The organism is Mesorhizobium sp. WSM4976, from assembly GCF_029625685.1.
In the GTDB taxonomy this organism is placed as follows: Bacteria; Pseudomonadota; Alphaproteobacteria; order Rhizobiales; family Rhizobiaceae; genus Mesorhizobium.
The window spans coordinates 28,203-83,972 of sequence record NZ_JARTVT010000012.1; the positions used below are offsets into that span (position 1 = coordinate 28,203).

Here is a 55,770-nt window from a genome sequence, read left to right on the forward strand (position 1 = left end):
TTTGTGGTGTGGACGCCCGTCCGCGCGCGTGGTGGTGTTTGGTCTGGGTGCTCTGTGGGGGGGGCGGCCCGCCCCCCCCCCCCGCGGTCGCCGCCCCCCCCCCCCCCCCGGGGGGGGGCGGGGGGGCCCCCCCGCGCACGGAGAGGGGGCCTCGTCGGGCGCTCCCCTCTCCGTCTCGGCTTCGCCGAGCCACCTCTCCCCACATTCGTGGGGCGAGGAACCTTGATCCCGAGAGGACGGCGCTCCGTCACGCCCCCTGCCGACGAGCTCAGATCACCTTCTCCAGCGTGATCGGCAGATCCCGCACCCGCTTGCCCGTCGCGTGGAACACCGCATTCGCGATCGCCGGCGCGATCCCCACGATCGCCAGCTCGCCGACGCCCTTGCCGCCGAGGGCGGAAGAGTGCGGGTCGGGGATGCCGACCGAGATCGTCTGGATGTCGGGAATGTCGGCATTGGTCGGCAGCATGTAGTCGGCGAAATTGCCGTTGACGATGCGGCCGTGGCGGCGGTCGACGATGCCTTCCTCGAGCAGCGCCTGGCCGATGCCCATGATGATGCCGCCCTTCCACTGGCTTTCCGCCAGCTTGGGGTTATAGAGCCGGCCCGAATCCAGCGCCGACACCACGCGCGACACGCGCACGGTGCCGAAATCCTCATCCACCCGCACCTCGACGAAATGCGCGCACCAGGAATGGCGCGACCAGTCGCCCTCGGTGTGCGGGATCGACCTGGCGATGGTCGTGTAGTTCGCGTAGCGCTCCTGCGGCGTCGTGCTGGCCGGCAGCGTGTCGCCCTTGGCTTCGATCTGCTCGCGGCCGACAGCAGCCATGAACTCGGCGATCGACAGCTCCGGCCCTTCGCCGCGCGGGGAGGCGACGCGGCCGTCCTGCACGACGAGCGTGTTCGCCTGCAGCTTCTGGAACGGCGAGCGCGGATCGGAGAGTGCCAGGCCGACCAGCTCGTCCAGCGCCTGGCCGGCTGCCTTGTAGACGGCGCCGGTCATGACGCCGGCGAGCCGCGAGCCGCCGGTGACACCGGCGCGGGCGAAATGCGAGTCGCCGAGTTTCACCGAGACCTTCTCCACCGGAACGCCGAGCGTTTCGGCGGCCGTCTGCGCCAGGATCGTATAGGTGCCTTGGCCCATGTCGATGGAAGAGCTTTCCACCTCGACCGAACCGTCGGCGAGGATCTTCACAACCGCCTCCCCATGGGCGCGCCGCACCGGATAGGTGCCGGCGGCCATGCCCCAGCCGATGAGCTGATGGCCGTCCCGCATCGAGCGCGGCTCCGGCGAACGCTTCGCCCAGCCGAAGGCTTCGGCTCCGGCGGCAAAGGCCTCGCGCAACTGGCGCGTCGACCACGCCTTCTTCGCATGGGGATCCTGCTCGGCATAATTGATCAGCCGCATCTCCAGTGGATCGATGCCGAGCTCATAGGCCAGCTCGTCGATGGCGCATTCGATGCCGAACGCGCTGGGGTTCTCGCCCGGCGCGCGCTTTGCTCCCGGCACCACGGTGTTGACCCGCACGACATTCTGCTTCGAGGAAAAATTGGGCGTGGCGTACATGATCGAGGTGACCGAGCCGAGCGGCTCGACCCACATGCCGTCGACGGCGGTTTCGTTGACGCCGCGATGCACGATCGACTGGATCCTGCCATCCCTGTCGGCGCCGATCGCAACGGTCTGCCGTGTCGCGGCGCGGCCGCCATAGGAGGTGAAATTTTGCGGCCGGTTGAGCACCAGCTTCACCGGTCGCCCCAGCATCCTGGCAGCGGCCGCCGCCACCGCGCTGTGCGCCAGCGCCAGCGCCTTCGACCCAAAACCGCCGCCGATATAGGGCGAGACCAGCCGCACATTCTCGAACGGCACGCCGAACCACTCGGCGTAAGTGCGCGCCATCCCGTCGAGCCATTGGCTCGGCTCCCAGACGGTCAGCTCGTCGCCTTCCCAGCGCACGATCAGCCCATGCGGCTCCATCGCCGCCTGGTACTCGCGCGGCGTGTTGTAGGCCGCGCAGATGCGCACCGGCGCCGCGGCGAAAGCGGCTTGGGCATCGCCCCATTCCTTGGTCATGGCGTCGATCGGGATGCCGTCGCCGGCCTTGCCGTCGCTGAGATCGACGATGGCCGGCGCCTCGTCATACCAGACCTTGACCAGCGCGGCTGCCGCCACCGCCTGCTCGAACGTCTCGGCCACCACCGCCGCGATGTGCTGTCCGGAAAAGGTGACCTCGCGCACGAGCGGCGAGTAGGTCGGCTGCGACGGCGGGTTACCCAGCCAGTCCGAAGCGCCCTTCAGTTCCATGATCGTGTCGGGCGTGAGCACTGCGAGCACGCCGGGGGCCGTCTCGGCCGCGCGGGTGTCGATGGCCGAGACCTTGCCGGCGGCGATGGTCGCGCCGACCAGCACCGCGTGCGTCAGCCCTTCGAGCTGCTGCTCGAAGGCGTATTTCGCCGCGCCGGTGATCTTGGCCGGGCCGTCGACGCGCGACAGGCGCCCGCCGACCGCTTCGAGGCGCGCGCTGTCCGACGCGGCGTGCTTCATGTCATGAACGGTCATGCCGTTTCTCCCAATTTGAGGATGGCGCGCGCGATCACGCGCGGCGCCAATGCGATCTTGTACTGGTTGGCGCCATGGTCGACGGCGCTCTCCATGGCGAGCTCGCTCGCCTTGCGGACGATGTCTCCGTCGAGCGCCTTGCCTTTCAGCGCGTCCTCGACGGCGCGCGCCCGCCAAGGCTTCGTCGCGACGCCGCCAAGTGCCACGCGGATGTCGCGAATGGTGCGGCCGTCGCCTTCGAGTTCAAGCCCGACGGCGGCGCTTGCCGCCGCGAATTCATAGGACTGGCGGTCGCGCACCTTGATGTAGGTCGAGCGCCTGGCCGCGGCCGAGCCGGGGATCTCGATCGCCGTGATCACCTCGCCGGGGCGGATGTCGTGCTCCTGCTCGGCGGTCGCTCCGGGGGCGAGAAAGAAGTCCTCCACCTTGAGCTTGCGCTCGCCGAGATCGACCTCGGCGTCGAAGGCGACGAGCGCCACCGCGAGATCCCCCGGATAGGTGGCGATGCAGGCTTCGCTCACGCCAAGCACCGCATGGCCGCGCGTCACGCCGCCGATCGCCGAGCAGCCGCTGCCCGGCGCGCGCTTGTTGCAGGCGTGGAAGTTGGCGGGGTCGCGGAAATAGGGGCAGCGCGTGCGCTGCATGAGATTGCCGCCGATGGTGGCCATGTTGCGCAACTGCGCCGAAGCCGCTTGCCACAGCGCCTCCGACACCGCCGGGAAGAGGCTCTTCACTTGCGGGTTGTCGGCTACATGGCTCATCCTGGCCAGTGCGCCGATGATGGCGCGATCGGCGGTCACGTCGATGGCGCTGAGCCCCTCGATATGGCTGATGTCGATGACCGTTGCCGGTTCGGCGACGCCGCATTTGGCGAGATCGACAAGCGTCGTGCCGCCGGCAAGCAGCATGGCGCCGGGAAGGGCGGCGGCGTTGCGCGCGGCCTCGATACTATCGGCGCGGAGGTAGGAAAAATCTCTCATGTGCGCAGCTCCTGTGCGGCCTGGCGGACGGCGGCGACGATGTTCGGATAGGCGCCGCAGCGGCAAAGATTGCCGGCCATGTATTCGCGGATTTCCTCATCGGAACCGGCATGGCCCTCGCGGATGCAGGCCACCGCCGACATGATCTGCCCTGGCGTGCAATAGCCGCACTGGAAGGCGTCCTGCTCGAGGAAAGCGGCTTGCACGGCGTTTAGCGTGCCGTCCTCGCCGGCCAGGCCTTCGATGGTGGTGATCTCGCGGCCTTCGACCTGGGCGGCCAAGGTCAGGCAGGCAAGCACACGCTCGCCGTTGACATGCACCGTGCAGGCGCCGCACTGGCCCTGGTCGCAGCCCTTCTTGGTGCCGGTCAGGTGCAGCCGCTCACGCAGCGCGTCGAGGAGGGTGACGCGCGGCTCGATCTCAAGCGCATGGTCGCGGCCGTTGATGGTGAGATGGAGGGACAGCGTGGTGGGACTGGGGGCTAAGCCGTTGCTGGCAGTGCCATTCCTGAAATGGCCGTCTTCGGGAGGATCGATGATGGTCTGGCCTGTGTGGATTTGACTTGTCATGAGGCGTCGGGCTCCGATTGCTGGACGCTAGGCGGATGGAAATGGGGCTTGGGGGGTTAGGGGCAAGGGCAACGATGGCCGGTAGACGCCGGCGGTGAGGAGACTAAACTCCCCCCTTGCGGGGGAGATGCCCGGCAGGGCAGAGGGGGTGTGACGGAACGAGGCGTTTGTGGTTTGCGCATTCCACGAGAAAACATCGCCGAGGAAGCGCTCGTCACCGGCTGATACCTCGGCGGGACAGCACCCCCCTTTGGCCTGCCGGCCATCTCCCCCGCAAGGGGGGAGATCAGCAGTTCCGGCGCCCCAACCTCACTCCAGCGGCCAGGCGAAGCCCGTCCTTGATCTGGTGACATAACGCTTCCCCTGGTTATATGATAAAAGCACTCCACAAAAGCGGAGGTGCCTCCGTTTGTTTAACTGGGGTCTGGCCAGCCATGGTTCAACCCCCCATATTGCGCTGGTGGAGAAAAAAGTGCCCGAGCAGGAAATGACCGCTGAAGCGACGCGCGATGCGCCGGCGCAGAAGCCGTTGCGCGCCGACGCGCGGCGCAACCGCGACAAGCTGGTCGAAGCGGCGGCGCAAATGTTTGCCAGCGACGGCGTCGATGTCTCGCTGGAGGAGATCGCCAGGCGGGCAGGGGTCGGCATCGGAACGCTCTACCGGCATTTCCCGACGCGCGAGCATCTGGTCGAGGTCGTCTACCGCCGCGAGGTGGAAGGGCTCTGCCACGCCGCTGACGAACTTGCCCGCGAGCATCCCGCCGATGTCGCGCTGGAGCTCTGGATGCAGCGCTTCGTCGACTACATCGCCACCAAGCGCGGCCTCGCCACCAGCCTGCGCCTGTTGCTCACCACCAATTCCACGCTGTTCTCCGACACGTCCGGCCGCGTCTCGGGCGCCATGCGAAGCCTGGTCCAGGCCGCCGCCGCCGCTGGAAAAATCCGCGCCGACGTCGACGCCTCCGATGTCATGCATGCGCTCGGCGGCATCTACTCGGCGCCAAACACACCCGACTGGCGCGAGCGCTCAGGGCGGCTGGTGAAGCTCTTGATCGATGGGCTGCGATTCGGGGCCAGGGGCTGAGGCTGCCTCCACCGATTTCTTGTAGGAGAGCCGGCGGCGAAGCTGCCAATCTCCCCCACAAGGGGGGAGATTGGCAGCGTCAGCGTCGCATTATCTGTCGCCCTCTCGCATTCTCCAACCCGCGGCCTACATAGTCGGCACCCTCCCTCCCAAAAGGAACGTCCCATGCCCGAACAGCTCGAACTCAACGACGGCTCGACCATCCCGCAGATCGGGCTCGGCGTGTGGCAGGTCGACCCCGCCATCACCGCAAAGATCGTGCGCGGGGGAATCGAGGCCGGCTACCGTCTCATCGACACCGCCGAGGGCTACCGCAACGAGGAAGGCGTCGGCGACGCGATCCGCGCGGCGGGCGTGCCGAGGAACGAGCTTTTCATCACCTCCAAGCTGCGCAACGGCGCGCATCAGCGTGACGCGGCATTGCGCGCCTTCGACGACACGATGCAAAAGCTCGGCATCGACCGGATCGATCTTTTCCTCATCCATTGGCCGGTGCCCAGCCAGAACAAATATGTCGAGGCCTGGCAGACACTGGTCGAGCTGCAGAAGGCCGGCCGTATCAAGTCGGTCGGCGTCTCCAACTTCAACCAGGATCATCTGGAGCGCATCATCGGCGAAACGGGCGTGACGCCTGTCGTCAACCAGATCGAGCTGCATCCGCGCTTCCAGCAGCGCGACAAGCGCGACTTCCACAAGAAGCATAACATCCATATCGAGAGCTGGAGCCCGCTGGGCAGCGGCCGGCTGCTTTCCGACCCGACACTGGAGAAGCTCGCGAAGAAGCACGGCAAGTCGGTGGCGCAGGTGACCATCCGCTGGCATTTGCAGGAGGGGTTGATCGTCATCCCGAAGTCGATCCACCAAGAGCGCATCGCCGGCAATTTCGACGTCTTCGACTTCGAGCTGGACGCAGACGACATGCAGACCATCCGCGGCTTGGATTCCGCCGACGGCCGCACCGGTCCCGATCCGGCGACGGCGGCGTTTTTGTTTTAGCGCTCTGGTAGAGGGGAGCCGACGCCGAAGCTGCTAATCTCCCCCTAGTGGGGGGAGATATCCGGCAGGACAGAGGGGGCGCTGTCCCGCCAGCCTATCCTTCGTCACTCTAGGGCGGAGCAAGGAGCGAAGCGACGCGCGCAGATCCTAGCATGGACGAGGCAATGGGGTTCGGCAAGACATCTTCCCGCTAGGGGGAGATTGTCTGTCACCGCTGCTTTGCCAATCGCCAAGGCGCCGCTAAATCCCGTCGCCATCCACCAGCGGCACGTCCTCGCCCTCCCAGGGGCTGGGCATAGAGCCTCGTCCGGCGCTCGGCAGCGGCATCCAGCATCTGAGCTCCGGCTCGGCATATTCGACGATGCGGCCGGGCGAAGAGTCCGAGGCCCGCCAGCCTTCCTCGCCGAACTGGTCGGCTCGCGACCAGTAGGCCATGTCGACCTCGGCCGGCCCCTGCTCGGAGGAGCGCACCGTCACCAGGATGCGGCTGCCGTCCCGCGGCGCGCTCGCCATGTTGCGCCAGTGGTCGGTGTCGTCCATGGGAGCTTCCTCCTGCTTCGTTCGGAGCTGCGGAAAAGGCAGCCTGCTTCGGCGATAGTCGCCGCCCGCCGGGAAGGGGTCAACCCGAACTTGGCGCAAGACATAAATATCGTTCGGAGCTAATATATCCATCGACCGCAATCGGATGGATGATGATGGACGAAGGATTGCTGTCTCAGGCCACGCGTCTCGGGCCGGTCCATCTTAAGGTGACCGACATTCCTTCCGCCTTGACCGTTTGGCGCGACACGCTCGGACTGGCGTTGGCCGGCGAGGACGCCGCTCAGGCGGAGCTCGGCGCCGGCGGCCGGACGCTGATCGTGCTCCATGCGGGTGCGGAAGTCGCCCTGCCGCAGAAGTCGCGCGATCTCTTCCATGTCGCCATCCATGTCACCACCCGCCGCGACCTCGCGCATACGGCCGCCCGCCTCAAGGCGTCGGGGTTGCGATACAGCGCCCAGGACCACCTGATTTCGGAATCGCTCTACGTCTCCGATCCATCCGGCAACGGTATCGAGATATGCTTCGACACGCCTGAACGCCTGCTGCGCCGCGAAGTCTCGCCCAGTGGTCGCGTGTCGCTGATCGCCGTCGACGGCAGCGCGCATTCGGGGCTGGAGCCGCTGAACATCTCGGGCTTGCTGCGCGACCTCGGCAATTCCGGCCATGTCGAGCCGAGGATGGCGCAGGATGCCTTCATCGGCCACATCCATTTGCGCGCCCGCGCGCCCGAGATGCTGATGAAGTTCTATTTGGGCGTGCTCGGCTTCCGCCCCCACATCCAGTCCAGGAGCTTCGGCATGTTCGACTGCGGCACCGAGCGCCGCCCCCATATGGTGGCCTTCAACATCTGGGCGCGCGACGAGTTGCGCGAGCCGCCGCCGGGTGCGGCCGGCCTCGACCATTTCACCATCGAGCTTGGCTCGGCGCAGGAGCTCGGCGCCGTGCAGCGCAGGCTCGAAGCGGCTGATATACAAGCGAAAAGAGACGGTCGCGCCATTTCGACCGCTGATCCGGAAGGCAACCGCCTGCGGCTCGTGGTCCAGGGAGGCTGACGGCAACCGCTTGAACACGGGAAAAATGGAGGAGGGGGAAATGTCGCTGATGGTGATAGGAACCGGCTTCGGTCGGACCGGTACGGATTCGATGCGCGAGGCGCTGACCATTCTCGGCTTCGGCCCCTGCCATCATATGTGGGAGGTCATGGCGCATGCGGAGCAGAAGCGGCTCTGGCGGGCGCTGGCCAGGGGCGACGCGCCCGACTGGGCCCAGCTCTTCGCGGGATACAAATCCTGCGTGGACTGGCCCTCGGCGTTCTATTGGCGTGAGCTGATCGAAGCCTATCCGCAGGCGCGCGTCATCCTCACCTGGCGCTCGCCCGAGAGCTGGTGGGAGAGTTTCGAAAAGACCATCCTGCCGGCGATCGTCGGCAGCTCCGACCAGGAGTCTCTGGGCATCGCGCTCATCGCCAACCAGGTCTTCGGCGGCCGTCCGCAGGACCGCACCCATGCGATCGCCGTCTATCGGGACAATGTCGAGGCAGTGCTGAACACCGTGCCGGTGGAGCGACTGCTGGTGCACAAGCTCGGCGACGGCTGGGCGCCGCTCTGCACCCATCTCGGCGTTCCCGTGCCGGACGAACCCTATCCTGCCCGCAACAGCAGGCAGGAGTTCCGCGCGGCGGTGTCGCCGGAGTGAAAGGGGGCAGGGCAGTAGGGCATTAGGGCAGTAGGGCGGTAAGGTAAGGCAGTAAGGGAGTAAGGGAGCAAGAAAAGCCGACCATGCGAACGCCGCGACTTCCATCCCTTATTCCCCTACTGCCTTATTGCCCTACTCCCTCCTTCCTTTCCTCACACATGCACATCGCCGAAGGACAGCTCGCCGTCATCGGCGCGGATGAGGAAGGCGGCGGCAAGCAGCGCGAGATAGCAGGCGGCCACCCCGCACACGACGACCACGCCGGGGATAGGCCCGAGCGTCGCTACGCGGAACGTGTCGACCAGCGATGCGCCGAAGCCGATGGGCGAGCCTTCGCGCGACAGGCTGGGCGTGGTGATCTTGAGAATCCAGGCAAGCAGCAGGATCGTGTACATGAAGATGTAATTGCGGCGCAGCCGGCGGATCAGCGCCGCGCGCTGCGTGATCAGGAAACGCGGCGAGCGCAGGCCTTCGCCGAGGATTGCGAGCCAGTTGGAAGCGTAGTCCGGCTGCGGCGAAAAGATCTGCGCGAAATAGTAGCGTTCGAACTGCCGCACGCGGGCGCGGTAGACGTCGAAGAAGCGATAGCGCCGCGCTTCGATCCACAAAAGCAGCGTGATCAGGAGCATGGCGAACAAGAGCACGCCGTGATGCGCGCTGGGCGTCGACAGTGACACCGACAGCATCGCCGCCACCACGGTGATCGCCCAGTTGCTGGTGCGGTCGAGCCTGTCACGCCAGCCGGCCATGCGCGCGATCTCGGCGCGGTGGAAATGCGACAGCGTGGTGGTGAATTCGGGAGAGCTGAGCTTCAGCGCCAGCGTGTCGGACGCCCGCGGCGGTGCTGCCTTTTCGGTTGATGTTGCGGGCGCGTTCGCCTCGATGGATTTCGCGGCCTTGGCCGCGTCGGTGGATCTTGCGGCCTTCGTCTGGGACATCGTGCCATGCGCCTCCCGCCGCCATGGCCGGCCGCATTCTCGTAAAAGCAGGCCGGCCACACCCCGTATAGCACAACGTGTGGCCGGCCCAAAATGTTCCGGCCTTTTCAGGCGGATAAGTCAGGATGCAAGCGGTGGAACGCCGCCATTCGCGCGCCGCGGAAAGGGTAGAACATCGGCCATCGGCCTGGCATGCTGGGCCGCCGCCACCGCCTCGATCACGAGGTCGAGTGCCTGAAGCGCGGCGCGGCTCGTTTCATCATCGCCACGCAGGTAGTGGCACGCCCGGTCGAGGTGCAGGTGGGCGGCGGCAAAGTCGCTTTTCATTAGCTTCTCCTTATTGCCCGCCACGGCGCGACCTTCGCCGAGTCGATTTACCGGGAAGCAAAGATCGGCGGTGGCATTTGATTAGAATTGTAAGGAGCTGCCAATCTCACCTCTCGGACGGGAGATCGGCAGTTCCTCGTGCAACCGATCCTCTGGCCAAACCGTTGTGCGGATGCGAGGAATGAGGGGTGCGCAAATTGTCGAACATGCTCAATCGGCGACCGTCGCCGTCGGTCTGGATCGCGCTCGGCGTCGCGGCTCTAGCCCTGATGCCAGCTGTCACCTTCGCGGCCGAGAAAAAAGGAATGTCCTCGGAAGGCATTTTCGTCGCCGAGCTCATCCTGCTTCTGGTGGTCGGCCGCGGGATCGGCGAGGTGCTGGAAACGCTCGGACAGCCGGCGGTCATGGGCCAGCTGATCGGCGGCATCCTGCTCGGCCCCTCGCTGCTCGGCTGGGTCTGGCCGGAGGCCGAGCGGCTGATCTTCGCCGACGATCCTTCGCAAAAATCGATGATCAACGCCATCGCCCAGCTTGGCGTTCTGATGCTGCTTCTGCTCACCGGCATGGAGACCGATCTGCGGCTCGTGCGCCGCGTCGGCCGCGCCTGCTTTTCCATCTCGGCCGCCGGCGTTGCAATGCCCTTCGCACTCGGTTTCATCGCCGCCCATTTCATGCCCGAGACGCTGCTTGCCGCCGGTGGCGAGCGCATCGTCGCCGGGCTGTTCCTCGGCACGGCGCTGTCGATCTCCTCGGTCAAGATCGTCGCCATGGTGGTGCGCGACATGAACTTCATGCGCCGCGACCTCGGCCAGATCATCGTCTCCTCGGCCATCATCGAGGACACGATCGGCTGGGTGGTCATCGCCATCACCATCGGCATCGCCACCAAGGGGCGGATCGAGATCGCCGGCCTGGCCTTCACCATCCTGGGCGTCGCCGCCTTCATGGTGTTTTCCTTCACTCTCGGCCGCCGCATCGTCTTCGATGCCATTCGCTGGACCAACGACACCTTCCGCTCGGAATATGCGGTGGTCACCGTCATCCTCGCCATCATGGGCGCCATGGCGCTGATCACCGACCTGATCGGCGTGCACACGGTGCTGGGCGCCTTCGTCGCCGGCATATTGGTGGGCGAATCGCCCATCCTGTCGCGCCACATCGAAGGGCAGCTGCGAGGAATTATCACGGCCCTTTTCATGCCGGTGTTCTTCGGCGTCGCCGGCCTGTCGGCCGACCTCACCGTGCTGATCGATCCGCAACTGGCGCTGCTCACCATCGCTCTGGTCGTCATAGCTTCGATCGGCAAGTTCGGCGGCGCCTTCATTGGCGCCGAGGTGGCCGGCATGAGCCGCGCCGAAGGCATCGCGGTCGGCTGCGGCATGAACGCTCGTGGCTCGACGGAGGTCATCGTCGCCTCGATCGGCTTGTCGATGGGCGTGCTCTCGCACAATCTCTTCACCATGATCCTCACAATGGCCGTCATCACCACGCTGGCGATGCCGCCGACCTTGCGCTGGGCGCTGCGGCGGCTGCCCATCGGCGAGCGGGAAAAGAAGCGGCTGGAGCGTGAGGAGATCGACCAGCGGGGCTTCGTCGCCAATCTGGAGCGCCTGCTGGTGGTGGTCGACGAGGGTGTGGTCGGCCGCTTCGCCGCCTATCTCGCCGGCGTCATCGGCGCCGGCAAGCCGACGACGGTGCTGCATTCGAGCGGCGAGATCGATGCCGAGCCGACGGAAGGCCTGCATCTGGAAGAAATGGAGAAAGGTGCGGAGGACAGTCGCGAGGCGGCGAAGAAATCCGACGAGACGCCGGTGCGCGAAGCGCCGGTCACGCGCCGCCAGCACGAAGTGCTCTCGGCCGAGGCTGTCGCGAAGGAGGCGCGCAAGGGCTACGGCCTGCTGCTCGTCGGCCTCGGCCGCGCGGTCACCTCCAAGGGCGCTTTCTCGCATCGGCTGAACGAGGTGGCGGGCTCCTTCGACGGTCCGCTTTGCCTCGTCCTGAAGCCGGCGACGGCAGGTCGCCAGATCCCGCAGCTCGGTCCGGATTCAGGCAAGATACTGGTACCGGTCAACGGCACGGCGGTTGCCCGCCGCGGCGCCGATCTGGCGCTCGCGATAGCGGCCGTCACCGGCGCCCCGGTCAAGATGCTCTATGTCGCGCGCACCGGCCGCGAGGAGCCGCGCGACACGGTTTCGCATCGCCGCCGCGAGGCGGTGCTGAAGGACATCGTGGCGCTCGCCGACCGCTATGGCGTCGAGATCGAGACGGCGATCCGCTCGAGGGCCGCCGCCGCCGATGCCATTGCCCGCCAGGCCGGCCGCAACGTGGCGCTCATCGTCATGGGCGTGGCGCGGCGCCAGGGCGAGGAGCTGATCTTCGGCGAGACGACGACGGGCGTCCTGAGGCGCAGCCCATGCCCGGTGGTGCTGATCTCCGACGAGCGGGTGAAGCGCGACGAGAGCGATCGCGAGGCAGTGCGCACGGGCACGGGGACCGGGTGATCGGCCGATCTCCCGCCAGCTCGGTCCCTCACGCCATCTGCAGCTTCTGCCGGCTGGGCTGCGGCGGGAAGGCGATGGCGATGCCGGCCGCGCCCAGGCCGATCAGCGCCGAGCCGATGAACAACCAGTGATAGCTGGCATAGGCGTCGTAGATCATGCCCCCGGCGAGCGGGCCGAGCGACATGCCGAGGCTGGACAGGAGCGTCGCCGCGCCAAGCACCGTGCCGATGATGCGCAAGCCGAAATATTCGCGCGCCAGCACCGCGTAGAGCGGCATCACGCCGCCATAGGTGGCGCCGAAGATGACGGCCAGGAGGTAGAACTGCTCGATCCGGCCAACCGCGAGGTAGGCGGCGATCACCAGCCCCTGGATGGCGAGGCCGGCGACCAGCACCGGCTTCACGCCCAGCCGGTCGCCGAGCACGCCATAGAGCACGCGTCCGCCAAGGCCGGCCAAGCCTTCGACGCTGTAGATCGACACGGCCGCCATCGGCGCGACGCCGCAGGACATGGCATAGCTCACCATATGGAAGATCGGGCCCGAATGCGCCGCGCAGCAGGCGAAGAAGGTGAGGCCCAACACGATGAATTGCGGCGAGCGCAGCGCCTGGCCGACGCTCATGCCGGGATCGTCGGCGGCGGGCGCCGGCGCGCCGTCGCCGGTTGCCGCCGCCGCCGCCGGCGGCTGGCGCACCAGCAAGACGGCGGGCAAAAGCAGCACCCAGGCCATGACTCCGATGTCGAACATGGCGGTGCGCCAGTCATAGGCCGTGATCAGCCAGCGCGCGAAGGGCGAGATGGTCATCGGCGCCACGCCCATGCCGGCCGAGACCAGCGACACGGCAAGGCTGCGGTTGGTGTCGAACCAGGCGGTGGTGAGCGCGATCATCGGCGCGAAGAAGGCGCTGGCGGCCAGCCCGACGATGATGCCGTAGCTGAGCTGAAAGACGAGGAGCGAATTGGCGCGGCTCGCCACCACCAGCGAAAGGCCGAGCAGGACGGCGCCCGCAAGCACGACCGGCCGCGCGCCGACCCGGTCGTAGATCGTCCCCCAGGCGAAGCCGCCAAGGCCCATCACCAGGAAGTTCAAGGTCATGGCGCTGGAAATGCCGGTGCGCGACCAGTTGGTGTCGAGCGACATCGGCTCCAGGAAGATCGCCAGCGAAAACATGGCGCCGAGCGCCACGCAGGTCATCAGCGCGCCCGCCGCGACGATGACCCAACGATAGGAATGGTTCATGGTTCTGCTCCCATGCCGTAAGGCATCCTGTTTGATGTGGCGCGGTTTTTCCAGTCCACCGTGCCGTTTGCGTCCGAAGGACGCCGGGGCGGCAGCCGATCCTACAAATCCGGTTGCATTTTTTATCTGGTTTCGGTGCGCCCCCTCGGGCCCTGAGCGACGAAGGTGTCGGGCAGGACCCCGACAGCGTCTGTCAGCAGCCTTCAGGGCTTCGCATTGACCACACTGCTGCCCCTTCTAGATTGAGCCGCATGATTGAGGAGGAGGCGTCATCCATGGAACTCTATCGCGGCCGGCTTATCGACCACTTGCATCTGGTGGTGCGCGACATCGAGGCCAGCCGGCGCTTCTATGGCGCTCTGGTCGAGGTGCTGGGCGTCCCGATCGGCGGCGAGGCGCAGGACTATTTCTGGGCCGACGAACTGTTCGTCTCCAGCGCCGACAGCCGAGCCGCGCTCGGCGTGCTGACCGGCCGCCATCATCTCGCCTTCCAGGCGAAGGACCGCGCCATGGTCGATGCCTTCTACAAGGCCGGGCTCGCGGCCGGCGGCAAGGACAATGGCGCGCCGGGCGAGCGCCATTACCATCCCGGCTACTATGCCTGCTTCCTGCTCGACCCCGACGGCAACAACATCGAGGCGGTGTTCCATGGCGAGGCGAAGCGAAGTGCAGCGGCGGTGGAGATCAGCTTTTAGGCGGAGCGCCCAAAAACGCCGCGATCAGCTTCAGCATGTTGCCGTCCTGCCCGAACTCCTTCGTGTCGAAGTCGCGGCTGCCCTGGCGCTGCGCCTTGGAGAGTTGGTCGAGATAGGTCGTCAATTCCGCCCTGACCTTCTTACAGCTGGGATCGTTGTCGGCGGTGAGGCCGGTGCTGAAGGCGACGATCTTGTCGACCATCTCGACGATGCCGGCGCCGTGCACCTTTTCATGGGCGATGAGCCCAGCCGCGAACTGGTCCCAGCGCGCCTGCAGAGCGGGGTCCAGCTTTCCCGCCGGCTTCGGCAACGTGTAGGTGATGATCAGCTTCGGCCGCGCCGACTTCAGCACGCAGGCGCTGCCTTGCGGCTGGTAGTCGCGCTGCCAGGTCAGCTTGAAGAAAGTATGCGCGATGACACGCCGCGCGCTGCCGGCCGCGCCGACCACCGGCCCCTTCTCGCCAATCGAGAGATAGAGCTGCTCGGCGCTCTGGCCCGAGACGGCATAGGTGTCGATCTTCTCGATGGGCTTCCAGTCTGCCCAGGCAGGGGAGGAAAGGAGCAGGGCTGAAAGCAGGATGGCGAATTTCATGGAGGACTCGATAGGATCCGGCCGAGGGTTAGGTGCATAGCGGTTGTCTTGTGGGAGATCAAAGCGCGCGGGCAGTCTCGCCCTTCGCGGAATGAGATTGCGGGCCGCCGCGCCCGGAACCCGCTCCGCCCGTCATCCGTTTCCTTGGGCAATCATCCCGACCGATGGGGGAGGACAAGATGACCCGCGACGAAATCATTTCCGTGCTTGGACCGATCGACGAGGCCGTCATCGCCGACATCGCGCTGACAGGCGCCAGCCTCGAGGAGCTGCGCGAAGCCTTCGCCTGGATCGGCGCCGACGAGGCGCTGGTGAACGAGGGCCATGCCATGCCCGGCGCCCGCGTGGCGAGACTGATCGAGATCCTCGAACCGCCGGAGGACGAGCCCGAGGCGCCGGGTACGATGGCGTAGGGCGTCGGCGCCCACACAGTGAAGCATGGGTGCTTCTCCCTACTTGCCCCTCCATCCCCTCCCGTCATAGCTTTTGCCGCTTTGGCGGGAGGAAAAGCGCTTGGAGACCAATGTCGTCATTGTTGGCGCCGGCCCCGCCGGGCTCGCCGTCGCGGCCTGCCTCAAACAGGCGGGCGTCGATTTCCTGATCCTCGAAAAGGCCGGCGAGGTTGCGCCGTCCTGGCGGCGGCATTACCGGCGGCTGCATCTGCACACGGTGAAATCCTTCTCCTCCCTGCCTTTCGTGCCGTTCCCGAAAAGCCACCCCCGCTATGTTCCGCGCGAAAAAGTGGTGGCCTATCTCGATGCCTATGCCGAGCGCTTCGGCCTTGAGCCCCGCTTCGGCGTCACGGTCGGATCCATCCGCGGCGAGGGCGATCGCCTGCTGGTGCAGACCGATGCCGGCCTGTTTAGCGCCCGCAGGATCGTTGTCGCAACCGGCAACAACGCCCAGCCGATCATGCCGGATTTCCCGGGCATCGAGGATTTCAAGGGCAAGGTGCTGCACAGTGCCGCCTACACCGAAGCGGCACCCTATGCCGGCAAGGACGTGCTGATCGTCGGCATGGGCAACACGGGCGCGGAGATCGCGCTCGATCTGGCAGAAAGCGGCGCCCGGCCGACCATCTCGGTACGCAAGGGCGTCCACATCGTGCCGCGCCAGCTCTTCGGCGTGCCGATCCAGATGGTGGGCATCGCCAGCCGGACCATGCCGCAGGCGCTGAACGACTGGATGTTTCCCAAGATCCTCGACCTCGCGCTGGGCCGGCTGGAGAAGTACGGCATCGTGCGGCCGAAGCAGGGCATCCTGCAAGGCATCGAGGCCGGCCGCATTCCGGTGATCGATGTCGGCACGGTGGCGGCGATCAAACAGGGTCGGATCGGCATCGCGCCGGACATCGCAAGCTTCACCGGAGCCGGCGTGAAATTCGTCGATGGCGTGGAGAAGAAATTCGACGCGGCGATTTTCGCCACGGGCTATCGTCCTGCCTATGACGCCTTCCTGCCGGCGGAACTCAGGCCGGACAAGAGCGGCGTCAACGCGCGGGCAAGCGAGATGGGCGTTTATCTCGTCGGCTTCTATAATCCCGTCACCGGCCTGCTGCGCGAGATCGGCATCGAGGCGCAGGCGGTGGCGAAGGATATTGCCGGGAGGTGAGGAGGCGGCGGCAAACGTGATAGGCCGAGTTCCTTCCTCGCGCCGACCTTGCTGAATCATGAATCGGGTGGCGCTAGTTTCTTCCCGCATGCGAAGCCACCTTACCAACCGGGGACCCGCGCCATGCTCACGCTCTACGATTATCTCCCGTCGCAAAACGCCTGGAAGATCCGCGTCCTGCTCGGCCTGCTCGGTATCGCTTACGAAACTCGCATGGTCTCGATCTTCGAGGGCGAGAGCCGAACTGAAGCCTTCCTCAAGCTCAACCCGGCGGGTGCCGTTCCGGTGCTCGCCGTGGAGAATGGCCAGGCGATTGCCGAGTCCAACGCGATCCTCGTCTGCGTCGCCGAGGGCACGCCATACCTTCCGTCGGACCGCCTTGCTCGCGCCAAGGTCATGCAGTGGCTGTTCTTCGAGCAGTATTATGTCGAGCCCGTCATCGGCTCGCTGCGCTTCTGGACGCTGACCGGCCGGCTTGAGCGCAACCAGGCCCTGGTTGCCGGCAAGCGCGAGGCGGGTGTCCGCGCGCTTGGCGCGCTGGAGCGCAGCCTGGCCGACACGCCTTTCCTGGTCGGCGATACGCTCACCATCGCCGACATCGCCGTCTATGCCTACAGCCACCGCGCCGAGGATTGCGGTTTCTCGCTCGCCGACTATCCGGCGGTTGAAGCCTGGGTGGAGAGGGTCGGCGAGGCGATCGGGCCCGGCTATCCGGTGCATCCCTACAGCATCGATCCGCATTCTGGGGCCTGAGCCGCCGGAACACGGCGGCGGGCAGGGCGTTTCCCAATGGCATTCCAACCAGAGCCATGGAGGCCCGCAATGGTCCGCACCCTCGCCATCGCAATCCTTGCCACCGGCATCATGAGCCTGCCCGCCGTGGCGGCCGAACAATATTGGGTCGCCCGGGACGCGGTCTCCAAGCAGTGCGAGATCGTGCCGAAGAAGCCGGATGGCACGCTTGTCGTCGATCTCGGCAAGAAGAAATACGCCAGCGAGGGCGAGGCCAGGAAGGCGATGGAGGCGATGGCGGATTGCAAGAAATAGCAGGCCGCGCTGGATAACGCCTACCGGTCCACCAGCGACATCGTGCGCTCGTTATACCTTGGCCCGGACACCTTGTCGGGCGTCAGCGCCATGTCCAGCCCCAGCATCTCGGTCGCATCAAGCGTGATGTCCGCCGCCGCGACATTTTCCTCCAGATAGGTCCGGCGCTTGGTCCCGGGGATCGGCACGACGTCGATGCCGAAGTCCGGCCCCTTGGCGAGCAGCCAGGCGATCGCGATCTGCCCAGGCTTCACGCCTTTTGCCGCGGCTATGTCACGCACCGCGGCGGCGGCCGCGACATTCAAGTCGAAATTCTCGCCCTGGTAGCGCGGGTCGCCGCGGCGGAAATCGCCCTGCGGATAGTCCTCCGCGCGTTTGACGTCGCCGGCCAGGAATCCGCGGCCGAGCGGCGCGAAGGGCACTAGGCCGATGCCCAGCTCCTTCAGCGCCGGGATGATCTCGGGCTCGAGGTTGCGCTCCCACAACGAGTATTCGCTCTGCAGCGCCGAGACCGGATGCACGGCATGCGCGCGGCGGATGTTGGCAAGGCCCGCTTCCGACAGGCCGAAGAAGCGCACCTTGCCCTCCGCCACCAACTCGCCGACAGCGCCCGCGACATCCTCCATCGGCACCGCGGGGTCGACGCGGTGCTGGTAGAGCAGGTCGATGCGGTCGGTGGCGAGCCGCTTCAGCGAAGCGTCGACCACCTCGCGTATATGGTCGGGCCGGCTGTCGGTGCCGGCCTGCTTGCCGTCGACGATGCGGAAGCCGAACTTGGTCGCGATCGTCACCTGGTCGCGCCGGTCTTTCAGCGCGCGCCCGAGCAGCTCCTCGTTGACGAACGGCCCATAGACCTCGGCCGTATCAAGAAAGGTGCAGCCGAGCTCGATCGCCCGGTGGATCGTCGCGATCGACTCCGCCTCGTCGGCCGGGCCGTAAGCCTGGCTCATGCCCATGCAGCCGAGGCCGATGGCCGAGACTTCGAGCCCCTGGCTGCCGAGTTTGTGTCTGCCGAGGCTCATATGTCCTGTCTCCCGCGAAAAATCAGCGCTCGCGAAATTATAGGGCCGGCGGGCGGCGCGTCCAGCGCGCCGGGCCGGCAGCGCTTGATCCAGGTCAAGGAACGCGCAACAGGGCGTCGTATAGTGGGTTTGTCTTGGGAAGGACACAAGGCGGGCAGGTGGTTCCGACCGACTCCACTCCCTCGGGGACCCGACGGAGCCACCTAGACCGCTGCCTGGCGGGGCAAGACCCGGGGCGCGCCGCCCGAACCCGTTTCGGCGGCGCGCTTTGAAGCGTCAGACGCGCCGCGACGGCTTTGCGACGGACTCTGCCGCCGTGCGAACGATCGGCGCGCGCGGCTTCACGCTTCACTTCAATAATACGGCGACAGGCACTGCTGGCGAGGTCCGTCATAGGGCTGGTAGCTGTTGTCCCAGGCGCGGTAGGAGCGGTAGCGGTCATAGCACCAGCGCACATGGGCGGCCGCCAGGCGCGCCGCGGGGGGAGGCGCGACCGTGGCGGCCGCCACGCCGGCCGCGAAGGCGGCAGCCGGGAACCAATAGCCATTGTAGTAGCGGTAGCCGGGGCGCACGCGCCAATAGCCCCGGTAGCCATTGTAGTAATAAACACCGCCGACGACGTAGAAGCCGCGCCGGTACCAGACGGGCGTCGCCTGGCTGGTCGCGGATGCCTGGCCCGGCACGGGCATGATCCGGACGGCCTCGGCCGGCGAGGCCAGCATCGATGCGCCGAGCACCAGGCCGCAAAACGCTGTCGCTATCCATTTCATCGTCTCTCTCCTTGTTCTGTGTCGTGGGGATCACGGGCGCTTCAGCGCCCGCAGTTCGGAAATCGAGAGCGCGCCGTCGCCATCGGTGTCCGCCTGCAGCAGCCGGTCGGGAATGGCGGCCGTGAATTCGTCGCGCGAGATCTTGCCGTCGCCGTTGCGGTCCATGCGGCTCGACTCGGCCTGCAGCCCCGCGAAGCGCGCGGCCTGGATGTCGCGCTTCGCCTTGACCTGCGTCACCGCCGCGCGCACCTCGTCGGGATCGAGCACGCCATTGTGGTTGGCGTCCAGCCGGTCGAACATCCGCGCCCGCGCTGCCTGGATCTCGCTGAATTCGAGCTTTCTGTCGCCATTGGTGTCGATGCGCCGGAACGCTTCCCGGCCGCCCTGGTCGGCGGCGAAGGCGCTGCAGCCGCACAGAAGCAGCCCGGCGAGGGCCGTCACGATCTTGGTCATCTGGGTCTCCGCTGTGATCGACGGCCCGCCGCGGACCGTCCTTGCAGCGCCTCCTACGCGGGAGCTCGACGGCTCCTACGCGCCTCCTGCGAATTTTTCGGAGCGGCGCTGCGGGCGACACCGGCGCGATGGCGGCCAACAAAAAAATCCGGACGCCGGCGTAGGAGCACGGACCGGGCTGCGTATTGGCCGACAGTCGCCCCCCGCGACGTGACAGTCGAAAGGACCAACCATGAAACACTCAGCGATTCTTGCGGGTCTGCTTCTCGGGCTCGTTCCGCTCTGCGCTGCCGCCGCGCAGGACATGCCCGGCCACCGCATCCTGCAGCGCCTTGACACCAATGGCGACGGCGCGATCTCGAAGGACGAGATCCTCGCCGCCCGCGAACGTCTCTTCAAAAGGCTCGACCGTAACGGCGACGGCGTCATTGACGAGAACGAGATTGAGACCGCCCGCCAGGCCATCGAGGACCGCGCCCAGGCGGCCGAGGCCCGCCTCGGCAATCGCTGGCGGCGCATGGACAAAAATGGCGACGGCAAGGTCACCGAGAACGAGTTCCAGGCCAGCACGCCGCTCTTCGATCTCGCCGACCGCAATGGCGACGGCAGGCTCTCCGCCGACGAGATCGCGGCCATCCGCAAGATCGTGGCTGCTCACGCCAATTGACCAACCTGCCTTCCGGAAAGGAAATGACATGCTTTCAAGACTCAAACTTCCGCTGCTTTGCCTCGGCGCGATGGTCGTCTGGTCGGTCGCTTCCCCGGCCTCGGCCGAGGAGTGGACGCGCAAGACCGCGCATGGCGGCGAATTGAGCCGCAGCGTCGACCGGGACGGCAATATCTACACCGGCTCGACCACGCGCACCGGACCGAATGGCGGCACCTACACGTCGAATTCAACCTGCAAGGCCGGCGTTGTTGACCGCTGCTCCAGGAGCTATTCTGCCACCGGGCCGAACGGCAAGACCGTTTCAGGTCAGCGCTACAGCGCGGCCGGACCGTTTGGCGGCCGTTCTGTCGGCAGCTTCACGGGCCCGAACGACAACACGGTTCACGGCTTCCGCCGTTGGCGCCGCTGACATCTGGTGGTGGACTTGACGTCGGAATTCGCTTTTCTACCGAGCCGGATCGTCGCGGATGTCTCGCTCGCCGCCGGAGGTTCGTCGACCGGTGCGCGCCGCCGTGCGGGATGAAGCTGCCGATGGCGACGAGGAACTGCTGGCCCGCATCGCCGCGGGCAGCCAAGCGGCTTTGTCCGCGCTCATGGCCCGCCACGGCCGTGGACTGCGGACATTCGCCGCGCGTTATCTCGGGCATGCCGCCGATGCCGAGGACGTGGTGCAGGAGGTGTTCGTGACCGTCTGGAAACAGGCCGCGCGCTTCGACCCCGGCCGGGCGCGCGCCTCGACATGGCTCTACCGGATCACGGCCAACCGCTGCATCGACCAGCGCCGGCGCCGCGCGCTGCGCAATTTCTTCGGCCTGGACGACATCTCCGAGGAGCCGGCCGCGCCGGAAGCGAATGCCGAGACCGCGACGGCGGCCAGGCAGGAGCTGGCGATCGTGCGCGACGGCCTGTCTCGCCTGCCGGAGCGCCAGCGCATGGCGCTTCTTCTGAGGGCGGTGGGCGAGCTTGACATCGGTGCGATCGCCGAGGTGATGGGCGCCAGCGCGGGCTCGGTCGAACAGTTGCTCGTGCGCGGGCGCCGTGCGCTCAGGGATCATTTGGCAGATGCGGCCAGGGGCCGCGAAAGGAAGTCCTCATGACACGCGAGGAATTCGAGAAGAACCGGCGCCGCTTCGGCGACGACATCGACGCCTGGCCGGCGCCCTTGAGAGGACCGGCCCTGGCATTCATGGCGCTTGACGGCGATGCCGGGGCCGATGGGGCGCTCGACAGGCTCGTGCGGCAGGCCGCGCTGGTCGAGGGCGATGATCGCGCTTTGGCGCGCAAGGTGCTGGCGCGCATCGATCGCGGCGCGACGCGTCCTTCGCTGGTGCCGCGCTTCCTCGTCGCGCCGGCCGGCATCGCCGTTTGCGCCGCGGCCTTGCTTCTCACCGCGACAATCGCCGGTTACCAGGTGGCGCGTCTTCAGGACCAGTCGCAGGATTCCGAGCTTCTGGCGCTCGCCGCGGGAGCCAGGCTTCCCGATGATGACGGCGGACCGCCGATCGTCGGCAACGCGGGTGAGGGGGACGCGCTATGAACGGTCGCTCGTGGATCTGGACCGCGGTGCTGGTTGTGCTCGCCCTTTCGCTCGCGCTCAACTTCTTCTTCGTCGGCTATGCCGCGCATGGCCTGCGCCAGGCGGCCGTCGCGCGCGGGCTGCTTGCGGAGGTCGCGGGGGCCTACTCGCCGGAAGTGCGCAAGGAGTTCCGCGCGGTCATGCGCGACAACCGCGCCCGCACGTTCGAAGCTCTGCGGCAGCTGCGCGCGGCGCGCGCCGACCTAACTGCGGCCGAGAAGGCGCAGCCTTTCGACGAGGCGGCAGTCAGGCAGGCGATGGCCGCGGTGCGCGCCGCCACCACCAACCTTCAGGCGACGGTGCAGGATTACCTGCTCGCCGCCATGAAGAACGTCAACGCGAAGCCGGCCGGGTGAGCCATCGCCCCACTCGCGGCACAATTGCCGTGACCTATTCGCGTGTCGGAACCATGATGACGAACCAATGCGGCACGACCGGCTTGTCCTGATATTGCTCCGGCGCGAGCTCGTCGCCGGCCTGCGGGCGATGCGGCGCCGCGATCTCGCGTGGATCGGGCTCGGCGGCGGCGCGCTGCTGGCCTATGCCATCGCCGATATCGTGCTCGCCCTGCATGCCGGCGCGGCGAGGCTGCGCCACGACCAGGTCCTGTGGGCACTCGACCTGCCGCTTGCGCTGGCGGTGCTCGGCGCGGTTGCCGGCAACGCGGTGTCCGGGCTCTGCCTTGAACGGGCTTTCGCGCCCTTCCTCAAGGCGCTGCCGCTTGCGCCCGGACAGCGCCGCCACATGGCCGGCAGGGCGACGCTGGCGATCTTTGCACCGCTGGCCGTACTCGTAGCCGTTTTGGTCGGCTTCGCTTGCGCCGTCATCGGAAAGCCGTTGCCGGGGGGCTGGGGCCTGGGCGCGGCGATCCTGTTTGCCTTGGGCTTCGGCACGGCCGCCCTTTGGCGCCTGCGGCGGCCACGCCTTCTCCTCGATGAGGTGGCAAGCGAGGCGGCGCCGGTTGGATGGCCCTGGCTGCGCCGCCTCGACCGGGCGCGCCCGCGCTGGCTTTCGAGCTGGGCCTGGAGACTGCCGGGCGGCCATTTGCGGCCGTCATGGAAAATGGTCGCGGCTTGCCTGCCGCTCGCGGTCGCGGCCATCCTTGGCGCATGGGCAAGCCTTGCCGGCCGCACAGCGGGGCCGGCGGCGGTCGCAGGCCTGGCGGGCGGCATTCTCGTCTTCATGCTCAGCCTGCGCTGCCAGCCGCTCGGCTCGCCGGTGCTGCGCACGGCGCCCATCGGCTTCACCCGCGTTTGGCTGCGACTGGTCCAGCTGCCGCTGCAATTGTCGCTCGCCTTCTTCCTGCTGCCGGCGGGCGCGGCGCTCGCTGCCGAGCCGTCGGCATGGGCAGTGCCGGTGGCGGGCGGACTCTGGCTGCTGGTGCTGAACGGCGCCTATGCGGTGTTCGGCGCCTATTTCCTCAACGCGCCTTTCGTCGCAATGCTGAGCTTCGCCAGCGCGCTCGCCTATGCCAGCTATGAAACGCTCGAATATGGCCGCACCGTGCTGCTCGGCCTGGCGGCGCTGGTGTTCTTCCTGTGGCATCGCGCCCGACAGAGGTATCGCAATGGATGAAGTCCTCGCCGTCAGTGGGCTCAGCGCCGGCTATCGCGGGCGCGCCGTGGTGCGCGGCATCGACCTCTCGCTCCGCCGGGGCGACATAGTCGGCCTGCTCGGCGCCAATGGGTCGGGCAAGTCGACCCTCATTAGGGCGATCACCGGCCAGATCCCGTTGATCGGCGGCAGCGTGACGGTCGGCGGCGTCGACCTGGCCGCCGCCCCGGAGCGCGCCAAGGCCAGCTTTGGCCTCGCCATCGAGCCGCACGAATTGCCGGCGCCGCTGTCGGGACGCCAGTATATCCAACTCGTTGCCTCGATCCGCCGCTGCGCGCCCGACGATTTGCCGAGTGGCGATCTGCCGGGCGGCGACCTTCTGGAGCGGCTCGAGCTCGGGCGCTGGATCGACCGCCCGATCGCCGAATATTCGCTCGGCACGCGAGCCAAGCTCGCGATCCTCGCGGCACTTCTCGGCCGGCCGCCGCTGCTGATTTTCGACGAGACGCTGAACGGCCTCGATCCCGTGGCGGCCTGGGAGGTGAAACGCGTGATCACCGCGCTCTGCGCGAGCGGCCGCCACGCCGCGGTCGTGTCGACCCATGTGGTCGAGGCCGTGCCGGCGCTCTGCAGCCGCGCCGTCCTGATGGCCGAGGGAAGCCTGAGCCGGAGCTGGGATGCGGCTCAACTGGCCGAGGCACACAGGGTGCCTGGCGCATTTGAGAAAAGCGTAATGCAAGCGCTGAGGACGCGGGCCGCTGCCTGATCTGGAGCAATTCCAGCAAAATTGTGAGCGGTTTTCGGCCTGGAACGCGGCAAAAGCAAAGCTTTAAGCCATCGGCAGCATGCGGCGCATGATCAGCGAGGCGTGGCCGCCCACGCCGTGTGCCGCCTCCCGGCGTTCGACCACCTCGAAGCCGTGCTTGCGGTAGAAGGCGATCGCGCGGTCGTTGCCCTCGATCACCTCCAGCGCGATCGAGGGGATGCCGGCATGGGCGGCAAGCACGGCATGCAAAAGGTCGACCGCAAGCCCGCTGCCGAATGCCTGCGGCTCGATATGCAGCCGCTCCAGCGTGACGTCGCCCTTGGCGTCCATCGCCGCCATCGCATAGCCGGCGATCGAGCCGTCGGCGCGTTCGGCGACGAAGGACATCTTGTCCTCGTCCTCGAGTTCTTGCGCGAGCTTGTCCGGCGCATGCCTGTCGTCGGAAAGCCGGGCCACGGTCTCGTCGCCCATGATCGGCGCGTAGGTCCGCCGCCAGGATTGGCCGAGCAGCCGCGACACATCGGCAAGGTCGTTCCTCGTCATAGCCCGGATGCGGGTCATGGTCTTGGTCCTTGTTTCGATTTGAAGATAGGGCGAAGCGCGGTGCGGGGCCAACCCCCGGGGCGCGCAGAAGGCGGCGCTCTTTCGGAGCGTTCAAGCGGCTATCGCGGGCAGCGGAAACGTCCTGCATGCCGCCGCCGGATAGCCCGCTGCCGGACCGATAGAGGCGGCAGCGGGCCATTGATGCGACGGGAGTGCTGTCCCGCCGAGCAGGAGACACTGCTCACCTTCAATTTACACGGGCGTCGACAGCGAACGCGACTTACGGATTCGTAAGCTCATTCACGATGACGTTCCCAGTCGCGCCCGGCGGCGCATCGCCCGCCGCTAGAGCAATTCCAGGAAAAGTGTGAGCGGTTTTCCGTCCGAATTCAAAACAAAGAGATAGAGCGGCTCGCCGTTCCGTGAAACGGTGAAACGCTCTAGCCGGCCGGGTGAAGCAATGCCTCTCACGCCGCGCGCGGCTCGGCCGGCTTCCCGGCTTCGCGGAATCGTCGGCCGAAGACCATCAACTGCCGAGCCGTGTTGTTGCGCAGGCGGCGCAGGCGCCATTCCAGCCCGTTGTCGGTGGTAATGCGCTTGGCATAGATGCTGGCGCGCAGGGCCTTGGCATCGGCCGCGACCTTGATCGGATCGTCGTAGAAGGCGCAGATCTTGTCGGCCGCCATGCCGGGCGTTTCGAGCCAGGCCGGGATATGCCTGGAACTGAGGCAATCGACATCGGTAAGCACGCGGTTTATCCCGTCGCCTTGCGCCGGGCAGGTCGTGGCGAACGCATCGCCGATGAAGACGACGCCGTCGCGGCGATGGCCCCGCGTCGTCGTCAGGCTGACCTGCCGCACCTCGACCTCGCTGGCAACGGCGAAGTTGCCGCATCGCGCGGCAATCTCCGGCATCAGGTCTTGCAGCATTTTTTGCGGATTCTCGCGGAACGCCCGCACCCATGGATCGGCGACGGTCCGATAGACGAACATGTTCGCCCGAAGCCGCTCGCCGATGCGGAAGATGGTAAGAAAGGCAATGCGATCGGCGACACGCTTTGCGTAGAAGGTGAGGGACTGCAGGCCGAATTCCTGCGGCGTGATCGCAAGATCGAAGCCCATCGACAACGAATGCGCCTTCGATTCCTCGATGCGCTCGACGCCGATGGCGCGCCGCACCGCCTCGCTATAGCCGGTGGCGACCACCAGAAGCCGGGCATCGATGACGGAACCATCGGTGAGCACCAGGCGCTGTCGGTCCGGTCCGGTCGATACCTCGGCGACCTTGCCCACCGTCAGCGGCACTTCTGGAGGCAGCGCGGCGCGCATGCCGTTGACCAGCGGCGCGTATGAGAAGGCGTATTCAAAGGTCTGCTTGCGCTCGAACAACTGGCCGAAACGGAAGACATGGAGGTCGGTCATCGGCGTGGAGAGCGATCTGAAGACCTGGCCTAGGCCAAGCTTTTCGAACAGCTCCATCTGTTCCCCGCGGGTTTTCTCGGCCCGGAATTCGTCATGGTGGACACGATGCGGATCGATCAGCGCCACCTTACGGCCCGCTTTGGCGAGCGTTATCGCCAGAACGGTACCGGCCAGCCCGGCGCCGACGATCGCCACTTCCACCTCGGTCCGGCCGGGCGGGGCTGCGGGCGTTTCGCGGTTCTCGGTGATGCTCATTGCTTGTCTCCACGGCCCGTCGGCATGCTTTTCCGCCGCTGGGCCTGCTTCCAGCGCGGCGCTATTGCCGAACCATCAATGAATTCCAGTCCGCCCGCTTCGTTGAGCGTATGCAGCTTGCGGCCGGCCCAGCCGGCGCCCGGGTTGAGGATCGTCTCGACGACCTGTTCGAAGCCGGTGTCGTCGAGCCGCGTGACCCGCGCGATGCCGAGCGCGGCGCCATAGCTCCGGCGGCAATCCTGCACCGGACGCAAAAGCTGCCCGCCGCGGCTCACCATGCGGCCCGCCGGACGCGCTGACGCGATGTCGATCAGCAGCGGGTTCTTCGGATGCGGCGTCCACGGCCCGCGGAAATCCGGCGCCGACCACAGATGCAGCTGGTCCGAGAAGGCGCCGCCACCGTCGCGCACGGTGGCGAACATCCACCAGCGCCCGCGATGCTCTACCAGCGTGGCGTCGCTCGCGACGATGTCCGACAGCAGTGTCGCTTCCCTGATCCAGCCGCCGGGGAAGGCGGTGGCGCGGTAGAGGTCAACGGTCCGGTTGGCGCCGCTCTCCGGCACCATCCACATTTCGCCGTCGCGCTCGAACACGAAGGGGTAGGAGAGGTGGTAGGGCAGTTCCAGCACCGGCTTCGGGGCGCCTGCCGGACCGTTCGGGCCGAAAGCCACCGCCGACAGAATCGCCTTGCCGGTGCGGTGGATATAGTCCTCGACGAACAGCGTCACCTGGCCGCGGTAAAGCACCGGGAACGGATCGGCGTAGAAGCGGCTGCCGTCGTCAGCCAGGTCGTGCCAGCCCGATTGCGGATGGGCGCGCAGATCGTAAAGGTCCTTGCCTGCGGTTTCGCGCCAGCCGACCCGCCAGTGCGGGGCGTTGTAGCACAGATGGTATATCTGCTGGACGATGCGCCGCGCCGTGGCCTTGGCGGCGCGCACGCCGAGCTTCGTGGCCGACGGCATGGGCGGGGGCGCCGCCCCGGATGGCGGTTCGGGCAGCACAGGCAGGTGCGAGCGCGCGGCGCCGGCCACCGCCGCCACGATCAAGCTGGCCGTGCGCGCCAGCATGTCCTGGAAGGACGCCAGCGCGATGCCGTGATATTCGGTGCCGAGCCGTCCTTCGACGACCGTCGCGCCGTTCTGCTCCAGGCGGGCGCGCGGCGTGCGGCCGGCAAGGATGAGCGCCAGCAGGGCTTCCTCGCCGCAGACGCCGTCATAGGCGAGCCGCCAGACCTTTCCGCCTTGCCCGACATCGCCGACGAGGTCGATGGTGAGATCGGCCGGCGCGGACGCCCTCGCATGGCCGGCGAGCGTCGAAATTGGCACACGCCTGGCCGTCCCATTGGCGGGCAGGCGGTGGATGAGCGTCTCAAGCTGGAACAGCGCCTCGGCCGCGCGCGGCACGCCGCCCGCCGCCGGACGCGCATCGATGCAAAGCTCGACGCCGGGCAACAGCGACAGGCGTTCGGCCAGCGCGACATGGAAGGCGCGCACCGCATTGCCGTTGAGACGCAGGCTCAGGCGCATGGCCGGCACGCGGGCAATTTGCTTCCGGAGCCGGCAGGTTTGCCCGCCAGGTCTAGTTCCCGCCGCATGCGCACGATGTCTCCAATTTCAGCCGCACCTAATGTCTACTGTGTCAGTGCAAACTTCGTGCCATCGCAGCCCCAATTTATGAACATAATTAACAGTGTTTTAATCGTTGCCGGGAATAGCTAGGCCAACGCCGCATTTCTCGTCTTGCCGGCCGATCGAGCGTTGTCGGAGCGACCTTTGCAACCACCCCTGCTCATGGTGCCTCAGCACAACGCGCCGGAGGCGGCCGCTCCGGCGCCGGCCTATTACGCGCCCCCGCCCGCGCCGCCATCGGGCACTGTCGAGCTCGGCGATCTCGGCCGCATCCTGCTGCGGCGCCGCGTCCTGATCCTTGCCGTCACCGCGTTGCTCACCGCCGTGACGCTCGTCTACACGATGCTGACGCCGGCGCTCTATTCCTCGACGGCGCAGATCATCGTCGACCCCGAGGACCTGCAAGTCGTCACCAACGACGTCAATCCGAGCCGCATCTCGCCCGACGGCGGCATCACCCAGGTCGAGAGCCAGGTCAGCGTCGCGCAGTCGAACGGCGTCCTGCTGCGCGCGATCAAGGCGACGAACCTCACAGAAGATCCGGATTTCAATGGGCAGGGCGTTCTCGGCCGCTGGATGGGCAAGCTCTTCGGCGACAGCGACACCGACAGGACGGCGACCACGCTGGACTCGCTGCGTCGCGTGCTTGCGGTGAAGCGCGACGACAAGGTGCTGGTGCTCAACATCATCATCACCGCCAGGAGCGCGCAGAAGGCGTCGGACCTCGCCAACGCCATCGCCAATGCCTACCTTGCCGACCAGGCCGACGCGCGCAAGGACAAGGCGGCCAAGGCCTCCGAGGCGATCACCGCGCGGCTCGACGAACAGCGCAAGCGCGTCGAGCAGGCCGAGAACGCGGTCGAGGCCTACCGCTCGCAGCACAACATGGTGATGGCCCAGGGCAATCTGGTGAGCGACCAGGAACTGACCGGGCTCAATGCCGAGCTGACCGCCGCGCAGGCGCGCACCCAGCAGCTGAAGGCGCAGGTCGATCAACTGCGCAGGCAGGGGAGCGCGACGGACGCGACCTCGGAGGCCACGCGCTCCTCGACGATTTCGAGCCTCAGGGCACAGGAAGCGGCGCTGGTCGACCAGATCGCCCAGCTCGGCACCGGGCTCGGGCCGCGCCACCCCTCGATGATCGCCGCCCAGCAGCAGCTGCGCGACCTGCACGCGCTGATCCAGCGCGAGCTCGGCCGCATCGTCACCGCGGCGGAGACCGACTATGAGCGGTCCCTGGCCAACCAGCAGGCGCTGCAGGCCAAGGTGGCGGCGCTGAAATCGAAATCGCTCGATACCGACCAGGCTTCGGTGCGCCTGCGCGAATTGCAGCGCGACCTCGACGCCGTGCGCACCGTCTATGCCAACTACCTGCAGCGCGCCCAGGAAACGCGCGAGCAGACCAATGTCGACAGCACCAATGCCCGCATCATCTCCTATGCCATGCCGGCGCTGAAGAAGAGCTGGCCGCCGAAGGGGCTGCTCGTGTTCGGCGCCGTGTTCGGCGGGCTGGCGCTGGGCATCGGGATGGCGCTGATCGCCGAATATCTTTCCCCGACCGTGCTTTCCGCGAACCAGATGCAGACGGCCATCGAGGCGCCGGTGCTGGGCGTGCTGCCGGGCAGGGGACGCCGCCGCTTCGGCCGCGCCGGCGGCGTGGCGCGGACGACCGACGCCGTTGCCGGACTGGCGCTGCAGCGCATCGCCGCCGCCACAAGGCGTCCGCCCGATTGGCCGCTGGTGCCTTCGATCCTTGTGGCGTCGCCGCCCGAGGACAAGGCGCAGCGCTCGAGGGTTGCATGGCAGCTCGCCAACGCGGCGGCGACCAGGGGACGGCGCGTGCTGCTCATCGACATCAATGCCGGCAAGGGCCAGAAGGACCCGCAGCCCGGCGTGCTCGACGTGCTGCGCGGCGAATATCCGCTCGACGCGGTCAGCCGCTATGCGCCTGGCAGTTCCGTGGCGCTCATCGGCCGGGGCCGCCCGGCCGCGGTGTTCCAGGAAGCGCAGGCGCTCTATTTCGCCCACCGCATGCTGGCCGAGGCCAATCGCAGCTTCGAGCTTGTCGTCGTCGACGGCGGCGCTCTGGCCGACGATCTCAACGTCCTGCCGCTGGTCGCCATGGCCGACGAGATCCTGCTCGTCGCCAGGCTGAATGCGACGCCGATGCGCGATGTCGCGTCGACCTCGGAAGCGGTCTCCGTGATGGGGCGGCTGCCGACCGGCGCCATGCTGGTCGACGAGGCGGCCTGACATGGCCTCGGTCCTGGCGGGTCCCGTTCGACCTGTCCCGGCTCCGGGCTACGGCATGGGGGGCCGGCGCGCTGTCCCGGTCGACACGCTGACCCGGCTTGGCATCACCGTGGCGGTGCTGCTTCTGTTTTCCGTCTCGGGCGGCATGCTGTGGCTGGCCGGCTACAATTACGACGGCCTGCAGGGCAGCCCGCTGAGCAAGATCCACCCGTCCACCTATCTCTTCGTGCTCGTCTTCGTCTGGCGCTCCTGCACCTTCGGCAATCCGGTCGGCTACGTGGTCCATGTCACCAACAAGCGGCCGGCAACCATGCTGATGGCGGTCATCTCCACGGTGCTTCTCTTCGTTGTTATCCTCAGGCAGCGCCCCGGCATGGCCGGCATGATCGACACGTTCGTCGCCCCGGCGCTGGTCGTGCTGCTGCTCAGCGAGGACGACGAGAAGACCTTTGCCCAGCTGCGGATCGTCATCCATGCCGTGATGACGGTGAACGCGTTGATGGCGCTGTTCGAGTTCGGCACCAAGCATCTGGTATTCCCCTACAGGTTCGACGGCGCCGTGTTCGTCAACGACCTGCGCTCGACGGCGCTGCAGGGGCACCCGCTCTCCAACGCCACGGTCACCTCGATCTATGTGCTGTCGCTGCTGTCGGGTTCGCGCTCCCTGTCGACGCCGCTCAGGCTGACGCTTGTCGGCCTGCAGTTCTGCGCGCTGGTCGCCTTCGGCGGCCGCTCGGGCATGGTGCTGACGCTCCTGCTCGGCGGCGTCTATATGCTCATCCAGGGTCTGGCGCAGCTCAGGACCGGACGCGTCAACCTTCTGGGCGCCGCGTTGGTGATCATGCTCGCCGCGATGCTGCCGCTGGCGGTCGCGCTTGCCGGCTATTACGGCTTCTTCGACGCCCTGCTCGGACGTTTCGTCTCCGACAGCGGCAGCGCCAATGCCCGCGTCGAGATGTTCGACCTCTTCCGGCATCTTGAGCTGCGCGACCTGATCGTCGGCCCCGATGTCGACCTGCTCGACAGCATGCGCCGGATCACCGGCCTGGAGCAGGGCATCGAGAACCCGATCCTGCGCTTCACGCTCTACCAGGGGGCGTTCTTCACGCTCCTGATCTTCTTCGGCTTCGCGCTGTTCATGCATGAGGTCGCGCGCCGTTGCCATCCGGGCATCTGGCTGCCGATGCTGGGCTGGCTCATCCTGCTCAACACATCCGAAAGCATCGCCTCCAAGACGACGCTGATGACCAAATTCGTGGTGATCGCGCTGGCGCTGTACCGGCCGGCGCGGGTCGAAAGCAAAATGCCGGGAACACGAAACGCCGGCTTTCGTCATGCTCTTTTGTAAAACCAAACCCTTGGAGCGGTTTGGTCATTCAACCCGTCAAGCGCGCGGCATCGTCAGCCCGAGCGCCTCGACCATCGCCGGATCCAGTGCGCGGGTTGTGTCGTCCATCATGCCCATGCCGTCGAACAGGTCCCAGAACGCCCAGGGAAAGCCGGCGGCTTCCGCACTCTGCCGCACATCGGCGATGTAGCGGGCGCGGTCGGGATTGGGCGCGGCGGTGTAGCGGGCGTCGGTTCGCAGCGCGCCGAACTCGCCCATGATGATACGCCCGGGCACGATGCCGTGGCCGTCCGCCCATTCGCTCACCTGCGCGAGATAGCCGTCGATGAAGCCGCGGCCGGGCTGCGCGTCGAAATAGACTTTGAGCACCTTCTCGGTCTCTGCATAGGCGGCCTTCTTGGATTCGTCGGACCTCTCCGTGTCCTTGGCCATCCTTGCCCTGACCGAGGCCAACGTCTGCTCCAGCGTGCCGGCGGAGGCCGGCCACGGTACGTTGTTCAGCGCGCGATAGACCGGCTCGCGCATCCATGGCGCGCCCTGATGGCTGAACAGGTAGGGCTCGTAGAAGTGGAAGGTGAACAGGATCGGCTCGAATACCGCGAGCGGCGCCGGGTCGAGCGCGGTGAGGCCCCGCACCATCGAGCCGCAGCCCCCGGTGACGACGATCGGCAGGTCTCTCGCCGAATCCCGCGCGGCGCGGAGCAGCGCCGCCTGCACCTTGGGCCATGCCTCGGAGGAACAGTCCTGCTGCGGCTCGTTCACCGGTTCCAGCGCAACCCTGCCGGGCTCAATGTCCTTGAGCATGCCGGCCAATTCGGCGACGAAGACCCGGTAGCGGGCGAATTCCGGCGCGCCGGTGCTGGAAACCATGCGCTCCGGATTCCAGTAATGGGTAGCGCCGTTGGCCTGGACGTTGACGATGACGCCGAGACCGGCGGCTAGCGCGCTCTTCACCGCCGCGCTGAGCATCGCCATGAGCTCGGCGAGCCGGCCTGCATCGGCGGCCAGGAACGGGCCCGGGTCGACAGGCAAGCGGATGAAGTCGAGGCCGCTGGCGCGCAGCCTGGCAAGGTCGGCCGGCGTCGGCACTGGCCGCTGCGACTGGAACGGCGGCCAGTCATAGTCGGTGCGGGGCGCGGGAAATTCGCGCGTCAGCGCAAACCACGGCCAGGCGTTGACGCCGCGCCTGAAAGGCCATTCGCCGGCGGCACGCGCTTTGGATGCGAGCGGCCCAACCGCCAACGGCGCCGTTGCCGCGACCAGCGCCGCGCCGAGGAGACGGCGGCGTGACCAGCCAGTCATGCGTGCCCAGTCATGCGTGCCCCAGTCATGCGTGCCCCAGTCATGCGTGCCCCCAGTCATGCGTGCTTGGCGCGGTCGGCTTGCGCCGACGCGGCCGTGGCGGAGCCGAGCTGCCGCAACGCTTCCTTCTCATAGGCGGCGAGCACGTCTTCCCAGCGGAAGTCTTCGCGGGCACGTGCCCGCGCCGCCTTGCTGCAGCGCGCCACCAGCGCGTCATCGGCGAGCGCCGCGTCGATCCGTGCGCTCAGGCTGTCGGTGTCGTTGAAATAGATCGCCGCCTCGCCGGCGACCCAGCGATTGTAGCGGTTGTCATGCGCGATCACCATGTTGCCGGCGGCCAGCGCCTCGACCAGCGACGGGTTGGTGCCGCCCACCGTGTGGCCGTGCATATAGGCGCGCGCATGGTAGCGCAGCGCCCTCACAGTCGAATGGTCGTAGATCGCTCCGGGCATCACCACCGTGGTGCCTGCCGCCTCGCGCACGGCGCGGTGATAGGGGATGTCGTCGTTGAGCGTGCCCAGCACCACCAGCTTCACGTCGCCGCGCTCGCGGCGGCGGAAGGCTTCGATGATCGGCAGGATGTTGTTGTCGGGCTCGATCCGCGCGATCGAGACCAGATATTTGCCGGGCTCGAGCCCGAGCCCGCGAACGGGTTCCTCCGGCGCCGAGGTCACCGGGTCGGCGCCATAGGCAATGGTGGCGATGGCGCTGCGCGGCCGCCGCGTCGCAAGGTGGTCGGCGATCGCCGGGTGGTCGGCGATGAGACGGTGCGAGAGCCAGGCGCCGATCCATTCGTTGAGCCAGAACCAGGCGCGCGCCGCCGGCCCCCATTTCGGCCGCCGCCACTCGATGCCGTCCATATTGGTGATGATCTTGCGCCGCATGAGCCTGAGCCAGGTCAGGAACACCGCGCCGTTATAGCCGAGCACCAGGCACACGCCCGGCCGCCTGGCGGCGTCGAGCACGCATTGCCAGTCGAATTCCAGCGTCGCGCGCGGCCCCCTGGAGGCGACCTCGATGGTGATGAGCTCGATGCCGCGCCAGGTGTCAATCGTCACCCTTTGGCCGACGCGCTCGACTTCCTTCTGGCAATAGACGCCGACCTTCCAGCCGCGTGCGGCCAGGAAAAGCGCAAGGCGCTCGGCGAAAGTCTCGAAGCCGCCATGGGAAGCCGGAATGCCGCGCGTGCCCAGGATCAAGATCGAAGGCTTTTCGATCGGGGTGGAGGGTCGTTCCGGTTTCAAAATGAAGGATTCCCCCGGTCCGGTCATGGTTGTTGTCATGTCAATGACCGCCCAGCAACTTCCGTGCCAGGGGTACCCCAAGATGAACACTCGCACGAAGATGTAAAATTTCTCTTCAGAACGCGGAGCTTGCTTCATTATCGGTCAACTTTCCCGACCTATCTGTGTCGATACGGGGCACGGTTGGTTTTAGGGGTCGCAGCCGGGCGCTCGAGACCCGGCACGATCCTTGCTCCCGAGGCCTGCAATGGCCACCGCTCGGCAGAGCGGCGTGCAGATTTGGCATCAAGTTCCTTCCGCGCTCGAAAGGCCCGGTGCCGAGCGGACTCGGGGTGCAGGTGGAAAGATTGAAATGCGCATAGCCTGCGTTCATCAGGGCTACGAGCTCTATGGTTCGGACCGCAGCTTCGCTGAGAGCGTGGCTGCGCTGCGCGCCGCGTTTCCGGCCGCCGAGATCGAGGTCGTGCTGCCGCGCGAGGGGCCGATCGTCGACATCCTCGCGCCGCATGCCAGCCGCATCGTGTTCGAACCGCTCTGGGTGCTCAGGCGCCAGGCGATGCTCAGGCTCGCCACCGTCGAGATGGCGCGGCTGCCGGCGGCGCTATGGCGCGCCTGGCGCCGCATGCGGGGCAGCGACCTGACCTATATCAACACCTCGATCATCGCCGACTATGCGCTGGCCGCGAGGCTTTTGCCGCGCAAGGCGCTGCTGCACATCCATGAGATCCCCGAGGGCATATTGCGCAAGGTGCTTGTCGTCCTGATGCGCTGGAGCCGCGCGGACCTGATCTTCAACTCGCGCGCCACGCGCGCCACGTTCGGCGATCCGCCGGCCGTCGATGCCAGGGGGCGGCGCACGCATGTCGTCTATAACGGCGTGGCCGGGCCGCTGGCCGCCCTGCCGGTGACCTATGACGGCAGCCGCCCGCTCAGGGTCTTGCTGCTTGGCCGCGTCAACCGCATCAAGGGGCAGGAAGTGCTGCTCGAAGCGGTCGCCTCGCTTCCCGCCGCGCTGCGCGATCGCATCGAGGTTCGCCTCGTCGGCGGCGCCTTCGAAAGTGTCGAGCGCGAGCAGGCCCTGGCCGAACTGGTCGGGCGCATGGGGCTGGCAGGACGTGTAGAGGTGCTGCCCTTCGTCTCCGACCCCGCCGACCACTATCGCTGGGCGGACATCGTTGCGGTGCCGTCGCGCCGCCCGGAGTCGCTCGGCCGCGTCGCCATCGAGGCGATGGGCTGGGGCAGGCCGCCGCTGGTCTCGGCGATCGGCGGGCTGGTGGAAGTGGTGGCCGACGGCGAGACCGGCTGGCATGTGCCGCCGGGCGATGCCAAGGCCCTTGCCGGCAAGCTCAGCGAGATCATCCAGCGGCCGGAGCTCTGGCGCGGCTTCGCCGCCGCCGGCCGGGCGCGCTACGAGGCGCTCTTCAGCGAGCATATCGCCGCCGCCGCGATCGCGGCGATCGTCGCCGACAAGCTGAAGGCTGTGACGCCGCGGCGGGGGCGGCCGCGTGTCGCCCGCGAGGCGGAGACGAGCCCGTGAAGTTCTCCTTCCCGGCCCATCTGGTGCGGCGCCTCATGCTGATGATCGGCGGCGAGGCGATGCAGAGCGGCTTCCATTTCGCCCTCAACATCGCTCTGCTGCATCTTTTGTCGGCGGAAGGTTACGGCCTCTTCGCGCTGGCCATGGTGATGGGCGGCGTCGGCCTGTCCTATATCCGCTCGCTCACCGCCGTTCCCGCCACCATTTGGATGAGCAAGAGCACCAACAGGATCGGCGTCGACGCTTACGACGTGACCTTCGGATCGGCTGCGCTTGTGGTGGCGCTGCTGATGGGGCTGGGCACGGGGCTGCTGATGCGCCTCCTGGGCGACCCCAGCGGCGTCGGCGCCGCCTGCTTCGTCTGCGCCTGGTCGCTGCGCAGCCACATGCGCACGGCATTCTTCGCGCGCCGCATGCAGCTCGTCGTCTCCATCAGCGACGCCGTGTTCACGATCGCCGGTATCGTGCTGGCGGGAGCGGCGATCTGGTTCTTCGCGGATGCGCTGCAGGCCACCTTCTTCGCGCTTGCTGCGGCCAATCTGGTCGGCATCGCCGTGCTGGTCAGGCTGGCGCGCCGCAGGCTGCGCGTCTCCTTCCGCGCGCCGACCTGGCGGCGCTATGCAAAGCTCTGGCCGCAGCTATGCTGGTCGGGGTTCAGCGCCACCACCACCAACATCCAGGGACAATCCCTGGCGCTGCTGGTCGCGGGCATCGCCGGGCCCGCCGCCTACGCGCCGCTCGCGGCGGTGCTGGTGCTGTTCGCGCCGCTGCGCATCTCCAGCCTCGCCTTCTCGAACATGCTGCAGCCGGAACTTGCAAAGCTGGTGCGCAACAAGGAATTCGACCGCGTTTGGGCGCAGGCCAAGATCTGGGCGCTCGTCATGGGTTGCGGCAGCCTGGCCTATGGCTGCGGCGTTCTGTTCGTCCTGCCGATGATCAAATCGCAGGCTCTGCAGCATGCCTCGGTTGGCCTGATCGGAATTTTCGCCATCGCCAATTTTGTGCCGATCATGGCCTATGTGATGCCGCGTGTGGTCCTCGAGATTCTCGGTGATTTCCGCATAGTCGCCTTCATCACCATGGCCGGCGCGATTGTCGGGCTGGCGACGATCGGGGCCCTCTTGGCCGTCGCGCCATCGACATGGTCGCTCGCCGGCGCCGCGGTGTCCGAGACCTTCGTGCTCGTGACCTCATGGTATTTCGCGGGTCACCGCATGTGGAATTCCAAGCATCCGAACGAGCAGCGCCCCAGTGTTTTCGGCGCGTGGCGCCGCGCGGCGACGCTCGCCGTGCAGAGACGATAGGAGAATGATTTGGCAAGCCAGGCAGTGCCGATGGCCGCGATGACGACGGGGTTGGCCCACGACGAGGCGGCGCTGCACCCCGCCGGCGCCGCCAGCGGCGCCTATGCGGCGCGGCTGCACACCTGCCTTGACGAGGTCAAACCGCTCTGGCTGCGTCTCGAGACGACCGGCGTGTGCACCGGCCACCAGCATTTCGCCTGGGCCGAGGGGATCGTCGAACGGCTCATGCCCCCGAAAGCCGAGCTTGCCATCGTCGAATTGCGGGACGCCGCGTCGGGCCAACCGGTGATGCTTGTGCCGCTGATGCGGCGCCGCGCGTTCGGCCATTGGGTGATCGAGTGGCTGAGCTGCGGGGTCTGCGACTATGCGGCACCCTTGCTCGCCGACGGAACGCCCTGGACCAGGCAGTCCGCCGAGGCCGCGTGGGCGGCGGTGCTTTCCGTGCTGCCGCCGGCCGACCGCATCCACATCGCCGGTATTCCGAAGGAGATCGGCGGCGTCGCCAATCCGCTCGCCCTGCTTTCGCAGGCGCGCGATTCCATCCATTCCCGCTACGGCATCGCCATGGATGGCGACGCCGAGACCGTCGTCAAGCGCATCTGCCGTCCGTCCTTCGTCAAGGCCCTCAACAAGGACCTGCGCCGTCTGGACCGCAATGGTGGCCTGGCGTTGGTGGAAGCCGGCACGCCGGCGTTGGTGGACTCGATTTTCGGCAAGCTGGTCGAAATGCGGCTCAGCCGTTTCCGCGAACTGGGCCGGTTCGATCTCCTGGCGCGGCCGCCGGTCGCCGATTTCTACCGAAGCGCGGCGCAGCGCGGCCTGGCGGACGGCTCGGTACGCGTCTTCGGCCTGCGCGCCGGTGATGTCATGGTCGCGATCCAGTACCTGGCGGTGCATCTGGGCACACTGCATGCGCTGCTGGTCGCGATCGACCAGGCCGCCGTGCCCAACGTTTCGCCCGGGCTGTGCATCATGGGCGAGCTGATCCGCTGGGGACGCGGGCAGGGCTTCGACTATTTCGACCTGTCGGTCGGCAACCAGAGCTACAAGGAGCATATGGGCGCGGTGAAGTCGGTTCTGTCCGAGCTTTGCTACGGCATCACGCTGAAGGGAGTGGCGGCGAGCGAGGCCATCAAGTATCGCGGCCGGGTCGTCGCCTTCGTGCGCGACAACCCACGCCTGTTCAAGCTCGCGCAGGAATTCATGCAGCGCTGGCGGCGGGTGCGGGCGGGGCGGTGAGTGGGCGAGCTGCGCCCGGCAAATTGACTCATATTCCGCTCTCCGCCATGCTGATGGCAGCCGCATTCTTCAGCGGCATCGTGTTCGAGTGAGGCCATGGCCAGTCCCGTCGCCAGAGAGAAGTCCCGCCGCGCCGCAGTGAAGTCCGCGCTCGAGCGCCACAAGGTCTATGTCACAGCGCAGCGTTTTTCCGGCGGCACCTATAGCGCCCGCGTGCTGGTGGACGGCGAGGCGTACTGGGTTGACGAGTTCCGGCTGAGCCAATTGCGGCAAGGGCTGACGCCCGCCGAGCTGGAACTGACGCCGGCGATCGACGATTGATCCCGGTCCCTTGCTTCGCCGCGATGTAGGAAAATCCGAAATGCTGGCGGGACAGTGGTGTGAAGGAACGCGACGCTGGCAGTGTTCGCCTGACGCCATTTCTGCCTAGCTATGCCAGCCAACCTCAAACCCTATCGCGCCAAGCGCGAATTCTCCCGCACCCCCGAGCCTGCAGGCGGCATCATCGCCGAGGGGTCCAACCGCTTCGTCGTCCACAAGCACCACGCCACCGCCGACCACTACGACCTGCGCCTCGAAGTCGGCGGCGTGCTGAAGAGCTGGGCTGTCCCGCGCGGGCCGTCGCTCAACCCGGCCGACAAGCGGCTGGCCGTCGAGACCGAGGACCACCCGATCGAATATATCGACTTCGAGGGCGTCATCCCCGAAGGCGAATATGGCGGCGGGCCGATGATCGTCTGGGACACCGGCACCTGGGCGCCGATGGAGGACGTCGACAAAAGCCTGCGCACCGGTGCCTTCAAGTTCCGGCTGGCGGGCCAGAAGCTCAATGGCGGCTGGATGCTGACAAGGCTGAAGCCCAAGCCAGGCGAGGACGAGAGCAAGAAGAACTGGCTCCTGTTCAAGGAGCGCGACCTCGCTTCAGACGCGAAACGCGACATCCTGAGCGAGCGGCCCGAGAGCGTGAAGTCCGGCCGCCGCATCGAGGAACTGGCGCCGCCGAAAAAGCGCGAACGCCTCCCGCCTAAGCCGGGTTCGCTGAAGCCAGGCGCGCTGCCCGGCGCCGCCAAGGCAGCGCCGCCGGGCCGCATCGAGCCGCAGCTCGCCACGTCGGCGCCGAACCCGCCGGGCGGCGAGGGGCCGGCGGAGAAGACGGGCGAGCTCTGGCTGCACGAAATAAAATTCGACGGCTATCGCACCATGGCCCATGTGGTGGATGGCGAGGTGAGATTGATCACCCGCGGCGGCATCGACTGGACGAAGCGCTATGGCGACCTCTCGCAGGCCTTTTCACGCCTGCCGGTCGCCGAGGCGATCATCGACGGCGAGATCGTGGTGGCGGACGAGAAAGGCATCTCGCGCTTCGCGCTGCTGCAGGACGCGCTGGCCGAAGGCGCCGGCTCGAAGCTGCATTTCTATGCCTTCGACCTTCTCCATCTCGACGGCTGGGACCTGCGCAAGGCGCCGCTCATAAGGCGCAAGGCTTTGCTGGCCGAACTGCTGGCCGGCCAGGCCGCCAATTCAGCCATCCAGTACAGCGACCATGTCGAGGGCGACGGGCGGGGACTTTACGACCAGGCCTCGAACCTTGGCCTGGAAGGCGTCGTCTCCAAGCGCGCCGACGCTGTCTACATCAGCGGCCGGACAAAAAGCTGGCTCAAGGTGAAGGCGCAAAAGACGGATGATTTCGTCATTGCCGGCTACACCGTGTCCGATCGGGCGGAGGGGTTGGCGGCGCTGGGCATGGCCGAGTTCGTCGACGGCGAATTGCACTATCGCGGCAAGGTCGGCACCGGCTTCGACAGCGACATGGCGCGCGATCTGCTCGCCCGGCTGGAGCGGCTGACCGCCGGCGCCGGCCCGCCCGAAGGCGCGCCGCGCGAGATCATGCGCGAGATGCATTGGGTGAAGCCGCTGCTGTCGGCGCGCGTGCGCTATTCGAACCGCACCGCCGACAATGCGATCCGCCACGGCGTCTTCCGGGGCCTGCGCGATGTCGGCGGGCTCACCACGCCGGCGCCGGTCAAGCGCAAGCGGCTGATCGCCGAATCCGACCTCGCCGCCATCTGGGTCACCAATCCGGAGCGGCGGCTGTTCGGCAAGACCGGGCCGACAAAACTCGACATCGCCGTCTATTACGCGCTGGTCGGCGATTTCATGCTGCCGCATATCATCGGCCGCCCGGTGTCGCTGGTGCGCTGTCCGACGGGAAAACCGCAGGACTGTTTCTTCCAGCGCCACGCCTTCACCGGCATGCCGCCTTCGGTGGCGGTGTTCGAGAGCACAAACTCCGAAGGCGAGACAAAATCCTATCTCTCGGTCGAGGACGCCAAGGGCTATCTGGCGCTGGCGCAATTCGGCGTCGTCGAGTTCCACACCTGGGGCACGCACCGCACGAAGCTCGACAGACCCGACCAGATCGTCTTCGATCTCGACCCGGGCGAGGGAATCTCCTGGCGCGAGGTGGTGGAGGCCGCCGTCCACATCAAGGGCGGGCTGGAAAGCCTCGGGCTGGTGCCATTCGTGAAGACATCCGGCGGCAAGGGCATCCACATCACAGTGCCGGTGACCCGGAAGCAGAATTGGAAGAAACTGCACCAGGTGAGCAGCGCCATTTCGACTTTGCTGGCCGCGAGCGCGCCCGACACCTTCACCACCACCATGGGCAAGGAAAACCGCAAGAAGCGGATATTCATTGATTTCCATCGCAACGCTCGCGGCCATACCTCCGCCGCGCCCTACTCGCTGCGCGCCCGCACCAACCTGCCGGCCTCGACCCCGGTGAGCTGGACGGACCTGGAGACCATCGACGCGCCGGGGGACCTGAACTACGCCACGCTGCCCGGGTTGTTGGATACCTCCGGCGATCCCTGGGCGGAGATCGATGAGGCGGCCAGGGATCTGCCGGCGATGGAGCGCTAGTGTCCTCGCCCCCACGAAGTTGGGGAGAGGTGGCTCGGCGAAGCCGAGGGGGGGGGGCAGCGCCAGTGCCAGAATTTCGTCATCCTCGGGTCTGCGCCGCGTCGCTTCTCTCCTTGCTCCGCCCTAGAGCGGTTCAGCGCTTCACGGAATCGCTGAACCGCTCTAAGTCTTTGTTGTTACGCAATTCCGGACGGAAAACCGCTCACACTTTTCCTGGAAATGCTCTAGGATGACGAAGTGTCGAGGCTTCTGACAATCGCCAGTCTCTCGGCAATCCATCTCCATCGACGCTTCTTACAATTTGAATTATTCTCCGCGCCAACCTGCCCCAAGAACACTTCGTCAGGAATTCGGCTGTAAGGTGAGGGGTCGGTGTAGGATTTCCAGAGCGCCAACCGTCCTTCGGACGAAGCGCTGCAACAGCATGGTCCCCACCATGCTCCCAAATAGTGTCAGTGCATGGCCGCGTAGGAGTTCGTCATGGCGCCCAGGGCAAGTTGGAAAGGTTACCTCAAGCTCAGCCTCGTCAGCTGTCCGGTCCGGCTCTATCCGGCCACCAGCGCGAGCGAGCGCATCTCGTTCAATCAGCTGCACAAGAAGACCCACAACCGCATCAACATGAAGCCGGTCGATCCCGAGCTCGGCCTGGTCGAGCGCTCGGACCTGGTGCGCGGCTACGAATATGAGGACAAGCAGTACATCATCATCGATGACGCCGACCTCGACGCGGTGCGGATCGAATCCAATCACACGATGAACATCGAGGCCTTCGTCGACGAGGGCGAGGTCGATGTCATCTATCAGGACGCGCCCTACTATCTCGCGCCCGACGGCGCAATGGCCGAGGAAACCTTCGCGGTGCTGCGCGAAGCCATGCGCAAATCCGGCAAGCTCGCCATCGCGCGCCTGGTTCTCTCCAGCCGTGAGCGCGTGGTGACGATCGGCGCGCGCGAGAACGGCATGTTCGTCTGCACCTTGAGGAACCCCAACGAAGTGCGCGGCACGGCTGAGTATTTCGGCAACATTCCGGCCGGCAAGCCGGATCCGGAAATGTTGGAGCTTGCCATGGCGCTGATCAAGCAGAAGGAGACTCATTTCGACCCGAAGAACTATGAGGATCGCTACGAAGTGGCTCTGATGGCGATGATCCGCGAGAAGCTGAAGGGTCACAAGCCGATCATCGCGGCGGCACCCGAGCGCGGCAATGTCATCAACCTGATGGACGCGCTGAAGGCGAGCCTGTCGCAGTCTGCCAAGCCTCCGGCGAAGTCGAAGAGCAAGGCCGAGGAAGCACCGGCCAAGCCCGCCAAGAAGACGGCTGCCGGCGGGGCGCCTGAGAACCCGCTGAAGGCGAACCTGCTGAAGGCCGTGGGCAAGAGCAAGAAGTGACGGGAGGGCCAGTGATCGCTCCCGGCGCCGTGTATGGCGTCGTCGGCGCGCTGGCCGCCTTTCCGCTGCGGCTGGCAGCGCGCGAGGTGGAGCGCCGCCATGCGGAGCTCAGGCGGGGCGTCACCCGGCGCACCACCCATGTCGTGTTCGGTCGCGCGCTTCTCGCCAAGGCGAAATCCGGAGATGCCGCGATCGAGCGCCGCGCCGGGGCCGAGCGCGAAGCCGGCCGCACCTTGGTCAGCGAAAACGGCTTCCTGCGCCTGCTCGGGCTGATGAAGGCGCCCGACGCCTCGTCGCTCTCCAGGCAATCGCTGATCGACCAGTCGCGGCTCGCGGGCGATGCTCTCGACATGTTGTCGCTGTTCGACGCCTTCGAGCATGACGGCGAGCCTTATTCCTTTCGCGACCTGATCCTGGCGAGGAAATATGCCGGGCTGATTGCCAGCGGCGCCACCTGGGGCGCGATCGCACGCTCGGTGCACCGGTCAGGCCCGGTCGCCTCGCTCACGGCAAAATCGCTCAATCTCGGCTCGCAGCATGGCCGGCCGGATGCGATCTATCTCGACGATGGGACAAGCGAGCTCGACGGCCAATTGCTGTTTGACCTCGGCTCGCCAGAAGACGACACGCTGGAAGAACTGTTCGCCGAGGCGGAGATGGCGGAAGAGGAGGGGCGCCACGATGACGCGGCAGCCCTCTACCAGCGCTGCCTGGCGATCGATCCGAAGGACGCGATTGCCGCCTTCAACCGCGCCAACTGCCTGCGCGGCGCCGACCGGATTGCCGAAGCCGCGCATGACTATGCCCGCGCGATCAAGCTCGATCCCGGCTTTGTCGAGGCCTGGTTCAACCTTGCCGGCCTCATGAGCGACGAGGGCAAGGTGGCGTCGGCGCGCCGGCATCTGCAAAAGGCGATCGTGCTCGACAAGGCCTATGCCGACCCGGTGTTCAACCTGGCGCGGCTGGAATTCGACGCGGGCAACCTCGCCGAAGCGCGCCGGCTGTGGGCGCGCTATCTGGAGTTGGACGCGGACTCTGAATGGGCGCGGCTGGCGCAGAAGGGTATACAGTTCGTGGATCTGCATATGGCGCGGACTGCGGGGTGAGCGCTTCTCCTTCTTGTGGGAGAAGGTGGATCGGCCCGCAGCGCCGAGCCGGATGAGGGGTGCTGGAAGCAATGAGGCGGTGGTGACCTTGTCGCAAGTAAGGATATCGATGGACGTGTCCGCCAAGCTGGAGCACCCCTCATCCGTCCGAGCTTCGCTCGGCCGCCTTCTCCCACAAGGGGAAAGGTGAGGCTGGCGCATCCATGACCCACTTCCTCTTCGACGGTTTTGACACCGCTCCCGTCACCATCCTGCTCGCCCATGGCGCCGGCGCTTCGATGGATTCGCCCTCTATGACGGCCACGGCCAAGGCATTAGCCGCTGCCGGCTTCCAGGTGGCGCGCTTCGAGTTCCACTACATGGCGGCGCGCCGCTATGGTCACCGCAAGCCGCCGCCGCGCGCCGAGACGGTCAATCCGGAATACATCAAGGCAATCGCCGATCTGCGCGCCAAAGGCGTGACCGGCAAGCTGATCATCGGCGGCAAGTCGATGGGCGGCCGCGTGGCCTCCATGGTCGCCGACGAGATGTTCGCCAGGGGCGAGATCGCCGGACTGGTCTGCCTCGGCTATCCGTTTCATCCGCCGGGCAAGCCCGAGCAACTGCGGACGAAACATCTTCTCGATCTGAAAACCCCGACGCTGATCTTTCAGGGCACGCGCGACGAGTTCGGGACGAAGGACGAGGTCGCGACCTACGGCCTCTCCCCGGCGATAGACGTGGTCTGGCTGGAGGACGGCGACCACGATTTGAAACCGCGCAAGGCGATTTCGGGCTTTTCGACGGCGGATCATTTGAAGACGGTGGCGGAGACCATAAAGGCCAAGTTGGCGCAGCCCTCGGCCTCGTCATCCTAGGGCAGCAAGGAGCGAAGCGACGCGCGCAGACCCTAGGATCCATTCCGTGACGCTAAAGCGTTGCTCCGGTTCAGAATTCTGGCCCGCCGCGTTCCACGGCGAAGGTCGCGGCATGGATCCTCGGGTCAAGTCCGAGAATGACGAATTGAGGGGCGTCTTCGGCAAATGAAGCTCGCCACCCTCAACATCAACAACATCAACAGCCGGCTGGAAAACCTGCTCGCCTGGCTGGCCGCCGCAAAACCCGATGTCGTCTGCCTGCAGGAACTGAAGGCGCGCGACACCCAGTTTCCGCTGACCCGGCTCGCCAAGGCCGGCTACGGCGCGGTGTGGAAAGGTGAGCCGACCTGGAACGGCGTCGCCATACTTGCGCGCGGCGCCGAGCCGGTGCTGACGCGCGACGCGCTGCCGGGCGACGATGCCGACCGCCAAGCCCGCTACATCGAGGCGGCGGTCGACGGCGTGATCATTGCCTGCCTCTACGCGCCGAACGGCAACCCGCGACCAGGGCCGAAATTCGACTACAAGCTCGCCTGGCACGACCGTTTCGCCGCGCATGCCGGCGAGCTTTTCGACACGGGCCTGCCAGTGGCGCTCGCAGGCGACTTCAACATCGTGCCCGAGCCGCGCGACATTTACCAGACCCGTTCCTATGACGAGAACGCGCTGGTGCAGCCTCAAAGCCGCGCCGCCTTCGCGGCGCTCATCGAGCAGGGCTGGATGGATGCGCTGCGCAAGGTCTTTCCGAGGGAGGAGAGGCTCTACACTTTCTGGGATTACCGCCGGAATCGTTGGCAGCGCGACGCGGGTCTCAGGCTCGACCACATCCTGCTGTCGAAGAAGCTGGCGCGAAGGCTCGAGGCAGCGGGCATCGACCGCGAGGTGAGGGGCCAGGACAACGCCAGCGACCACGCGCCGGTGTGGGTTCAACTGGGCTGACGCTCACGCGGGCTTTTCAGCGCTCGGCGCGCGCGCATGCCGCCGATCCCCGAGGACGATCAGCGGGACGGCAATGACCCCGCTCGCCAGCAGCAGCCAGTCCTGCGGCACGCCGAGGAGGAATGCGGCGCTCCCTCCGATCAAGGACCAGATCAACGGAACGACAAGCAATGGCCGCGGCGGCGGCTGTTTGGCGAGAAGGAGCAGCCCGAAGGTGAATATGGTCACCGGGCAGGGTGTGACGCCAAACGCCGGTGTCCGGGGATATGCATGACCCGTCCAGGTGCCGATCAGCGGATAAAGCACGATCGCGTAGCCCACGAAGGCGATGCCCACGCCCACAGCAGGCCCGAAACCCCGGCCGAAACGGAGTTGTTTCCTGATGCCGACATGCGCCAGCAAAGCTGCCTGCGCGACGAACAAGGCGCCAAAGGCCACAGCAGCCTGGTTGATCCGGCTGAAATAAAGCCAGTGATAGGCGATGCCCGTCCATAGCCACATGGCAGCCAGGATGAACGTGATCAGTCGATCCGCCATTCCTGGCCGCAATAGGAGCAGGACCACCGCGCAGCCGCCAAGGCCAAGGGCCGCCAGTTGGACGGGCCAGAAAGCTTGGTTGTACGCGGCCAGGTTGGCCAGAAACTGATCGGTGGTGAAAGGCAGCATCAGCAAACCTCCGACTCCATGCTAGCCGCGGTCGGGGCTCGCTCCCTTGATCCGGCGCAATTTCCTGCTCGCGCCGCGGAAACAATAATCCCCGCCGTGGCGGGGATTATCGAAAGGCTTAATTTGGTTTGACCGATCACGGCGGAGGTAGCGGTACTGAACCAACGGCGACAATCGCCGAAAGCTTGCCCTTGCGGACGAATACCGGCTTTTCATAAGTCTTCTTCATGCGCTTTCTCTCCTCGAAGATCCCGGCGGATCATCTCATACGGACCGTTTCTGTCAAGTAAGCGCCTCAATCCGCCGTTCTGTTTCTGGGGACAGCGTTCTACTGATTTAACTGCCGCCAATATTGTGAGGATTGGAGCGGCTGGAGCCGGAAGATGTCGCGCGGTGAACGTGGCATGCAGCTTCAGCAATTCCATGGGGCGGTACGTCCATATTGTTGAAGCCAGAGAGACCGCGTGTTTTGCCGCCAACGGGCAGGCTTTTTTTGACAGCAGGCGTCGATCGCACGACCCGTGACTGCCTGGCGGCGGGCGGGTAGGGGCCGGCTGTTTGCCGGGTTGGCGGAAAAGCGCGGCGCCCGATCTCCCTCACGTGGGGGTGAACTGTCATTGACCCCTCGCAGGTCGAACCTAGTTCTACCGGCGTGGCGTGAAGCCTGGGAGCTTGAACAGCCGCTTCGACAGCGCGCCCGCCTCAGGGAGTCTTGTTTGAAACGCTTTTGGATCGGCGTTCTCGTTCTTGTCGTCGTCTGCCTCGCGGGCTTTGCAGCCTACGCCTGGAAGCCGGCCATCGATCCGATCGAACCGCCCCAGCGCTCCTCCTTCGACCAGGCGCTGATCGAGAAGGGGGCGGTGCTCGCTTCGGTGGGCAACTGCACGGCCTGCCACACCAAGCCCGGCGGGAAGTCCTTCGCCGGCGGGTTGGCGGTGCCGACGCCGTTCGGAACTATCTATTCCACCAACATCACGCCGGACCCCAAGACCGGTATCGGGCGCTGGTCGGAAGCTGCCTTCAGCCGGGCGATGCGAGAAGGCGTCGAGCGCAATGGCGACCACCTTTATCCAGCCTTCCCGTTCGACCATTTCACGTTGGTTTCCGACCAGGACAACAAGGCGCTCTATGCCTATCTGATGACGAGGCATGCCGTGGAGAGCCGGCCCCCCGCCAACGAGCTGCCGTTCCCGCTCAACATGCGTTTCGTCCTGGCGGGCTGGAAGCTGCTCTTCTTCGACAAGGGGGCTTATCGCGAGGATACCGCGCAGAGTGCCGACTGGAACCGCGGCGCCTATCTCGTAGAAGGGCTTGGCCATTGCGGCGCCTGCCACACGCCGCGCAACATCATGGGCGCCGAGCGGAAAAGCGCGCATCTGGCTGGCGGCGAAGCGGAGGGCTGGGATGCCTTCCCGCTCGACAGATCGTCTTCCGCGCCTATCCCGTGGACGCATGACAGCCTGTTCGCCTATCTGCGCCAGGGCTGGCATGCCGATCACGGCGTGGCCAACGGGCCGATGGCCGAGGTCACCGGCAATCTCGGCCGGCTTCCCGATTCCGACATCAGCGCCATCGCCACGTATCTGATCTCGCGGATGGGCGCGCCTACACCCGAGCGTGCGGCGGCAGCCGAAGACATCCGCAAGAAGCTTTCGGTCGACCAGGGCGGCACGCCGATACCGGCCAGCGCCACCACCGGCAGTCCGACAAGCCGCGGCGGCGCGATCTACCAGGCGGCCTGCGCCACATGTCATGACGGCAGCCGTCCGCAGCCTTTCGGCGGCATCGATTTCCATCTTTCCAGCATCATCGCCGCGCGCGATCCGCAAAATGCGATCAACGTCGTGCTCTTTGGCCTCCCGGCGGCGAGCGGCCGGGAGAGTCCGATCATGCCGGGCTTCGCCGCGACGCTGACTGACGATCAGGTGGCGGACCTGCTGGGCTATCTGCGCGAGGCCTATGCCCAGAAGCCGGCATGGGCAGATGCGAAAGCGAAGCTCGCCGACACCAGGAGCGGGAAATACCGGGTCAGCATCAGGCCTTCGGACGGCATCGAGCGCGGCCCGGGCAATGTAGGAGCCAAGGACTGATGGTTAAGCTCAACGTCAACGGCGCTTCGCATGATATCGACATCGATCCGGCCACGCCGCTGCTTTATGTGCTGCGCAACGAATTGAAGCTCAACGGCGCCAAGTTCGGTTGCGGCCTCGGCCAGTGCGGCGCCTGTACGGTAATGGTCGACGGTAAGGCGGTCTTTTCCTGTCTCACGCCGGCCATGCTGGTCGAGGGGCGCGAGATCAAGACGGTCGAGGGGCTTGGCACCATCGACGACCCCGGACCGATGCAAAAAGCATTTATCGAGCAACAGGCGGCGCAGTGCGGCTATTGCATCGCCGGCATGATGATTCGGGCGCAGGCGCTGCTCGAGGCAAAGCCCGATGCCGCCGACGCCGACATCAGGCAGGCGCTGGAGCCCAATCTCTGTCGCTGCGGCACGCATATGCGCATCCTTCGGGCCGTGGCCCGCGCCCGCGACCTGATGCAGGGCAAGTCCGCCGACACCATGGCGCCGATCGCCGCAACGGGGAGGGGATGATGAACGCACCGAACCTGCTTTCCGATGTCACCCGCCGCGGCTTCCTGGCGGGAGCCGGCGCGCTGGTCGTGTCCTTCGCCATCCCCGCCGCGGCGCAGGAATCTGCCCCGGCAGCGCCTGCCGCGACGGAGAAGCCGAAGCTGCCGGGCAGCCTGGATGACACGCCGTCGCTCGACGCCTGGATACGCATCGATGCCGACGGTTCGATCACCGTGTTCACCGGCAAGGCCGAGCTTGGCCAAGGCACCAAGACGTCGCTGCGCCAGATCGCTGCCGAGGAGTTGGAGGTGGAGCCCGCATCGATCAAGCTGATCACCGCCGATACCGCGCTGACACCGAACGAAGGCTATACCGCCGGCAGCCAGACCATCCAGAACTCGGGCACCGCCATCCGCTATGCCTCGGCGCAGGTGCGGCAAATCCTGATTGCCAAGGCCAGCGAAAAACTTGGCGCGCCCATCGAGGCGCTCAAGGCGCAAGCGGGTGTGATCATTGGGCCCAACGGCGCCAAGGCCAGCTATGGCGAACTGGTCGGGGCCGATTTCCTGCATGTCAATGCGGCGGCCGACACCAAGCTCAAGCTGCCCGCCGCTTACCATGCCATCGGCAAACCCTTCGCGCGGGTGGACATACCGGCCAAGGTCACCGGCGGGCATGCTTACGTGCAGGACATGAGGCCGCCTGGCATGGTCCATGCTCGCGTGGTGCGGCCCCCGAGCTACGGGGCGAAGCTTTCCGGCTTCGCCGATGCCGCCGTCAAGGCGATGCCTGGCGTCATTGCGGTGGTGCGCGACGGCGATTTCCTGGCCGTGGTCGCCGAGCAGGAATTCCAGGCGGTGAGGGCCATGCGCGCCATGGCCGGCGTCGCCAAATGGCAGGAGCAGGCGGCCCTTCCCGACCAGTACGACTTGCCGGCATTCCTTGAAAAATCGGTGGCGGAGGTCGGTACCGTGACCTCGGTCGGCGCCGATAGCGTCCCTGGCGCCAGGACAATCGAGGCGCGGTTCACACGCGCCTACCAGATGCACGGCTCGATCGGCCCATCGAGTGCGATAGCCATGCTCGATAATGGCTTGACGACAGTATGGACGCACACGCAGGGCGTCTATCCCGACCGCAAGGCGATTGCTCAGATGCTCGACGTGCCGGAGGAGAGGGTGCGCTGCATCCACAGCGAAGGCTCCGGTTGCTACGGCCACAACGGCGCTGACGACGCGGCGGCCGACGCTGCGCTGATAGCGCAGACAGTGCCGGGCAAGCCGGTGCGCGTGCAGTGGATGCGCGACCAGGAGCATCTGTGGGAACCATACGGGCCGGCGATGCTGACCAGGGCGAGAGCCACGCTCGACCAGAGCGGCAACATCGTCAGTTGGCACTACGACCTGTGGAGCAACAGCCATGGCACGCGGCCGGGCTCGGCCGGATCGCTGATCGCCGGGCGCTTGATGGCGCGGCATTTCCCGCCCGATCCAGCGAAGCTGCAGATATCGCCGCTCGGCAATGGCGACCGCAACGCTATCCCGCTTTATGACGTGCCCAACCAGCGCGTGAACTGGCATTTCGTCGCGGACATGCCGCTACGCGTGTCCTCGCTGCGCAGCCTCGGCGCCTATTGCAACGTCTTCTCCATCGAGAGCTTCATGGACGAGCTGGCGCAAGCGGCGAATGCCGACCCGGTTGAATACCGCCTGCGCCACCTGAAGGACCCGCGCGCCAAAAAGGTCATCGAGGTCGCAGCGCAAAAATTCGGCTGGTCGAAGGAAGCCTTGCCGGAAGGCCGAGGCAGGGGTTTTGCCTTCGCCAAATACAAGAACCACGCCGCTTACCTGGCCGTCGCGCTGGAGGCCAATGTCGATAGCGACAGCGGCGCAATCAAGGTGTCACGCGTCGTCGCTGCGGTCGATTGCGGCGAGGCGGTCGCCCCGGATTCGATCATCAATCAGACCGAAGGCGGCATCTTGCAGTCGATGAGCTGGACGCTTTACGAGGAGGTGCATTTCGACCGCACGCGCATCTTGAGTCCCGACTGGTCGACCTATCCGATCCTGCGTTTCAGCGCTGTTCCAGACACTATCGACGTGCAAGTCGTCGACAACCCGGGAGCGCCCTATCTGGGTGTCGCCGAAGCCGCCCAAGGCCCCACCGCCGGTGCGATAGCCAACGCGTTCCGGAGTGCGACGGGGAAGCGGATTCATGACCTGCCCTTCACACGCGAGCGCGTGAAGGCGGTGCTGGGTGTTTAGGGAGCTGCGTTCGGGAAATCCGGCGTCCCGGCCAGAGCCCCTTGCGGGAAGATGTCCATGGGATGGCCCGCACCTGCGTGAAAACAACGCGATCGGCGTTTCGCCGTCTCCATGAAAAGGTGAAACGCACTGGCCTTGGCCGCGAGCTTGGCTAGGATGATGAACGCTTGCCGTCACCGGGCGGCGAAAGGCGCGGGGGAGCCATGAAGAGACCGATCGACAGGCTGCCGGCGATGCCGGTTTGCGATGCCTGTTTCGCCAGGCTCCGGGATAGCGGCGCCGGCAAGCGGTTGCGCGGCGAGGAGCGCGGCGCCTGTGGCTGCTAACACTCTTGTCCTTTTCGTCTCGGCTCTCGTGGGTGCGGGCGCAATCGCCCTCATTGCGCTCGTCCTGCGTCGGCGCCGCAAGCGCCGCAAGCTGCGCCGCAGCGCCGACCCTTCGCGGGATTATCAGGCACGAGCCGACTGGTCCGTCAGCGGCCACGCGCTGAACTACTCGTCCTTCGTCTTCATGGATGTCGATGGCGACGGCAGATTCGGCGAGGCCGACCGGCCGATGGGCGGCATTCTCGTACGGGTGTCCGACCACAAGGGCGCGTTCATCACCTCGGCCCGCACGAACAGTTCCGGCTTCGCTAACTTCCTGATGTCGACCCGGAAGCGCTGGGCAAGCCTACGCGCGCCTGGAACATATCGGTTTTCGGTGTCCGTCCCCAAGGGATGGCGCGTCAGCACGGGCAATGAGAGCCAGACGTTGCGGCTCGTGGAACTTCCGGGTTCTCCGGCCGGTCTGGTGGGAGAGGATCTGCCGGGACTTGTCGGACTGGTCCCAGGGCGGAGTCTGCGCGGCAGGGTTCCGGCATCGGCGCAGGCGACATTGAAGTTGATGGGCAAGGGTGAACTGCTCCAGACCGTACTGCTCGCGGCAGGCAGCTTTCACTTCGATCTCCCGGATGAGGCCGACACACTTGAGATATCGGGAGCGGATATCGGGCGGCGTCTTGCGCTCTCTCCTTATCCCACCGACCTCGGCGAACTGAGGCCGGGCGCGATCTCCGGCGAGGCCGCTCTGTCGCGGATCGGCTTTGACGACGTCACCGCGCTCGACTTCAAGAAAGTGCCCTCCGGCCATGCCGGCCTGGAATGGCGCAACATCAACGCCATCGCGAGAAACTACGTCAAGGAGAGCGAGGGCTATCTCAACGGCAGCACCCGCGGCGACCACGCGGCTTATACCAGCAGCGGCCACCCGGCCGAGTTCGGCAGCGCGACGCCCTTCGGCTTTCATTCGGTCATGCTGACCGCCGCCTGGATAAAATCGGAAGGCGAGGTGGCGCTGATCGAAAGCTGGCTGGGCGACGAACTCGTGGCCAGCGATGAGGTGGTGCTATCGGCGCTGGCGCCTGTCCACTACGCGCCCATGCTCAAGGCTGTGACGCGGGTGCGCGTCTCCACAAAGCACTACTGGCAGTTGGTCCTGGACGATCTTGTGCTGGCGCGCTGACCGACTTGTACGTCACCTTTTTGGCAGGTTCGACCAACCACAATGGGAATTATGCCCCCCGCATTGCCGCCGGAAGCGGCCGCGCCATTGCTAATGGTTCGGCCGATGCGTGTATTATTGCGGCGGCGGCGGCGGGTTGGACAACACCACCGGGGCATTTGCGGCGGTGATCACCCCAAGTCTGCCTTTAAGAACGAATGTAGGCTTCTCGTAGACTTTCTTCATGCCAAGCTCTCCTGCGAAATCCCTGCCGGATGATCCCATAACACCCTGTGCTGTCAACCAATGCGCCTCAAACCGGTTCAGCTATTCTTGGGGATGTGGCTTTCCGCCCACAGTCGTTGGTTGGCCAGTCAGAAAGGTCGTCTAACGAGGCACATGCATCGGTCCTTTGTAATGTCCTGCGCTTAGCCTTGCAAAAAGCTCGGCCATTTCCCTTGCATGGGGAGGTCAGCAGCTTGCGCGCACCGCCATACGCTGGCAGCGCGAAAACTTGCGAAAGCGCTGGCGACATCGATCTCCCCCCTTGCGGGGGAGATGCCCGGCAGGGCAGAGGGGGGTGTGACGGAACGCGACGTTTGGTCGATGCGACCGGTCACGAGCGCAAGGACGAGACATGCCCACCCTCCACATCGTCGAAGCCTCGATCGCCGAACTGCGCCGCGCGCTGGAGCAGGGCACCGTCACCAGCGTCGAGCTGGTCGCGGCCTATCTCAGGCGCATCGCCCATTACGACCGCCACGGCATCACGCTGAACGCGGTCCCCATCCTCAATCCAAAGATGTTCGAGGAGGCGGAAGCGTCCGACCGGCGCCGGCGTGCGGGAAAGGCGCTCGGGCCGCTCGACGGCATCCCTTACACCGCCAAGGACAGCTACATGGCCAAGGGCCTGACGGTGGCGGCCGGCTCGCCGGCTTTCGAGCATCTCGTGGCGAGCGAGGATGCTTTCACCATCGCCAGGCTGCGCGCCGCCGGCGCGGTGCTGGTCGGCCTCACCAACATGCCGCCGATGGCCAATGGCGGCATGCAGCGCGGCGTTTATGGCCGCGCCGAGAGCCCTTACAACAAGGATTTCCTCACCGCCGCCTTCGCCTCGGGTTCGTCCAATGGTTCGGGCACGGCGACCGCCGCGTCCTTCGCCGCCTTCGGGCTCGGCGAGGAAACCTGGTCGTCCGGGCGCGCGCCCGCTTCCAACAATGCGCTCACTGCCTACACGCCATCGCGCGGCGTGATCTCGGTGCGCGGCAACTGGCCCCTGGTGCCGACCATGGATGTGGTGGTGCCGCATACGCGCAGCATCGCCGACATGCTGGAACTGCTCGACGTCATCGTCGCCGATGATGCCGAGCCGCGCGGCGACTTCTGGCGCGTGCAGCCCTGGGTGGATATCCCGAAAGCCTCGACGCTAAGGCCGGTAAGCTACACCGCGCTTGCCGTGCAGGGCGCGCTCAAAGGCAAGCGACTCGGCGTGCCGAAAATGTATATCGGCAACGACGAGGGCACCGACCGGCCGATCGAGACGCGCGCCTCGGTGCTGGAGCTCTGGCGGCAGGCGGCGCGCGACCTGGAATCGCTCGGCGCCGAAGTGGTCGAAGTCGATTTCCCTGTCGTGTCCAATTACGAGCGCGATCGTCCGGGCGCGCTGTCGATGGTCGATCGTGGCCTTGTGCCGCCGGAATTCGCCGAACGCGAAATCTGGGACCTGTCCATCTGGTCGTGGGACGACTTCCTGCGCGCCAATGCCGATCCGGCCGTCCCCGATCTTGCTTCGGTCGACGGTGCAAAGATCTTCCCGCAGCCGCCGGGCACGTTGCGCGACCGTTATGGCGAGGCCGATCTCGATCTGGCGCAGTATGTCGAGCGGGCGAAGCAGGGTGTGGCGCCGCTCACTGCCGTTCCCACCCTCGAGGAAGGACTGAAAGGCCTGGAGGCAACGCGCCGCGTCGACTTCGAGGACTGGCTCGATGCCAACATGCTCGACGCCATCGTGCTGCCGGCGGTCGCCGATGTGGGGCCGGCCGATGCCGACGTGAACGATGCTTCCGCCCGGCTCGCCTGGCGCAACGGCACCTGGGTCGCCAACGGCAATCTGGTCTGGCGGCATCTGGGCATCCCGACGGTGACGGTGCCGATGGGCACCATGGCCGATATCGGCATGCCGGTCGGCCTGACCTTCGCCGGCAAGGCCTATGACGACACGATGCTGCTGACGATGGGCGGCGACTATGAGCGCGCGACGCGGCGCCGCACCGTTCCGCCGCGCACGCCTGCGCTGGTGGACGATGTATTTGCGGCGGGCAGCGATGTGATGAGTGGTGCCGGCGATGCGCCGTTTGTCTTGAAGCTGACTGCCGAAACGGTCAACGCCGGTGACACCGACGAGATCACCATCGCGCTGGAGATCGAGGCGGGCAGGCCGGAGGCGGGCGTGAAAGTCCACGTCAACGGCGAGCCGGTGATCATGCAGGCCAGCGGGAACCGCTACACCGGCCGGGTCATAGTGCCGGCCGCGACGCATCAAGGTTTCCACAGCGTCTGGCGCGGTTCCTATGGCTCGATCGTCACGGCCACTGTGAGGATGCCGGACGGGCACGTCGGCGGGGCATATGCCGTGACGGGCGGGATTGGCTGAGGCGCCGAACCTGCCGATCTTCCCCACAAGGGGAAGATTGAGCGCTCAGGCGCCGGCGCTCCCTTCACAAACCACCCGCTACTCCATCCAATCCACCACCAGCGCCACCACTCCGAATGCGGCCCCGGCCGCGCAAACCGCGTTCCAGCCGCCCCAGGCCCAGGCAATGCCGGCCAGCAACGAGCCGAGCGCGCCGCCGATGAAGAAGATGCCGACGAACAGACCGTTGATGCGGCCGCGCGCCTTCGGCTGCAGAAGATTGATGGCGCGGCGGCCCAGCGTCTGGTCGCCGGTCACGCCGACATCCAGCAGCACGGCGCTGGCGCCCATGAGGATGAGCGGCAGCCATGCACCGCCGGTCTTGGCCGCGCCGGCCCATGCCGCGAGGCCGAGCGCCGCGATCAGCACGAGATGGCAGAAAACCGTCGCCGGGCGCGTAAAACCGCGGTCGCCGGCGCGGCCGAATATCGGCGTCACCGCCGCGCCCCCGGCGCCGACCAGCGCGAACAGCGCAATGCCTTTCTGTCCGAGATCGAAAGGCGGGGCGGAGAGGCGCAGCGCCACCGCCGTCCAGAACACGCTGAACGCCGCCATCACCAGGCTCGCCGTGAAGGCGCGGCGGCGCAGCACCGGCTCCTGGCGCAGAAGCCC

The 55,770-nt window shown here is 66.5% G+C and carries 54 protein-coding genes (1 of these 54 cut by a window edge); 34 read left to right on the forward strand and 20 right to left on the reverse strand.

All coding sequences use genetic code 11. The features are described 5' to 3' along the window. Window positions 1-268: 268 nt before the first annotated feature. From P9272_RS15985 to P9272_RS15995, 3 genes are read right to left on the reverse strand one after another with little or no spacing between them, the layout of a single operon-like run. A complete protein-coding gene (locus P9272_RS15985; protein WP_278161245.1) occupies window positions 269-2,563 on the reverse strand; it encodes a xanthine dehydrogenase family protein molybdopterin-binding subunit in 2,295 nt (764 codons plus the stop codon). After that, on the reverse strand, window positions 2,560-3,543 hold the full coding sequence (locus P9272_RS15990) for a xanthine dehydrogenase family protein subunit M (protein WP_278161246.1): 984 nt from the start codon (window positions 3,541-3,543) through the stop codon (window positions 2,560-2,562). The genes P9272_RS15985 and P9272_RS15990 overlap by 4 nt, the downstream gene beginning before the upstream one ends. Then, window positions 3,540-4,112, reverse strand: coding sequence for a (2Fe-2S)-binding protein (locus tag P9272_RS15995; protein WP_278161247.1), 573 nt, complete (start codon window positions 4,110-4,112; stop codon window positions 3,540-3,542). The genes P9272_RS15990 and P9272_RS15995 overlap by 4 nt, the downstream gene beginning before the upstream one ends. A gap of 487 nt (window positions 4,113-4,599) precedes the next feature. Here P9272_RS15995 and P9272_RS16000 point away from each other — a divergent pair, with 487 nt between their 5' ends. Further along, window positions 4,600-5,196 (forward strand): TetR/AcrR family transcriptional regulator, encoded by a 597-nt coding sequence (locus tag P9272_RS16000; RefSeq protein WP_278161393.1) that lies wholly within the window; start codon window positions 4,600-4,602, stop codon window positions 5,194-5,196. A gap of 165 nt (window positions 5,197-5,361) precedes the next feature. Continuing rightward, a complete protein-coding gene (locus P9272_RS16005; RefSeq protein WP_278161248.1) occupies window positions 5,362-6,192 on the forward strand; it encodes an aldo/keto reductase in 831 nt (276 codons plus the stop codon). Window positions 6,193-6,432: 240 nt separating this feature from the next. Here P9272_RS16005 and P9272_RS16010 read toward each other — a convergent pair whose 3' ends face one another. Then, window positions 6,433-6,732, reverse strand: coding sequence for a hypothetical protein (locus P9272_RS16010; RefSeq protein ID WP_128260513.1), 300 nt, complete (start codon window positions 6,730-6,732; stop codon window positions 6,433-6,435). A 155-nt stretch (window positions 6,733-6,887) separates the two neighbouring features. Here P9272_RS16010 and P9272_RS16015 point away from each other — a divergent pair, with 155 nt between their 5' ends. Continuing rightward, a complete protein-coding gene (locus P9272_RS16015) occupies window positions 6,888-7,787 on the forward strand; it encodes a VOC family protein (RefSeq protein ID WP_278161249.1) in 900 nt (299 codons plus the stop codon). 40 nt (window positions 7,788-7,827) lie between these two features. Continuing rightward, window positions 7,828-8,430 carry a sulfotransferase family protein gene (locus tag P9272_RS16020; protein ID WP_278161250.1) on the forward strand — a complete coding sequence of 201 codons (603 nt, stop codon included), beginning with the start codon at window positions 7,828-7,830 and terminating at the stop codon, window positions 8,428-8,430. 152 nt (window positions 8,431-8,582) lie between these two features. On the opposite strand, the gene P9272_RS16025 is transcribed toward P9272_RS16020, so the two are convergent. Further along, on the reverse strand, window positions 8,583-9,368 hold the full coding sequence (locus tag P9272_RS16025) for a DUF2270 domain-containing protein (RefSeq protein ID WP_128260511.1): 786 nt from the start codon (window positions 9,366-9,368) through the stop codon (window positions 8,583-8,585). Between the two features lie 120 nt (window positions 9,369-9,488). Then, a complete protein-coding gene (locus tag P9272_RS16030) occupies window positions 9,489-9,695 on the reverse strand; it encodes a hypothetical protein (RefSeq protein WP_278161251.1) in 207 nt (68 codons plus the stop codon). A gap of 188 nt (window positions 9,696-9,883) precedes the next feature. On the opposite strand from P9272_RS16030, the gene P9272_RS16035 reads away from it, so the two are divergent. Further along, the gene (locus P9272_RS16035; RefSeq protein ID WP_278161252.1) at window positions 9,884-12,196 is read left to right on the forward strand and encodes a cation:proton antiporter; all 2,313 of its coding nucleotides are present in this window, start codon (window positions 9,884-9,886) and stop codon (window positions 12,194-12,196) included. Between the two features lie 28 nt (window positions 12,197-12,224). Here P9272_RS16035 and P9272_RS16040 read toward each other — a convergent pair whose 3' ends face one another. After that, on the reverse strand, window positions 12,225-13,436 hold the full coding sequence (locus tag P9272_RS16040; RefSeq protein ID WP_278161253.1) for an MFS transporter: 1,212 nt from the start codon (window positions 13,434-13,436) through the stop codon (window positions 12,225-12,227). A gap of 275 nt (window positions 13,437-13,711) precedes the next feature. Between P9272_RS16040 and P9272_RS16045 the strand changes: the two genes are divergently transcribed. Beyond that, window positions 13,712-14,131: a VOC family protein gene (locus tag P9272_RS16045; RefSeq protein WP_278161254.1), complete on the forward strand. Its 420-nt coding sequence runs from the start codon at window positions 13,712-13,714 to the stop codon at window positions 14,129-14,131. Here the strand turns inward: P9272_RS16045 and P9272_RS16050 are convergent. After that, complete coding sequence (locus tag P9272_RS16050) at window positions 14,121-14,723, reverse strand: DUF922 domain-containing protein (RefSeq protein ID WP_278161255.1); 603 nt, start codon at window positions 14,721-14,723, stop codon at window positions 14,121-14,123. The genes P9272_RS16045 and P9272_RS16050 overlap by 11 nt on opposite strands. 179 nt (window positions 14,724-14,902) lie before the next feature. On the opposite strand from P9272_RS16050, the gene P9272_RS16055 reads away from it, so the two are divergent. The 4 genes from P9272_RS16055 (at window position 14,903) to P9272_RS16070 (ending at window position 17,381) form a co-directional block, all read left to right on the forward strand. Next, window positions 14,903-15,136 (forward strand): hypothetical protein, encoded by a 234-nt coding sequence (locus tag P9272_RS16055; protein ID WP_278161256.1) that lies wholly within the window; start codon window positions 14,903-14,905, stop codon window positions 15,134-15,136. 100 nt (window positions 15,137-15,236) lie between these two features. Next, entirely contained in the window at window positions 15,237-16,334 is a 1,098-nt protein-coding gene (locus tag P9272_RS16060) for an NAD(P)/FAD-dependent oxidoreductase (RefSeq protein WP_128260506.1), read from the forward strand. Window positions 16,335-16,457: 123 nt separating this feature from the next. Beyond that, window positions 16,458-17,087 (forward strand): glutathione S-transferase family protein, encoded by a 630-nt coding sequence (locus P9272_RS16065; protein WP_128260505.1) that lies wholly within the window; start codon window positions 16,458-16,460, stop codon window positions 17,085-17,087. A gap of 69 nt (window positions 17,088-17,156) precedes the next feature. Continuing rightward, entirely contained in the window at window positions 17,157-17,381 is a 225-nt protein-coding gene (locus P9272_RS16070; RefSeq protein WP_128260504.1) for a hypothetical protein, read from the forward strand. 20 nt (window positions 17,382-17,401) lie between these two features. Here P9272_RS16070 and P9272_RS16075 read toward each other — a convergent pair whose 3' ends face one another. The 3 genes from P9272_RS16075 to P9272_RS16085 all read right to left on the reverse strand — a co-directional run bounded on the left by P9272_RS16075 (window position 17,402) and on the right by P9272_RS16085 (window position 19,626). Beyond that, a complete protein-coding gene (locus tag P9272_RS16075) occupies window positions 17,402-18,403 on the reverse strand; it encodes an aldo/keto reductase (protein WP_278161257.1) in 1,002 nt (333 codons plus the stop codon). A gap of 353 nt (window positions 18,404-18,756) precedes the next feature. Beyond that, complete coding sequence (locus P9272_RS16080; RefSeq protein ID WP_278161258.1) at window positions 18,757-19,173, reverse strand: BA14K family protein; 417 nt, start codon at window positions 19,171-19,173, stop codon at window positions 18,757-18,759. Window positions 19,174-19,203: 30 nt separating this feature from the next. Further along, the gene (locus P9272_RS16085) at window positions 19,204-19,626 is read right to left on the reverse strand and encodes an EF-hand domain-containing protein (RefSeq protein ID WP_278161259.1); all 423 of its coding nucleotides are present in this window, start codon (window positions 19,624-19,626) and stop codon (window positions 19,204-19,206) included. 232 nt (window positions 19,627-19,858) lie between these two features. On the opposite strand from P9272_RS16085, the gene P9272_RS16090 reads away from it, so the two are divergent. The 7 genes from P9272_RS16090 (at window position 19,859) to P9272_RS16120 (ending at window position 24,192) form a co-directional block, all read left to right on the forward strand. After that, complete coding sequence (locus P9272_RS16090; protein WP_278161260.1) at window positions 19,859-20,293, forward strand: EF-hand domain-containing protein; 435 nt, start codon at window positions 19,859-19,861, stop codon at window positions 20,291-20,293. 28 nt (window positions 20,294-20,321) lie between these two features. Continuing rightward, window positions 20,322-20,705: a hypothetical protein gene (locus P9272_RS16095; protein ID WP_278161261.1), complete on the forward strand. Its 384-nt coding sequence runs from the start codon at window positions 20,322-20,324 to the stop codon at window positions 20,703-20,705. Window positions 20,706-20,796: 91 nt separating this feature from the next. After that, window positions 20,797-21,393, forward strand: a complete 597-nt coding sequence (locus P9272_RS16100) for a sigma-70 family RNA polymerase sigma factor (protein ID WP_278161262.1) — start codon at window positions 20,797-20,799, stop codon at window positions 21,391-21,393. Further along, on the forward strand, window positions 21,390-21,833 hold the full coding sequence (locus P9272_RS16105) for a hypothetical protein (protein ID WP_278161263.1): 444 nt from the start codon (window positions 21,390-21,392) through the stop codon (window positions 21,831-21,833). Before P9272_RS16100 ends, P9272_RS16105 begins: the two co-directional genes overlap by 4 nt. After that, window positions 21,830-22,228, forward strand: a complete 399-nt coding sequence (locus tag P9272_RS16110; RefSeq protein ID WP_128260496.1) for a periplasmic heavy metal sensor — start codon at window positions 21,830-21,832, stop codon at window positions 22,226-22,228. Before P9272_RS16105 ends, P9272_RS16110 begins: the two co-directional genes overlap by 4 nt. Before the next feature lie 67 nt (window positions 22,229-22,295). Continuing rightward, window positions 22,296-23,447 carry a hypothetical protein gene (locus P9272_RS16115; RefSeq protein ID WP_278161264.1) on the forward strand — a complete coding sequence of 384 codons (1,152 nt, stop codon included), beginning with the start codon at window positions 22,296-22,298 and terminating at the stop codon, window positions 23,445-23,447. Further along, window positions 23,440-24,192: an ABC transporter ATP-binding protein gene (locus P9272_RS16120; protein WP_278161265.1), complete on the forward strand. Its 753-nt coding sequence runs from the start codon at window positions 23,440-23,442 to the stop codon at window positions 24,190-24,192. The genes P9272_RS16115 and P9272_RS16120 overlap by 8 nt, the downstream gene beginning before the upstream one ends. Before the next feature lie 63 nt (window positions 24,193-24,255). Here the strand turns inward: P9272_RS16120 and P9272_RS16125 are convergent, their stop codons facing one another. The 3 genes from P9272_RS16125 to P9272_RS16135 form a co-directional block, all read right to left on the reverse strand. Beyond that, window positions 24,256-24,753 (reverse strand): N-acetyltransferase, encoded by a 498-nt coding sequence (locus P9272_RS16125; protein ID WP_278161266.1) that lies wholly within the window; start codon window positions 24,751-24,753, stop codon window positions 24,256-24,258. 449 nt (window positions 24,754-25,202) lie between these two features. Further along, window positions 25,203-26,411 (reverse strand): NAD(P)/FAD-dependent oxidoreductase, encoded by a 1,209-nt coding sequence (locus P9272_RS16130; RefSeq protein WP_278161267.1) that lies wholly within the window; start codon window positions 26,409-26,411, stop codon window positions 25,203-25,205. Continuing rightward, window positions 26,408-27,937, reverse strand: a complete 1,530-nt coding sequence (locus tag P9272_RS16135) for a formyl transferase (protein WP_278161394.1) — start codon at window positions 27,935-27,937, stop codon at window positions 26,408-26,410. Before P9272_RS16135 ends, P9272_RS16130 begins: the two co-directional genes overlap by 4 nt. A gap of 246 nt (window positions 27,938-28,183) precedes the next feature. Here P9272_RS16135 and P9272_RS16140 point away from each other — a divergent pair, with 246 nt between their 5' ends. Together P9272_RS16140 and P9272_RS16145 are read left to right on the forward strand one after the other, a co-directional pair. Continuing rightward, window positions 28,184-30,292 carry a Wzz/FepE/Etk N-terminal domain-containing protein gene (locus P9272_RS16140; RefSeq protein WP_278161268.1) on the forward strand — a complete coding sequence of 703 codons (2,109 nt, stop codon included), beginning with the start codon at window positions 28,184-28,186 and terminating at the stop codon, window positions 30,290-30,292. A 55-nt stretch (window positions 30,293-30,347) separates the two neighbouring features. Continuing rightward, entirely contained in the window at window positions 30,348-31,640 is a 1,293-nt protein-coding gene (locus tag P9272_RS16145; protein WP_278161395.1) for a VpsF family polysaccharide biosynthesis protein, read from the forward strand. Window positions 31,641-31,676: 36 nt separating this feature from the next. On the opposite strand, the gene P9272_RS16150 is transcribed toward P9272_RS16145, so the two are convergent. Then, window positions 31,677-32,942 carry a cellulase family glycosylhydrolase gene (locus tag P9272_RS16150; protein ID WP_278161396.1) on the reverse strand — a complete coding sequence of 422 codons (1,266 nt, stop codon included), beginning with the start codon at window positions 32,940-32,942 and terminating at the stop codon, window positions 31,677-31,679. 56 nt (window positions 32,943-32,998) lie between these two features. Next, the gene (locus P9272_RS16155) at window positions 32,999-34,213 is read right to left on the reverse strand and encodes a DUF1972 domain-containing protein (protein ID WP_278161397.1); all 1,215 of its coding nucleotides are present in this window, start codon (window positions 34,211-34,213) and stop codon (window positions 32,999-33,001) included. A 325-nt stretch (window positions 34,214-34,538) separates the two neighbouring features. Here P9272_RS16155 and P9272_RS16160 point away from each other — a divergent pair, with 325 nt between their 5' ends. The 9 genes from P9272_RS16160 to xth all read left to right on the forward strand — a co-directional run bounded on the left by P9272_RS16160 (window position 34,539) and on the right by xth (window position 45,479). Beyond that, entirely contained in the window at window positions 34,539-35,723 is a 1,185-nt protein-coding gene (locus P9272_RS16160; RefSeq protein ID WP_278161269.1) for a glycosyltransferase, read from the forward strand. After that, a complete protein-coding gene (locus tag P9272_RS16165) occupies window positions 35,720-37,027 on the forward strand; it encodes a hypothetical protein (protein ID WP_278161270.1) in 1,308 nt (435 codons plus the stop codon). Before P9272_RS16160 ends, P9272_RS16165 begins: the two co-directional genes overlap by 4 nt. A gap of 9 nt (window positions 37,028-37,036) precedes the next feature. Next, window positions 37,037-38,266 (forward strand): GNAT family N-acetyltransferase, encoded by a 1,230-nt coding sequence (locus P9272_RS16170; protein ID WP_278161271.1) that lies wholly within the window; start codon window positions 37,037-37,039, stop codon window positions 38,264-38,266. Between the two features lie 96 nt (window positions 38,267-38,362). After that, window positions 38,363-38,587, forward strand: a complete 225-nt coding sequence (locus P9272_RS16175; RefSeq protein WP_042642888.1) for a hypothetical protein — start codon at window positions 38,363-38,365, stop codon at window positions 38,585-38,587. A 111-nt stretch (window positions 38,588-38,698) separates the two neighbouring features. Continuing rightward, window positions 38,699-41,188 (forward strand): DNA ligase D, encoded by a 2,490-nt coding sequence (ligD, locus tag P9272_RS16180; RefSeq protein ID WP_278161272.1) that lies wholly within the window; start codon window positions 38,699-38,701, stop codon window positions 41,186-41,188. A 480-nt stretch (window positions 41,189-41,668) separates the two neighbouring features. Continuing rightward, window positions 41,669-42,577, forward strand: a complete 909-nt coding sequence (locus P9272_RS16185) for a Ku protein (protein WP_128260486.1) — start codon at window positions 41,669-41,671, stop codon at window positions 42,575-42,577. Window positions 42,578-42,588: 11 nt separating this feature from the next. Then, the gene (locus tag P9272_RS16190; RefSeq protein WP_278161273.1) at window positions 42,589-43,683 is read left to right on the forward strand and encodes a tetratricopeptide repeat protein; all 1,095 of its coding nucleotides are present in this window, start codon (window positions 42,589-42,591) and stop codon (window positions 43,681-43,683) included. 203 nt (window positions 43,684-43,886) lie between these two features. After that, the gene (locus P9272_RS16195) at window positions 43,887-44,540 is read left to right on the forward strand and encodes an alpha/beta fold hydrolase (RefSeq protein WP_278161274.1); all 654 of its coding nucleotides are present in this window, start codon (window positions 43,887-43,889) and stop codon (window positions 44,538-44,540) included. Window positions 44,541-44,705: 165 nt separating this feature from the next. Then, window positions 44,706-45,479: an exodeoxyribonuclease III gene (xth, locus tag P9272_RS16200; RefSeq protein WP_278161275.1), complete on the forward strand. Its 774-nt coding sequence runs from the start codon at window positions 44,706-44,708 to the stop codon at window positions 45,477-45,479. Between the two features lie 3 nt (window positions 45,480-45,482). Here the strand turns inward: xth and P9272_RS16205 are convergent, their stop codons facing one another. Both P9272_RS16205 and P9272_RS16210 read right to left on the reverse strand, forming a co-directional pair. Continuing rightward, on the reverse strand, window positions 45,483-46,145 hold the full coding sequence (locus tag P9272_RS16205) for a DUF6064 family protein (protein ID WP_278161276.1): 663 nt from the start codon (window positions 46,143-46,145) through the stop codon (window positions 45,483-45,485). A gap of 136 nt (window positions 46,146-46,281) precedes the next feature. Next, window positions 46,282-46,374, reverse strand: coding sequence for a putative RiPP precursor (locus P9272_RS16210; protein WP_278161277.1), 93 nt, complete (start codon window positions 46,372-46,374; stop codon window positions 46,282-46,284). Between the two features lie 487 nt (window positions 46,375-46,861). Between P9272_RS16210 and P9272_RS16215 the strand changes: the two genes are divergently transcribed. The 5 genes from P9272_RS16215 (at window position 46,862) to P9272_RS16235 (ending at window position 52,487) form a co-directional block, all read left to right on the forward strand. Next, window positions 46,862-48,235, forward strand: a complete 1,374-nt coding sequence (locus tag P9272_RS16215; protein ID WP_278161278.1) for a cytochrome c — start codon at window positions 46,862-46,864, stop codon at window positions 48,233-48,235. After that, window positions 48,235-48,741, forward strand: coding sequence for a (2Fe-2S)-binding protein (locus tag P9272_RS16220; RefSeq protein ID WP_278161279.1), 507 nt, complete (start codon window positions 48,235-48,237; stop codon window positions 48,739-48,741). Before P9272_RS16215 ends, P9272_RS16220 begins: the two co-directional genes overlap by 1 nt. Next, window positions 48,741-50,984: a molybdopterin cofactor-binding domain-containing protein gene (locus tag P9272_RS16225; protein WP_278161280.1), complete on the forward strand. Its 2,244-nt coding sequence runs from the start codon at window positions 48,741-48,743 to the stop codon at window positions 50,982-50,984. Before P9272_RS16220 ends, P9272_RS16225 begins: the two co-directional genes overlap by 1 nt. A 203-nt stretch (window positions 50,985-51,187) precedes the next feature. Further along, window positions 51,188-51,310: a hypothetical protein gene (locus P9272_RS16230; RefSeq protein ID WP_278161281.1), complete on the forward strand. Its 123-nt coding sequence runs from the start codon at window positions 51,188-51,190 to the stop codon at window positions 51,308-51,310. Further along, complete coding sequence (locus tag P9272_RS16235) at window positions 51,300-52,487, forward strand: hypothetical protein (RefSeq protein WP_278161282.1); 1,188 nt, start codon at window positions 51,300-51,302, stop codon at window positions 52,485-52,487. The genes P9272_RS16230 and P9272_RS16235 overlap by 11 nt, the downstream gene beginning before the upstream one ends. Window positions 52,488-52,601: 114 nt before the next feature. Here the strand turns inward: P9272_RS16235 and P9272_RS16240 are convergent, their stop codons facing one another. Next, entirely contained in the window at window positions 52,602-52,712 is a 111-nt protein-coding gene (locus P9272_RS16240; RefSeq protein WP_278161283.1) for a putative RiPP precursor, read from the reverse strand. A 391-nt stretch (window positions 52,713-53,103) separates the two neighbouring features. Here P9272_RS16240 and P9272_RS16245 point away from each other — a divergent pair, with 391 nt between their 5' ends. Beyond that, entirely contained in the window at window positions 53,104-55,119 is a 2,016-nt protein-coding gene (locus P9272_RS16245) for an amidase (protein ID WP_278161284.1), read from the forward strand. A gap of 78 nt (window positions 55,120-55,197) precedes the next feature. Here the strand turns inward: P9272_RS16245 and P9272_RS16250 are convergent, their stop codons facing one another. After that, a protein-coding gene (locus P9272_RS16250) for an MFS transporter (protein ID WP_278161285.1) crosses the window boundary here: on the reverse strand, window positions 55,198-55,770 show its 3' end. Its footprint extends 666 nt past the window's final position; only the last 573 of its 1,239 coding nucleotides appear in the window; its start codon lies off the right edge, out of view; it ends in the stop codon at window positions 55,198-55,200.

Excerpts from the sequence above, each read along its gene's own strand:
- P9272_RS16015 (WP_278161249.1), top strand. The coding sequence starts at position 6,888 with ATGGACGAAGGATTGCTGTCTCAGGCCACGCGTCTCGGGCCGGTCCAT.
- P9272_RS16095 (WP_278161261.1), top strand. The coding sequence starts at position 20,322 with ATGCTTTCAAGACTCAAACTTCCGCTGCTTTGCCTCGGCGCGATGGTC.
- P9272_RS16080 (WP_278161258.1), bottom strand. The coding sequence starts at position 19,173 with ATGAAATGGATAGCGACAGCGTTTTGCGGCCTGGTGCTCGGCGCATCG.
- ligD (WP_278161272.1), top strand. The coding sequence starts at position 38,699 with ATGCCAGCCAACCTCAAACCCTATCGCGCCAAGCGCGAATTCTCCCGC.
- P9272_RS16225 (WP_278161280.1), top strand. The coding sequence starts at position 48,741 with ATGAACGCACCGAACCTGCTTTCCGATGTCACCCGCCGCGGCTTCCTG.
- P9272_RS16000 (WP_278161393.1), top strand. The coding sequence starts at position 4,600 with ATGACCGCTGAAGCGACGCGCGATGCGCCGGCGCAGAAGCCGTTGCGC.
- P9272_RS16065 (WP_128260505.1), top strand. The coding sequence starts at position 16,458 with ATGCTCACGCTCTACGATTATCTCCCGTCGCAAAACGCCTGGAAGATC.
- P9272_RS16030 (WP_278161251.1), bottom strand. The coding sequence starts at position 9,695 with ATGAAAAGCGACTTTGCCGCCGCCCACCTGCACCTCGACCGGGCGTGC.
- P9272_RS16105 (WP_278161263.1), top strand. The coding sequence starts at position 21,390 with ATGACACGCGAGGAATTCGAGAAGAACCGGCGCCGCTTCGGCGACGAC.
- P9272_RS16120 (WP_278161265.1), top strand. The coding sequence starts at position 23,440 with ATGGATGAAGTCCTCGCCGTCAGTGGGCTCAGCGCCGGCTATCGCGGG.
- P9272_RS16220 (WP_278161279.1), top strand. The coding sequence starts at position 48,235 with ATGGTTAAGCTCAACGTCAACGGCGCTTCGCATGATATCGACATCGAT.
- P9272_RS16245 (WP_278161284.1), top strand. The coding sequence starts at position 53,104 with ATGCCCACCCTCCACATCGTCGAAGCCTCGATCGCCGAACTGCGCCGC.
- xth (WP_278161275.1), top strand. The coding sequence starts at position 44,706 with ATGAAGCTCGCCACCCTCAACATCAACAACATCAACAGCCGGCTGGAA.
- P9272_RS16175 (WP_042642888.1), top strand. The coding sequence starts at position 38,363 with ATGGCCAGTCCCGTCGCCAGAGAGAAGTCCCGCCGCGCCGCAGTGAAG.
- P9272_RS16110 (WP_128260496.1), top strand. The coding sequence starts at position 21,830 with ATGAACGGTCGCTCGTGGATCTGGACCGCGGTGCTGGTTGTGCTCGCC.
- P9272_RS16195 (WP_278161274.1), top strand. The coding sequence starts at position 43,887 with ATGACCCACTTCCTCTTCGACGGTTTTGACACCGCTCCCGTCACCATC.
- P9272_RS16005 (WP_278161248.1), top strand. The coding sequence starts at position 5,362 with ATGCCCGAACAGCTCGAACTCAACGACGGCTCGACCATCCCGCAGATC.
- P9272_RS16240 (WP_278161283.1), bottom strand. The coding sequence starts at position 52,712 with ATGAAGAAAGTCTACGAGAAGCCTACATTCGTTCTTAAAGGCAGACTT.
- P9272_RS16205 (WP_278161276.1), bottom strand. The coding sequence starts at position 46,145 with ATGCTGCCTTTCACCACCGATCAGTTTCTGGCCAACCTGGCCGCGTAC.
- P9272_RS15995 (WP_278161247.1), bottom strand. The coding sequence starts at position 4,112 with ATGACAAGTCAAATCCACACAGGCCAGACCATCATCGATCCTCCCGAA.
- P9272_RS16150 (WP_278161396.1), bottom strand. The coding sequence starts at position 32,942 with ATGACTGGCTGGTCACGCCGCCGTCTCCTCGGCGCGGCGCTGGTCGCG.
- P9272_RS15985 (WP_278161245.1), bottom strand. The coding sequence starts at position 2,563 with ATGACCGTTCATGACATGAAGCACGCCGCGTCGGACAGCGCGCGCCTC.
- P9272_RS16040 (WP_278161253.1), bottom strand. The coding sequence starts at position 13,436 with ATGAACCATTCCTATCGTTGGGTCATCGTCGCGGCGGGCGCGCTGATG.
- P9272_RS16055 (WP_278161256.1), top strand. The coding sequence starts at position 14,903 with ATGACCCGCGACGAAATCATTTCCGTGCTTGGACCGATCGACGAGGCC.
- P9272_RS16125 (WP_278161266.1), bottom strand. The coding sequence starts at position 24,753 with ATGACCCGCATCCGGGCTATGACGAGGAACGACCTTGCCGATGTGTCG.
- P9272_RS16090 (WP_278161260.1), top strand. The coding sequence starts at position 19,859 with ATGAAACACTCAGCGATTCTTGCGGGTCTGCTTCTCGGGCTCGTTCCG.
- P9272_RS16135 (WP_278161394.1), bottom strand. The coding sequence starts at position 27,937 with ATGCGCCTGAGCCTGCGTCTCAACGGCAATGCGGTGCGCGCCTTCCAT.
- P9272_RS15990 (WP_278161246.1), bottom strand. The coding sequence starts at position 3,543 with ATGAGAGATTTTTCCTACCTCCGCGCCGATAGTATCGAGGCCGCGCGC.
- P9272_RS16075 (WP_278161257.1), bottom strand. The coding sequence starts at position 18,403 with ATGAGCCTCGGCAGACACAAACTCGGCAGCCAGGGGCTCGAAGTCTCG.
- P9272_RS16070 (WP_128260504.1), top strand. The coding sequence starts at position 17,157 with ATGGTCCGCACCCTCGCCATCGCAATCCTTGCCACCGGCATCATGAGC.
- P9272_RS16145 (WP_278161395.1), top strand. The coding sequence starts at position 30,348 with ATGGGGGGCCGGCGCGCTGTCCCGGTCGACACGCTGACCCGGCTTGGC.
- P9272_RS16085 (WP_278161259.1), bottom strand. The coding sequence starts at position 19,626 with ATGACCAAGATCGTGACGGCCCTCGCCGGGCTGCTTCTGTGCGGCTGC.
- P9272_RS16230 (WP_278161281.1), top strand. The coding sequence starts at position 51,188 with ATGAAGAGACCGATCGACAGGCTGCCGGCGATGCCGGTTTGCGATGCC.
- P9272_RS16020 (WP_278161250.1), top strand. The coding sequence starts at position 7,828 with ATGTCGCTGATGGTGATAGGAACCGGCTTCGGTCGGACCGGTACGGAT.
- P9272_RS16210 (WP_278161277.1), bottom strand. The coding sequence starts at position 46,374 with ATGAAGAAGACTTATGAAAAGCCGGTATTCGTCCGCAAGGGCAAGCTT.
- P9272_RS16010 (WP_128260513.1), bottom strand. The coding sequence starts at position 6,732 with ATGGACGACACCGACCACTGGCGCAACATGGCGAGCGCGCCGCGGGAC.
- P9272_RS16045 (WP_278161254.1), top strand. The coding sequence starts at position 13,712 with ATGGAACTCTATCGCGGCCGGCTTATCGACCACTTGCATCTGGTGGTG.
- P9272_RS16185 (WP_128260486.1), top strand. The coding sequence starts at position 41,669 with ATGGCGCCCAGGGCAAGTTGGAAAGGTTACCTCAAGCTCAGCCTCGTC.
- P9272_RS16130 (WP_278161267.1), bottom strand. The coding sequence starts at position 26,411 with ATGAGCATCACCGAGAACCGCGAAACGCCCGCAGCCCCGCCCGGCCGG.
- P9272_RS16025 (WP_128260511.1), bottom strand. The coding sequence starts at position 9,368 with ATGTCCCAGACGAAGGCCGCAAGATCCACCGACGCGGCCAAGGCCGCG.
- P9272_RS16115 (WP_278161264.1), top strand. The coding sequence starts at position 22,296 with ATGCGGCACGACCGGCTTGTCCTGATATTGCTCCGGCGCGAGCTCGTC.
- P9272_RS16050 (WP_278161255.1), bottom strand. The coding sequence starts at position 14,723 with ATGAAATTCGCCATCCTGCTTTCAGCCCTGCTCCTTTCCTCCCCTGCC.
- P9272_RS16155 (WP_278161397.1), bottom strand. The coding sequence starts at position 34,213 with ATGACCGGACCGGGGGAATCCTTCATTTTGAAACCGGAACGACCCTCC.
- P9272_RS16160 (WP_278161269.1), top strand. The coding sequence starts at position 34,539 with ATGCGCATAGCCTGCGTTCATCAGGGCTACGAGCTCTATGGTTCGGAC.